General features: G+C 73.2%; 51 protein-coding genes and 1 pseudogene (2 of these 52 running past the window's edge). 18 read left to right on the top strand and 34 right to left on the bottom strand.

The window, feature by feature from the left end; genetic code table 11:
* The 6 genes and pseudogenes from PVK74_RS28570 to rimP form a co-directional block, all read right to left on the bottom strand.
* A protein-coding gene (locus PVK74_RS28570; RefSeq protein WP_274477622.1) for a CPBP family intramembrane glutamic endopeptidase crosses the window boundary here: on the bottom strand, positions 1-717 show its 5' portion. It extends 249 nt beyond the left edge of the window; the window shows 717 of its 966 coding nt (coding positions 1-717); the start codon lies at positions 715-717; its stop codon lies off the left edge, out of view.
* A gap of 370 nt (positions 718-1087) precedes the next feature.
* Entirely contained in the window at positions 1088-2131 is a 1044-nt protein-coding gene (locus PVK74_RS28565; protein WP_274477621.1) for a TRM11 family SAM-dependent methyltransferase, read from the bottom strand.
* A gap of 82 nt (positions 2132-2213) precedes the next feature.
* Complete coding sequence (gene infB / locus PVK74_RS28560; RefSeq protein WP_069089329.1) at positions 2214-5219, bottom strand: translation initiation factor IF-2; 3006 nt, start codon at positions 5217-5219, stop codon at positions 2214-2216.
* Positions 5220-5312: 93 nt separating this feature from the next.
* Positions 5313-5649: pseudogene (locus PVK74_RS28555) on the bottom strand (YlxR family protein).
* A gap of 15 nt (positions 5650-5664) precedes the next feature.
* Positions 5665-6708, bottom strand: a complete 1044-nt coding sequence (nusA, locus tag PVK74_RS28550) for a transcription termination factor NusA (protein ID WP_030503423.1) — start codon at positions 6706-6708, stop codon at positions 5665-5667.
* The gene (gene rimP / locus PVK74_RS28545) at positions 6705-7361 is read right to left on the bottom strand and encodes a ribosome maturation factor RimP (RefSeq protein ID WP_069089328.1); all 657 of its coding nucleotides are present in this window, start codon (positions 7359-7361) and stop codon (positions 6705-6707) included. The genes nusA and rimP overlap by 4 nt, the downstream gene beginning before the upstream one ends.
* A gap of 263 nt (positions 7362-7624) precedes the next feature.
* Here rimP and PVK74_RS28540 point away from each other — a divergent pair, with 263 nt between their 5' ends.
* The 7 genes from PVK74_RS28540 to PVK74_RS28510 all read left to right on the top strand — a co-directional run bounded on the left by PVK74_RS28540 (position 7625) and on the right by PVK74_RS28510 (position 14048).
* Positions 7625-8074, top strand: a complete 450-nt coding sequence (locus PVK74_RS28540) for a hypothetical protein (protein ID WP_209964033.1) — start codon at positions 7625-7627, stop codon at positions 8072-8074.
* Entirely contained in the window at positions 8071-8517 is a 447-nt protein-coding gene (locus PVK74_RS28535; protein ID WP_104113949.1) for a ferritin-like domain-containing protein, read from the top strand. The genes PVK74_RS28540 and PVK74_RS28535 overlap by 4 nt, the downstream gene beginning before the upstream one ends.
* A 69-nt stretch (positions 8518-8586) precedes the next feature.
* A complete protein-coding gene (locus PVK74_RS28530; protein ID WP_030503427.1) occupies positions 8587-9168 on the top strand; it encodes a PadR family transcriptional regulator in 582 nt (193 codons plus the stop codon).
* 19 nt (positions 9169-9187) lie between these two features.
* A complete protein-coding gene (locus tag PVK74_RS28525; protein WP_069089326.1) occupies positions 9188-9919 on the top strand; it encodes an ABC transporter ATP-binding protein in 732 nt (243 codons plus the stop codon).
* Positions 9916-12594 (top strand): FtsX-like permease family protein, encoded by a 2679-nt coding sequence (locus tag PVK74_RS28520; RefSeq protein ID WP_274477620.1) that lies wholly within the window; start codon positions 9916-9918, stop codon positions 12592-12594. Before PVK74_RS28525 ends, PVK74_RS28520 begins: the two co-directional genes overlap by 4 nt.
* 152 nt (positions 12595-12746) lie before the next feature.
* Complete coding sequence (locus tag PVK74_RS28515; RefSeq protein ID WP_043325828.1) at positions 12747-13214, top strand: nitroreductase family deazaflavin-dependent oxidoreductase; 468 nt, start codon at positions 12747-12749, stop codon at positions 13212-13214.
* Positions 13215-13319: 105 nt separating this feature from the next.
* Positions 13320-14048, top strand: a complete 729-nt coding sequence (locus PVK74_RS28510) for a nucleotidyltransferase domain-containing protein (RefSeq protein ID WP_274477618.1) — start codon at positions 13320-13322, stop codon at positions 14046-14048.
* 13 nt (positions 14049-14061) lie between these two features.
* Here the strand turns inward: PVK74_RS28510 and PVK74_RS28505 are convergent, their stop codons facing one another.
* Both PVK74_RS28505 and map read right to left on the bottom strand, forming a co-directional pair.
* Positions 14062-14778: a VIT1/CCC1 transporter family protein gene (locus PVK74_RS28505; protein ID WP_030503432.1), complete on the bottom strand. Its 717-nt coding sequence runs from the start codon at positions 14776-14778 to the stop codon at positions 14062-14064.
* Positions 14775-15632: a type I methionyl aminopeptidase gene (gene map / locus PVK74_RS28500; RefSeq protein WP_043325831.1), complete on the bottom strand. Its 858-nt coding sequence runs from the start codon at positions 15630-15632 to the stop codon at positions 14775-14777. Before map ends, PVK74_RS28505 begins: the two co-directional genes overlap by 4 nt.
* A 94-nt stretch (positions 15633-15726) precedes the next feature.
* Here map and PVK74_RS28495 point away from each other — a divergent pair, with 94 nt between their 5' ends.
* On the top strand, positions 15727-16041 hold the full coding sequence (locus tag PVK74_RS28495; protein WP_187693829.1) for an STAS domain-containing protein: 315 nt from the start codon (positions 15727-15729) through the stop codon (positions 16039-16041).
* A 22-nt stretch (positions 16042-16063) separates the two neighbouring features.
* Here PVK74_RS28495 and PVK74_RS28490 read toward each other — a convergent pair whose 3' ends face one another.
* The 6 genes from PVK74_RS28490 to PVK74_RS28465 form a co-directional block, all read right to left on the bottom strand.
* Positions 16064-17218 carry an FUSC family protein gene (locus tag PVK74_RS28490; RefSeq protein WP_274477617.1) on the bottom strand — a complete coding sequence of 385 codons (1155 nt, stop codon included), beginning with the start codon at positions 17216-17218 and terminating at the stop codon, positions 16064-16066.
* Between the two features lie 147 nt (positions 17219-17365).
* A complete protein-coding gene (locus PVK74_RS28485; protein ID WP_064447076.1) occupies positions 17366-21034 on the bottom strand; it encodes a SpoIIE family protein phosphatase in 3669 nt (1222 codons plus the stop codon).
* 204 nt (positions 21035-21238) lie between these two features.
* Positions 21239-21949, bottom strand: a complete 711-nt coding sequence (locus PVK74_RS28480; protein WP_209960403.1) for a gamma-glutamyl-gamma-aminobutyrate hydrolase family protein — start codon at positions 21947-21949, stop codon at positions 21239-21241.
* On the bottom strand, positions 21946-22713 hold the full coding sequence (locus tag PVK74_RS28475) for a 3-oxoacyl-ACP reductase (RefSeq protein ID WP_274477616.1): 768 nt from the start codon (positions 22711-22713) through the stop codon (positions 21946-21948). Before PVK74_RS28475 ends, PVK74_RS28480 begins: the two co-directional genes overlap by 4 nt.
* 5 nt (positions 22714-22718) lie before the next feature.
* Positions 22719-24074 (bottom strand): aldehyde dehydrogenase family protein, encoded by a 1356-nt coding sequence (locus PVK74_RS28470; protein WP_274477615.1) that lies wholly within the window; start codon positions 24072-24074, stop codon positions 22719-22721.
* A 146-nt stretch (positions 24075-24220) separates the two neighbouring features.
* Positions 24221-25585 carry a glutamine synthetase family protein gene (locus PVK74_RS28465; protein WP_274477614.1) on the bottom strand — a complete coding sequence of 455 codons (1365 nt, stop codon included), beginning with the start codon at positions 25583-25585 and terminating at the stop codon, positions 24221-24223.
* Between the two features lie 86 nt (positions 25586-25671).
* On the opposite strand from PVK74_RS28465, the gene PVK74_RS28460 reads away from it, so the two are divergent.
* A complete protein-coding gene (locus PVK74_RS28460) occupies positions 25672-26844 on the top strand; it encodes a PQQ-dependent sugar dehydrogenase (protein WP_064447073.1) in 1173 nt (390 codons plus the stop codon).
* A gap of 31 nt (positions 26845-26875) precedes the next feature.
* On the opposite strand, the gene PVK74_RS28455 is transcribed toward PVK74_RS28460, so the two are convergent.
* Complete coding sequence (locus PVK74_RS28455) at positions 26876-27124, bottom strand: hypothetical protein (protein ID WP_043325839.1); 249 nt, start codon at positions 27122-27124, stop codon at positions 26876-26878.
* On the bottom strand, positions 27124-27516 hold the full coding sequence (locus PVK74_RS28450) for a hypothetical protein (protein WP_274477613.1): 393 nt from the start codon (positions 27514-27516) through the stop codon (positions 27124-27126). The genes PVK74_RS28455 and PVK74_RS28450 overlap by 1 nt, the downstream gene beginning before the upstream one ends.
* Before the next feature lie 308 nt (positions 27517-27824).
* Here PVK74_RS28450 and PVK74_RS28445 point away from each other — a divergent pair, with 308 nt between their 5' ends.
* From PVK74_RS28445 to PVK74_RS28435, 3 genes are all read left to right on the top strand, one after another.
* Positions 27825-28625 (top strand): helix-turn-helix domain-containing protein, encoded by an 801-nt coding sequence (locus PVK74_RS28445; RefSeq protein ID WP_069089244.1) that lies wholly within the window; start codon positions 27825-27827, stop codon positions 28623-28625.
* Positions 28616-28810, top strand: coding sequence for a DUF397 domain-containing protein (locus PVK74_RS28440; RefSeq protein ID WP_013474420.1), 195 nt, complete (start codon positions 28616-28618; stop codon positions 28808-28810). Before PVK74_RS28445 ends, PVK74_RS28440 begins: the two co-directional genes overlap by 10 nt.
* A gap of 108 nt (positions 28811-28918) precedes the next feature.
* Positions 28919-29119: a DUF397 domain-containing protein gene (locus PVK74_RS28435; RefSeq protein ID WP_069089243.1), complete on the top strand. Its 201-nt coding sequence runs from the start codon at positions 28919-28921 to the stop codon at positions 29117-29119.
* A gap of 13 nt (positions 29120-29132) precedes the next feature.
* Here PVK74_RS28435 and PVK74_RS28430 read toward each other — a convergent pair whose 3' ends face one another.
* The 6 genes from PVK74_RS28430 to pcaF all read right to left on the bottom strand — a co-directional run bounded on the left by PVK74_RS28430 (position 29133) and on the right by pcaF (position 36260).
* Positions 29133-29510 carry a nuclear transport factor 2 family protein gene (locus PVK74_RS28430; RefSeq protein WP_069089242.1) on the bottom strand — a complete coding sequence of 126 codons (378 nt, stop codon included), beginning with the start codon at positions 29508-29510 and terminating at the stop codon, positions 29133-29135.
* Between the two features lie 30 nt (positions 29511-29540).
* The gene (locus PVK74_RS28425; protein ID WP_274477612.1) at positions 29541-31115 is read right to left on the bottom strand and encodes an amino acid permease; all 1575 of its coding nucleotides are present in this window, start codon (positions 31113-31115) and stop codon (positions 29541-29543) included.
* A gap of 262 nt (positions 31116-31377) precedes the next feature.
* Positions 31378-31878, bottom strand: coding sequence for a DUF456 domain-containing protein (locus PVK74_RS28420; protein ID WP_043325848.1), 501 nt, complete (start codon positions 31876-31878; stop codon positions 31378-31380).
* A 90-nt stretch (positions 31879-31968) separates the two neighbouring features.
* A complete protein-coding gene (locus tag PVK74_RS28415) occupies positions 31969-34116 on the bottom strand; it encodes a putative bifunctional diguanylate cyclase/phosphodiesterase (RefSeq protein ID WP_274477611.1) in 2148 nt (715 codons plus the stop codon).
* A 4-nt stretch (positions 34117-34120) separates the two neighbouring features.
* Complete coding sequence (locus PVK74_RS28410; protein ID WP_043330555.1) at positions 34121-34939, bottom strand: SAM-dependent methyltransferase; 819 nt, start codon at positions 34937-34939, stop codon at positions 34121-34123.
* Between the two features lie 115 nt (positions 34940-35054).
* On the bottom strand, positions 35055-36260 hold the full coding sequence (pcaF, locus tag PVK74_RS28405) for a 3-oxoadipyl-CoA thiolase (RefSeq protein ID WP_043325851.1): 1206 nt from the start codon (positions 36258-36260) through the stop codon (positions 35055-35057).
* 87 nt (positions 36261-36347) lie between these two features.
* Between pcaF and PVK74_RS28400 the strand changes: the two genes are divergently transcribed.
* From PVK74_RS28400 to PVK74_RS28385, 4 genes are all read left to right on the top strand, one after another.
* The gene (locus tag PVK74_RS28400; RefSeq protein WP_043325853.1) at positions 36348-37313 is read left to right on the top strand and encodes a glutathione S-transferase family protein; all 966 of its coding nucleotides are present in this window, start codon (positions 36348-36350) and stop codon (positions 37311-37313) included.
* Positions 37306-37974: a DUF998 domain-containing protein gene (locus PVK74_RS28395; RefSeq protein WP_274477610.1), complete on the top strand. Its 669-nt coding sequence runs from the start codon at positions 37306-37308 to the stop codon at positions 37972-37974. The genes PVK74_RS28400 and PVK74_RS28395 overlap by 8 nt, the downstream gene beginning before the upstream one ends.
* A gap of 136 nt (positions 37975-38110) precedes the next feature.
* Complete coding sequence (locus PVK74_RS28390) at positions 38111-39391, top strand: dicarboxylate/amino acid:cation symporter (protein ID WP_181373726.1); 1281 nt, start codon at positions 38111-38113, stop codon at positions 39389-39391.
* Between the two features lie 72 nt (positions 39392-39463).
* Positions 39464-40531 (top strand): NADH:flavin oxidoreductase/NADH oxidase, encoded by a 1068-nt coding sequence (locus PVK74_RS28385; protein ID WP_274477609.1) that lies wholly within the window; start codon positions 39464-39466, stop codon positions 40529-40531.
* 82 nt (positions 40532-40613) lie between these two features.
* On the opposite strand, the gene PVK74_RS28380 is transcribed toward PVK74_RS28385, so the two are convergent.
* From PVK74_RS28380 to PVK74_RS28355, 6 genes are all read right to left on the bottom strand, one after another.
* The gene (locus PVK74_RS28380; RefSeq protein ID WP_274477608.1) at positions 40614-44099 is read right to left on the bottom strand and encodes an ATP-binding cassette domain-containing protein; all 3486 of its coding nucleotides are present in this window, start codon (positions 44097-44099) and stop codon (positions 40614-40616) included.
* A gap of 90 nt (positions 44100-44189) precedes the next feature.
* Positions 44190-44783: a TetR/AcrR family transcriptional regulator gene (locus tag PVK74_RS28375; RefSeq protein ID WP_274477607.1), complete on the bottom strand. Its 594-nt coding sequence runs from the start codon at positions 44781-44783 to the stop codon at positions 44190-44192.
* A 10-nt stretch (positions 44784-44793) separates the two neighbouring features.
* On the bottom strand, positions 44794-46944 hold the full coding sequence (locus PVK74_RS28370) for a YhgE/Pip family protein (protein WP_274477606.1): 2151 nt from the start codon (positions 46942-46944) through the stop codon (positions 44794-44796).
* Positions 46941-47657, bottom strand: a complete 717-nt coding sequence (locus tag PVK74_RS28365; RefSeq protein ID WP_274477605.1) for an ATP-binding cassette domain-containing protein — start codon at positions 47655-47657, stop codon at positions 46941-46943. The genes PVK74_RS28370 and PVK74_RS28365 overlap by 4 nt, the downstream gene beginning before the upstream one ends.
* Before the next feature lie 93 nt (positions 47658-47750).
* Positions 47751-48590: a GNAT family N-acetyltransferase gene (locus PVK74_RS28360; protein ID WP_043325861.1), complete on the bottom strand. Its 840-nt coding sequence runs from the start codon at positions 48588-48590 to the stop codon at positions 47751-47753.
* A 76-nt stretch (positions 48591-48666) separates the two neighbouring features.
* Positions 48667-49893 (bottom strand): MFS transporter, encoded by a 1227-nt coding sequence (locus PVK74_RS28355; protein WP_064447064.1) that lies wholly within the window; start codon positions 49891-49893, stop codon positions 48667-48669.
* Between the two features lie 121 nt (positions 49894-50014).
* Here PVK74_RS28355 and PVK74_RS28350 point away from each other — a divergent pair, with 121 nt between their 5' ends.
* The gene (locus PVK74_RS28350) at positions 50015-50602 is read left to right on the top strand and encodes a PadR family transcriptional regulator (RefSeq protein ID WP_030504225.1); all 588 of its coding nucleotides are present in this window, start codon (positions 50015-50017) and stop codon (positions 50600-50602) included.
* Between the two features lie 48 nt (positions 50603-50650).
* On the opposite strand, the gene PVK74_RS28345 is transcribed toward PVK74_RS28350, so the two are convergent.
* The gene (locus PVK74_RS28345) at positions 50651-51469 is read right to left on the bottom strand and encodes a class I SAM-dependent methyltransferase (RefSeq protein ID WP_274477604.1); all 819 of its coding nucleotides are present in this window, start codon (positions 51467-51469) and stop codon (positions 50651-50653) included.
* 129 nt (positions 51470-51598) lie between these two features.
* On the opposite strand from PVK74_RS28345, the gene PVK74_RS28340 reads away from it, so the two are divergent.
* Positions 51599-52273, top strand: coding sequence for a winged helix-turn-helix transcriptional regulator (locus PVK74_RS28340; protein WP_187694305.1), 675 nt, complete (start codon positions 51599-51601; stop codon positions 52271-52273).
* Between the two features lie 57 nt (positions 52274-52330).
* On the opposite strand, the gene ispG is transcribed toward PVK74_RS28340, so the two are convergent.
* The 5 genes from ispG to PVK74_RS28315 form a co-directional block, all read right to left on the bottom strand.
* On the bottom strand, positions 52331-53506 hold the full coding sequence (gene ispG / locus PVK74_RS28335; RefSeq protein ID WP_030504228.1) for a flavodoxin-dependent (E)-4-hydroxy-3-methylbut-2-enyl-diphosphate synthase: 1176 nt from the start codon (positions 53504-53506) through the stop codon (positions 52331-52333).
* A gap of 9 nt (positions 53507-53515) precedes the next feature.
* Positions 53516-54763, bottom strand: a complete 1248-nt coding sequence (locus PVK74_RS28330) for a M50 family metallopeptidase (RefSeq protein WP_043325866.1) — start codon at positions 54761-54763, stop codon at positions 53516-53518.
* Complete coding sequence (gene dxr / locus PVK74_RS28325) at positions 54760-55974, bottom strand: 1-deoxy-D-xylulose-5-phosphate reductoisomerase (protein WP_274477602.1); 1215 nt, start codon at positions 55972-55974, stop codon at positions 54760-54762. Before dxr ends, PVK74_RS28330 begins: the two co-directional genes overlap by 4 nt.
* A 154-nt stretch (positions 55975-56128) precedes the next feature.
* A complete protein-coding gene (locus tag PVK74_RS28320; protein WP_274477601.1) occupies positions 56129-57358 on the bottom strand; it encodes a PP2C family protein-serine/threonine phosphatase in 1230 nt (409 codons plus the stop codon).
* A gap of 62 nt (positions 57359-57420) precedes the next feature.
* On the bottom strand, positions 57421-57671 hold the final stretch of the coding sequence (locus PVK74_RS28315) for a GNAT family N-acetyltransferase (protein WP_043325869.1). 295 nt of this gene lie beyond the right edge of the window; 251 of the gene's 546 nt are visible here — the last part of the coding sequence; its start codon lies beyond the right edge, outside the window — the gene reads right to left on this strand; the stop codon is at positions 57421-57423.

Below are 57671 nucleotides of genomic sequence, written 5' to 3'. Positions count from 1 at the left end.
GCCTTCGCTCAGCAGCAATCCTGTCAGCAGGGCCAGAACCATGTTGTTGCCGGCGTGAGCCAAGCTCGGCGGCCAGATACTGTCGCTCCGCGAGCGCAGCCAGGCGAGAATGATTTCCTGCAGCAGGAAACCCACTGTCCAGACCAACAGCCCGAGGAGAACATTGGTGAATTCGATATAACCGAGAAAGGCGAGCGGATAGTGCCAGACCGCCCAGATGAGCCCTGTCACGGTGGCCGACATAAGCGGCCTGCCCACGAAAATCCTGAGCCTCAGATAGCTCGTCCAGCCGAACTCCTCACCCCAGTAGAAGGGGGTGAGCAACGGGACGGCAACCATCAGCAGAAGAACGAGCGCCCACCCCGGAAGCCCAGGAACGGCGCCGTCCAGGGCAGAGGGATCCGGATTCCACAGGCCCATCGCCACCGCCAACCCGACGGTAGCCACCACGAGCCCCATCGGACCGAGCCAAGCCACGAGATAGGAGGACCACGCACCGCGCAAACGAGGAGCGAGCCCCGCATCGCGGAACCCCTCCCGCGTGATCCACCGACGTACGACGATCGCAGCCATGGCTGGGGCGAAGCCAAAAGGAAGCTGAACCAGCGGGTTGACCAGCGAAAGCCCCAAGCCCAGCCGGGCGAGGAGCAACCACGCCCAACTCATCCCAAACGAAATGACTAAGAATGCCAGCACCCCTTTCATTCTCGTCGTCACGAAGTGCCACCTTCCTTCTGGTTCCGTTGCAGAGCCAGAAGATCATGGGGTTCGTGTCGCGGTCACTGACACTCGTGGGCGTATTGCGAGTATGGCTAGGCATACCCGGACGACCGGCCATGTCTCGCGGGGTCGCGTTCGCCGTGGGCACGGACCTTCGCGTGACGGCCTTCTGCCGGCGTGACAGCTTCGGTCGGAGGCGGCGCCCGCGTCGGAGCCGGGGCAACGGCGCGATCATTCGCCCGGTAGCCGTGAGAGTGATCGAGGCCGCCGGGCGCGGATCTGGCCGATGTGCGGACGTGAGACAGCCGCAGCGGACCCCCTACCCGCCGAACTCCAAGCCGCCCTCGGCCTCATCCACGGCACGCACTCAAGGCGCGACCGCCACCAGCACGTCCCGCTCGATCGCCTGGTCGACCCGGTGGGCGAAGTCACCGAAGCCGGGGCCGCCGAGCACCCGCAGACCGGCGTCGGCCAGCACCGCCTCCGCCTGCGCCCGCGGCGCCACGTGGGTGTTCCAGGACAGCCCGAGCGCCCCGCCCGGACGCAGCAGCTCCCGCCACACCGGCACGGCGGCGGTGAGCAGCTCCAACGGGCTGCGGGACAACCCCTGGCCGGTACGGCTGCCGTGCGCCACCCCGTACGGCGCGTCGGTGACGATCACGTCCGCGCAGCGGGCGCGCAGCGCCTCGCGGGCCCGGGTGGTGTCGGTGTTCAGCACGGTGACGCGCTGGGTGGCCCCGGCCCGGTGCTCGTCCCGCGACGGCGCCAGCACCGCCTCGAAGCGGCGGGCCACCAGCTTGCGGTCCCGGCGCACCGACGTCGACTCGGCGGTGTGCTTGAGCCGCTTGCGGCGCAGCCAGGTGCGCAGGAACGCCGCGTACGCCTCCACGTCCTGACTGTCACGCTCGATGCCGATGCCGTCGTAGCCGTACATCAGCGCCTGGTTGAGCGTGGTGCCCCGGCCGCAGAGCGGATCCAGCACCACCACCGGCCCGTCCAGCATCCGCGGCGCGGCGGCGGAGGCGAGCACCGTGACGTTGAGCAGCAGCCGGGTGAACTGCTCGTTGGTCTTGCCGGCGTACTTGGGAATGGTGATCAGGTCGGAGTCGTACCGGGCCAGCGGACGCAGCGGCACCGGGCGGAGCAGGTCGTCGCCGACGCGCTCGAACAGCGCGTACGCGGCCGACAGGTTCGCCAGGTGGGCCAGGTCCCGCTCGCCCAGCCCGGGTTCGGCGGTGGTGAACGTCAGGTACTCCACCCCGCCGATCCGGGTGACCTCGGCGTCGCCCGGCACCACGTCGAGCACGCCGGAGCCGGCGAACACGGCCAGTTCGGCGCGGGCCAGCCGGGCCGCCGCGTCGGCGTAGACGCGGTTGGCGGAGGGGGCGAGGAGCAGCGCGTACCGGATCACGCCGCAGATTGTCGCAGCCTGCGGAAACGGCGACGGCCGGGGCCCGAAGGCCCCGGCCGCCGGCCGGTCGTACGTGTGGAACTCAGGCGCGCGGCTTCTCGCGCATCTCGAACGTCTCGATAACGTCGCCGACCTGGACGTTGTTGTAGCCGCCCAGCGTCAGACCACACTCGAAGCCCTCGCGGACCTCGGTCGCGTCGTCCTTGAACCGCTTCAAGGAGCTGATCGTGAGGTTGTCCGCCACGACCGCACCGTCCCGCAGCAGCCGCGCCTTGGCGTTGCGGCGGATGAGGCCGGACCGGACGATACAGCCGGAGATGTTGCCGATCTTGGACGAGCGGAAGACATCGCGGATCTCCGCGGTGCCCAGCTCGACCTCCTCGTACTCCGGCTTGAGCAGACCCTTGAGCGCGGCGTCGATCTCCTCGATGGCCTGGTAGATGACCGTGTAGTACCGGATCTCCACGCCCTCGCGGTCGGCCATCTCGCGGACCTTGTTCGAGGCCCGCACGTTGAAGCCGATGATCGTGACCGCCTCGGACGAGGCGCTCGCGAGCATGACGTCGCTCTCGGTGATCGCGCCCACGCCCCGGTGGATGATCCGAAGCTGGACCTCCTCCGGGATGTCGAGGTTGAACAGCGCGTCCTCGAGCGCCTCCACGGAACCGGAGACGTCGCCCTTGAGCACCAGGTTGAGCGAGGTCTTCTCGCCCTCCTTGAGCTGCTCCATGAGCGTCTCGAGGGTGGCCCGGCCACGGGAGTTGGCGAACGACGCCGCCCGCCTCCGCGCCTGCCGCTGCTCGGCGATCTGCCGCACGGTGCGGTCGTCCTCGGCGGCCAGGAAGGTGTCACCCGCACCCGGCACCGTGGTCAGACCCAGCACCATGACCGGACGCGCCGGACCGGCCTCGTCGACCGGCTTGCCGTTCTCGTCCAGCATGGCCCGCACGCGGCCGTGCGCCCCACCGGCGACGATCGAGTCACCGGCACGCAGGGTGCCCTTCTGCACCAGCACGGTCGCCACCGCGCCACGGCCCTTGTCCAGGTGCGCCTCGATCGCGACACCCTGCGCCGGCCCGTCGATCGGAGCGGTCAGCTCCAGCGACGCGTCGGCGGTCAGCAGCACGGCCTCGAGCAGTTCCTCGATGCCGATCCCGGGCTTGGCCGCCACGTTGACGAACATGGTGTCGCCGCCGTACTCCTCGGCGACCAGGCCGTACTCGGTCAGCTGCTGGCGGACCTTGTCCGGGTTCGCCTCGGGCTTGTCGACCTTGTTGACCGCGACCACGATCGGCACGTCCGCCGCCTTGGCGTGGTTGAGCGCCTCGATGGTCTGCGGCATCACGCCGTCGTCCGCCGCCACCACCAGGATCACGATGTCCGTGACCTGGGCGCCACGGGCACGCATGGCGGTGAACGCCTCGTGACCCGGGGTGTCGATGAACGTCACCGCGCGGTCCTCGCCCTCGTGCGGGACGTGGACCTGGTAGGCGCCGATGTGCTGGGTGATGCCACCCGCCTCGCCGGCCACCACGTTCGCCTTGCGGATCGCGTCGAGCAGCTTGGTCTTACCGTGGTCGACGTGACCCATGACGGTCACGACCGGCGCACGGCTGACCAGGCGGTCCGCCGCGACCTCGGCGTCGAGGTCGATGTTGAACTGCGCGAGCAGCTCGCGGTCCTCGTCCTCCGGGCTGACGATCTGCACGTCGAAGCCGAGGTGCTCACCCAGCAACTGCAGGGTCTCGTCGGAGCACGACTGGGTCGCCGTCACCATCTCGCCCAGGTTGAACATCTCCTGGACCAGCGAACCCGGGTTGGCGTTGATCTTGTCGGCGAAGTCCGACAGCGAGGCGCCACGGGACAACCGGACGACCTGACCCTGACCGCGGGGCGCGCCCGAGGACATGGTCGGGGCCGACAGGTTGTCGAACTCCTGTCTGCGCTGCTTCTTGGACTTGCGACCGCGGGTCGGGCGACCACCCGGACGCCCGAAGGCACCCGCAGCGCCACCGCCACGGCCACGACCGCCGCCACCGGGACGGCCACCGCCGCCGACCGGACCACCCGGACGGAAACCACCGCCGGGAGCACCGCCACCGCCGCCGGGACCGCCGCGGTAGCCACCGCCACCGCCGCCACCACCGGGACCGCCGCGGTAGCCACCGCCACCGCCGCCACCACCGGGTCCACCGCGGTAGCCACCGCCACCGCCGCCGGGACGACCGGCGCCACCACCGGGTCCGCCACGACCGCCACCGGGGCCGCCGGGACGGCCGGTGGTCGGACGCTGGCTCGGCATCGAGGCCGGGCTCGGCCGCGGCGGCATCGACGCCGGGCTGGGCCGCGGCGGCATGCCGGCCGGGCTGGGACGGGGACCGCCCGCACCGGCGGCCGGGGGCCGCTGCTGCTGGCCGCCCTGGATGCCGAACGGGTTGTTACCGGCGCCGCGCGCCGGCGGACGACCGCCCGGCCGGGCACCGGGGCCCTGACCCTGGCCCGGACCGCCGGGGCGACCGGCGGCCGGGGAACCCGGACGCGGCGGCATGGCGTTCGGGCCGGGACGCGGGCCGGGACGGGGACCGCCCTCGGCCGGAGGCTCCCGGCGTACGGTCTCGCGCTGCTGCTGGCGGGCGGCCTGCGCGGCCTTGACCGCGGCCTCCTGCTCAGCCTTCAGCGCGGCGGCACGCGCTTCGGCGGCCGCCACTTCGATGTCGTGCGCGCTCGCCGGCTTGGCGACCGGAGTCGCCGGCTGCGGCGGGCCGGGGACCGGGCCCTTGGGCTTCGGTCCAGGGGTCGGCGCAGCCGGACGCCGGGGCGGCATCGGCTTGGCCGAGACCCGGGGGGCACCCGGGGTCGGGGTGGGCGTCGGGGTCGGTGCCGGACCGCTGGGCGCGGCAGCCGGCGGGCCGGCGGGCGCCGACGAACCGGCTACGAAGGCGCTACGCAGCCGCCGGGCGACAGGCGCCTCGACGGTGCTGGACGCGGACTTCACGAACTCGCCCATTTCCTTGAGCTTGGCGAGAACGGTCTTGCTTTCGACCCCGAGCTCCTTGGCAAGCTCGTGTACGCGGGCCTTTCCTGCCACTGCACTCCTCACTCCGAGGTCGTGCGGGCAGCACCCGCAGCGACCTCACTCGTGCACTTGAAGCCTGGTCATTTCAGGGACTTCATCGTGTGCTCATGTCGGTCGTCCTACCTTGCTAGCGACCCTCGACCGGTCGGGCTTGACCGGTCGTCGGGGGTTGCGCGTCGACGTGCTCCGCAAGCGCACCGTGGTCAGGAACCCCGGTGAGGCGCAGTGCCCGCCCGAAGGCGCGACGCCGCACCGCCTGCGCGAAGCAGGCCGGATCAGGGTGCATGTTCGCTCCCCGACCCGGCAGTCTGCGGGCCGGATCGGGCCTGAGACTGATGTGACCAGCCTCGTCACCGATCGCGACAACCCGCAACAACTCGCTGGCCGGCGCCCGTTTCCGGCATCCCACACAGGTGCGCTCCGGAATCGCGCGTCGTGCCACTGAGTAAGTCTACCCCTAGCCGCCGGAGATCGCGCCGCCCGGCTCCGGGACGTGATCAGCTCCGCCCCGGCTCTGCGGGGCCGCGGTCTCCGCGTCGGACCGGATGTCGATGCGCCAACCGGTCAGGCGGGCCGCCAGGCGGGCGTTCTGCCCTTCCCGGCCGATCGCGAGCGAGAGCTGGAAGTCCGGGACCGTCACCCGGGCGGTACGGGAGGCCAGGTCGACCACCTCGACCCGCAGCGCCTTGGCCGGCGACAACGCGTTGCCGACGAACGTGGCCGGGTCGTCCGACCAGTCGATGATGTCGATCTTCTCGCCGTGCAGCTCGCTCATCACCGCGCGGACCCGCTGCCCCATCGGGCCGATGCAGGCGCCCTTGGCGTTTACTCCGGACGCGGTGGAGCGGACCGCGATCTTCGTACGGTGACCTGCCTCACGGGCGATCGCGCCGATCTCCACGGTGCCGTCGGCGATCTCCGGCACCTCCAGCGCGAACAGCTTCTTCACGAGCGCCGGATGCGACCGGGACAGCGTGATCTGCGGGCCGCGCATGCCCTTGGCGACGTGCACGACCACGCAGCGGATCCGCTCGCCGTGCTCGTACCGCTCGCCCGGGACCTGCTCGGACTGCGGCAGGACACCCTCCAGCTTGCCCAGGTCGACGCTGACGATGCCCTTCTCCCGGCGCGTCTCGTGCGCCTGCACCACGCCGGTGACCAGGTCACCGTCGCGGCCCACGTACTCGCCGAAGTGCACCTCGTCGGTGGCCTCCCGCAGCCGCTGGAGGATCACCTGCTTGGCGGTCATGGCGGCGATCCGCCCGAAGTCGTGCGGGGTGTCGTCCCATTCCCGGGTGACGGTGCCGTCGGCGTCGAGCTCCTGCGCGAAGACCGAGGCGGCCCCGCTCTTGCGGTCGATCTCCACCCGGGCGTGCGACTCGGCGCCGTCGGTGTGCCGGTAGGCGGTCAGCAGCGCGGTCTCGATCGCCGCGAGGATCGTGTCGAACGGGATCTCCCGCTCGCGCTCCAGGGCGCGCAGCGCCGCGAGGTCGATGTTCACCTCTCCTCGTCCTCCAGATCTTCGTCGTCGTCGGTGTCTGTGTCGTCGCCGAGGTCCTCGTCGGCCAGGTCGTCCAGGCGGCTGAACTCCACCTGGACCCGGCCGGGCCCGAGTTCGGCGTACGGGTGTGCCACGGGGCCGGCGTCGGTCTCCAGCTCCACGCGCTCGTCGTCGGCGGCCGTGATCCGGCCGGTGAGCTGGCGGTCCCCGGCGTCGCCGCGGACGGTGACCTTGACCAGCCGGCCCACGTTGCGCCGCCAGTGCCGGGGCAGGGTGAGCGGGCGGTCCACGCCGGGCGAGCTGACCTCCAGCTGGTACTCGCCGGCCACGATGTCGCCGCCGGACTCCTCCGCCGCGTCCAGGGCCGCCGACACCGCGCGGGAGACGTCCGCCACGGCGTCCAGGTTGATCCCGCCGTCGGCGTCCACGATCACCCGGACCACGTGCCGCCGCCCGGCGCGGGAGACGGAAAGGTCCTCCAGGTCGTAGCCGGCCGCGGCGACGACCGGTTCGATCACCTCGCGCAGCCGGTTGCGGCGCGCGTTCAGATCGCCACGGGGTGCGCCGCTGCGCTCCGCGCCGCGGGGGCCGTCGGACCGGCGGGGCCGCCCGGCGGGCCCCGTCGGCCGGGTGGCACGGCCACGCTGCGTCATTCCGCGCACCTCTCCTGCTGTTGCCACGACCCGCGGGCCGTGTTGTCCCGGGCCGGTGCGAGCGGTCGGCCCGCCATACCGGCACGCCACCGGGGCGTCCGCGCCCGGTGGTTGCGCAGAGCGTAACGCTAACGGCCGCGGACGGACCCGGCGGCGCACCGAGACCCTGACCCACGAGGCGGCGCGAATGGTGTTGACTCTGTCAGGTGGGGACCGGCAGAACACCATCCGACCAGGTCAGAGCGGGGCATTCCCGGCGCTGGCTGCTGCGCGCCGGAGGGCTCGTGGCGCTCGGCGGCGCGGCCGCGCCGCTGACCGGTTGTGATCTTTTCGACCGCGACCGGCAGCCACCGGCGCCTGATGCGCTGGAGCCGCTGGCCGCCGAGGCGCTGGCGCTGGAGGCCCGCTACCGGGCCGCCGCCACCGCCGCCCCGGCGCTCGCCGAACGGCTCACCCCGATCGCCGACGCGCACAAGGCACACGCCGAGGAGCTACGCCGGGTCATCGGCCGGCCGGCTCCCTCCGGCACGCCGGCGGCCGCCGGCTCGGCGAGCGCGCCCGCGCCCGACGCCGTGCTCACCGAGCTGCGTCAGGCCGAGCAGGAGGGCCGGACCAACGCGGCGAAGGCCTGCGCCGAGGCGCCGGCCGAGCGGGCCGCGCTGCTCGGCTCGATCGCCGCCGCGCGGGCGACCCACGTGGAGGCGCTCAAATGAACCCGACAAAGAGCCCGAGCCCGGCACAGGCCCTCGCCGACGCGCTCGCCGCCGAGTACGCGGCGATCTGGGCGTACGGGGTGATCGGCGTGCACCTCACCGGCGCGGCGCGGACGGCGGCCCGGGCCGCCGAGGCGGCGCACCGGTCCCGCCGCGACGCGCTGCTCCTGCAGCTCGCCGAGGGCTCCGGGCAGGTACCCGCGGACCGGGCCGGGTACGCGCTGCCCTATCCGGTCACCGACCGGGCGGGAGCGCTGCGGCTGGCGGTGGAGATCGAGGAGCGGACCGCCGGGCACTGGCGGGCCGCGCTCGCGCACACCAGCGGCGTGGAGCGGAACACGGCGCTCGCCGCGCTCACCGACTGCGCGCTGCGGGCCACCCGCTGGCGGCGTACGGCGGGCGTGACACCGGTCACCGTCCCGTTCCCGGGCCGCCCCGCCTGAGCGCGACGCCGGTCACCCGGCGAAGCTTCCCGGTTGCGCTGCGCATACCAGGTATGCATACTCGCGGTCATGTCCATCCGTCACGGCCTGCTCGCCCTGCTCGAACGCGGCCAGATGTACGGCTATCAGCTCCGTGCCGCGTTCGAGGAGTCCACCGGGTCGACCTGGCCGCTGAACATCGGGCAGGTCTACACCACGCTGGCCCGGCTGGAACGCGACGGACTGGTGCGCCCGCTGCCGGAGAACGAGAGCGGGCAGCGGCCGTACGAGATCACCGACGCCGGACGGGCGGACCTGGCGATGTGGTTCGCCACCCCGATCAGCCGCGCCGACCGTCCCCGCGACGAGTTGTCGATCAAGCTGGCGCTGGCGTTGACCACTCCGGGCGTCGACGTGCGGGCGGTGGTGCAGACCCAGCGCACCGCCACCATGCGCGCGCTTCAGGAGTTCACCCGGTTGAAGTACACGAGCGACAAGCCGGAGGATCTACCCTGGCGGCTGGTGCTGGACGCGATGATCTTCCAGACCGAGGCCGAGGTGCGGTGGCTCGACCACTGCGAGACCAGCCTGGTCCGGCACCGCCCGGCGCCGATCCGGGCGGTCGACCACCCCGAGGCGGTGGACCGGGCCGGCGACGAAGCCCGCCGGTGAACCGGCACGGGAGGCGCTGATGGACCCGATCGACGGGGTGCTGGAACTGCGGGACGTACGCCGTACGCACGGCACCGGTGAGGCCGCCGTGCACGCGCTGCGCGGCGTGAGCCTGACCGTGCGGGCCGGGGAACTGGTGGCGGTGATGGGCCCGTCCGGGTCCGGCAAGTCCACGCTGCTGGCGCTCGCCGGTGGCCTGGACCGGCCCACCGGCGGCGAGGTGGTGGTCGAGGGCGAGGCGCTGGTCGGGCTGTCCGCCCGGGAGCTGGCCCGGCTGCGCCGCCGCCGGATCGGGTACGTCTTCCAGGATCTGAACCTGCTCGGCAGCCTGACCGCGGTGGAGAACGTGGCGCTTCCCCTGGAACTGGACGGCGCCGGCGTACGGGCGGCCCGCCAGTCGGCCCTCGACGCGCTGCGCGAGGTCGACCTGGAGGACCTGGCCGACCGCTTCCCGGACCAGATGTCCGGCGGCCAGCAGCAGCGGGTGGCGATCGCCCGGGCCCTCGTCGGCGAACGCCGCCTGGTCCTCGCCGACGAGCCGACCGGCGCGCTGGACTCGCAGACCGGTGAGGCGGTGCTGCACCTGCTGCGCCGCCGGGTGGACGCCGGGGCGGCCGGGGTGCTGGTCACCCACGAGGCCCGGCACGCGGGCTGGGCGGACCGGGTGGTCTTCCTGCGCGACGGGGTGATGGTCGACTCGACCGCCCCGCTGATCGGCGTCGACCACCTGCTCAGCGGCAGCATCCGGTGACCGGCGGCCGCCTCGCCGCCGTACGCGGATCGTGGCGGACCGCGCTGCGGATCGCCCGCCGGGAGGCCCGGCGGTCCCGGCGGCGCACGCTGCTGGTGCTGGTGATGATCGCGCTGCCGGTGCTCGGCCTCAGCTTCGCCGCGGTCAGCTACGACATGGCCGATCTGAACCGCGCCGAACGGATCGAGCGCCAGCTCGGCGGCGCAGATGTGGCGCTGCGCTGGGACAGCCTGACGGCGGTGACACAGGACGCCTGGGGCGAGTCGGCCTGGCCGGTCCAGGGCGAATGGGTCGGCCGGACCCGTCCGGCGACCGCCGAGGAGGTGCGCGCGCTGCTGCCCGAGGGCAGCCGGGTGGCCCGAACGCGCTGGTGGATGACGTTCTCGACGCGGATCGGCCGGCACGTCGAGTCGCTCGACGCGCGCGCCCTGGACCTGACCGACCCGCTCACCCGGCCGCTGGCCCGGGTCCTCGACGGCCGGCCGCCGGTGCGCCCGGACGAGATCGCGGTCAGCCCGGCGGCGCTGCGCCGGCTCGACACCCGCATCGGCAACCCGGTACGCACCATCGACGGCGCCACGTACCGGGTGGTCGGGGTGGTGGAGTACCCGGACAACCTCCGGGAGGTGATCACGCTGGCCGGGGTGACCCCGGAGACCGCGGCCGGCAGCGACACCTGGCTGGTGGACCTGCCCGGCCCGCTCGACCCGGGTCTCGCCGACCGGCTGAACGCGCAGGGCATCCAGATCGTCGTCCGCGACCCGCTGCCCGGGCGGGAGGAGCTCACCCGCGGTATGCGCGTGCCGGACGCCGACGAGGCCGGCGTCGTCGGCGTGGTCGGCGGGCTGGGCCTGCTGGAGGTGGTGCTGCTGGTCGGCCCGGCCTTCGCGGTGAGCGTCCGCCGTCGGCGGCGCGACCTCGCGCTCGTCGCGGTGGCCGGTGGCGACGCCTCCCACCTGCGCCGGATCGTGCTCGCCGACGGGGTGGTGCTCGGCGCCGGCGGGGCCGCCCTCGGGCTGCTGCTCGGCATCGGCGCCGCGTTCGCCGGCCGGCCGCTCGTCGAGCAGTACCTGCTCGGGGAGCGCCTCGGGGCGTACCGGATCTTCCCGGCCGCGCTGGTGGCGATCGCCGCGACGGCGGTGCTGGCCGGGGTGCTGGCGGCGATGGCGCCGGCCTGGACGGCGGCCCGGCAGGACGTGGCGACCGGCCTGGCCGGCCGGCGCGACGGGTCCCGGCCCCGCCGCCGCTGGCTGCTGATCGGGGTGGCGCTCACCGTCGCCGGGACCGCGATCGCCGCGTTCGCCGCCGGCCGCACCTCGCAGACCGGCGTGCTGGCCGGTGTCGCCCTGGGCGAGCTGGGGCTGGTGTTCTGCACCCCGACGCTCGTGGGCGTGCTGGGCCGGGCCGGCCGGCTGCTGCCGCTCACCCCCCGGCTCGCGTTGCGCGACGCCAGCCGCAACCGGTCGTCGGCCGCGCCGGCCATCTCGGCGGTGATGGCCGCCGTCGCCGGAAGCGTCGCGCTCGGCGTCTACGTGGCGAGTGACGAGACCCGCTCCCGGGAACTCTGGCAGCCCGGCCTGCCGCCGGGCAACGTGCTGCTCACCCACTCCGGCGAGATCCCGACGGGCCCGCCGTCGGCCGAGGCCGTCGCCGCCCGGGCCCGCACGGTCCTGCCCGACGCCACAGTGGTGTCGGTTGCGACCCCCGGGTGCGCCGGCGACGTCCGGGACAAGAACGACTGCGCGGCGTACGCGCTCGTTCCGCCGGAGCGGCGCTGCCCGTACACCTCCTCCGACCCGGTTCCCGACTCGGCCCGGCGCGATCCGCGCTGCGTGAGCCCCTTCCAGGAGCCGGTCGACGTCTACCTGCCGGCGCTCGTGGACGACGGCGCCGCGCTGGCCGCGCTCACCGGCGCGCCCGCCGACGAGCTGGCCGCCGCGCGCCGGACGCTCGCCGCAGGTGGCGTGGTGGTCACCGACGCCCGGCGGGTGGTGGACGGGCAGGTCCGGGTGGAGGTCAACTACAACTCCGGCGGCCCGCCCACCGGGCGTCTCCTGCCCGCGTACGCGCTGCGCGGCGGTCTCAGCGTCGACCGGCTGGTGCTCTCCCCCGCCGCCGCGGACGCGCTCGGCCTGTCCGCCGTACCGCTTGGCTACCTGCTGGACACCGCCGGCTCGCCCACCGATCGGCAGATGGAGATGCTGACCGACGAGCTGTACGACATCGGGCCCATGTCGGCGCAGGTGGCGACCGCCGACCCGCCGTCGGACCAGCGCCCGATGCTGCTCCTGCTGGCGGTGGCCTCGGGGGTGATCACGCTGGGCGCCGCCGCTGTCGCCACCGGCCTCGCCGCGGCCGAGGGCCGCCGGGACCTGTCCACGCTCGCGGCGGTGGGCGCCGATCCCCGGGTACGCCGCCTGCTGTCGCTCTGCCAGGCCGGGGTCATCGCGGTGCTCGGCTCCGCGCTGGGCATCGTCGCCGGGCTCGGCTCCGCCGTGGTCGTCCTGGCCGCGCTCAACCAGCGGTACGCGGACTCCTGGCCGGTGCAGCCGCCGTACCCGGTGACGGTGCCCGGCGTGACACTCGCCGCGCTGGTCGTGGTGCCGCTGGTGGCGATGGGCGGCGCGGCGCTGTTCACCAGGTCCCGCCTGCCGATCGAACGCCGGCTCGACTGAGCCGGCCACCCATGCATGATCACACCATTTCGCCGGAGTGGCGGCATCGCGGCGGGGTGGATGCCACCACTTCGGGGAAATGGAGTCGACCTTGGGGCGGACTGACCGTCCGAGGGGGTGACGGGGCGCGGTGCGGGCGGCACACTTGTCGGATGTCAGCCCTGGGAACCCTCACCCGCCGTCTCGGTCACCAGCGTTGGTTCGGCGCCACCATGCGCCTGCTCGTCCCGGCCGACCGGCTGGTCGGCCGGATGACGAAGGGCCGAGTGGTCGCCTTCGGGCTCGTGCCCACGCTGGTGCTCACCTCCACCGGCCGCCGCTCCGGCAAGCCCCGCAGCAACCCCCTGGTGTACGTCCCCGACGGCGACGCCTACGTGGTGATCGGCTCGAACTGGGGGCAGCAGCACCAGCCGTCCTGGACGTTCAACCTGATGGCTAATCCGGCCGCCGAGGTGGACGTCAAGGGCCGCCGGATCCCGGTCACCGCCGAGCAGGTCACCGGCGAGGAACGGGAACGGCTGTTCCAGCGGCTGGTGCAGGAGTGGCCCGCGTACCGCACGTACGTCGAGCGCGCCGGTAACCGCGAGATCCGCGTCTTCCGCCTGGTCCCGAACGCCTGAGCGCCCCTGCCGCGGACGCGCACAATCCGACATCCGCGCCACCGGGGCCACCCGGCCCGATCTGGCTAGGGTTGCCGCAGGCGAGCGCTCGGACGGAGGTGGACCGTGGCTGTCGACGTGAACGCCGAGCGGCGTCTGGACGACCCGCGGTGGCAGGTGGCCGAGCGCGTCGGTGACGCCGTCCTGCGGCGGTTCCCGGCCGATGTGCTGGCGGTCGCCGTACACGGTCCGCTCGCGCACGGCGACGACGACGGCGGCGGGGACCGCGAGGTCGCGTTGCTGGTCGTCACCTACCGGCCCGGCGCCGGGCCGCCGCCGGCCACCCGGCGGGTCGACGGGGTGCTTGTCGACCTCACGGTGGCCGGGGCGGACGACTACCTGCGCCGGGCGACGACGATCACGTCCCGGTGGCCGCTGGCCGCGGACCGGTACGTGACGACCCGCGCCCTGCACGATCCAACCAGCTGGCTGCCGAAGCTGCGCGACGAGCACCTGGCGCGCCTGGCGCGGGCTCGGCCCGCGGAGTTCACGAGCGCGGCGCGGCAGGCGTGGTACCGGGGCAGCGCGGCGCACGCCCGGGCGTTGCGGCTGGCCGAGTGGTACGAGACGGACCAGGCGCTGCTCATGCTCGGCGAGGCGCGGCTGGCCGCGGCGACGGTGCAGGGGCTGTTCACCCGCACCTACTTCCGCGACGCCGGGGACGCGGTGCGGCGTACCGGGCTGGCCGGCGCGGACATGACCGAGGTGGGCGCGGCGCTGACCCGCCAGGCCGAGGAGCTGGCCGCCCGGGGCCGGCCGGTCGACGGCACGATCGACGACCTGTTGTCCGGCTGAGGACGGCCCAGCCTCAGCCGATGCCGCCGCCGACGCCGATCAGCGCGCCGATCAGGTAGGTGGCGCCGGCCGCCAGCGCGCCGAGCAGCAGCTGCCGCAGACCGGCACGCCACCAGGCACGGTTGGTGAACCGGGCCACGATCGCACCGGCGACGAAGAGGCCGACGCCGCCGACGGCGAGCGCCAGCCAGAGGCTGGTGAAACCGAGCAGGTACGGCAGCAGCGGCACCAGCGCGCCGATCGAGAAGCAGACGAACGACGAGATCGCGGCGGCCCACGGGCTCGGCTGGTCGTCGGGGTCGACGCCCAGCTCCTCCCGCACGTGCACCCGCAGCGCCTCCTCCGGGTTGGCGCGTACCGCCTCGGCGACCTGCGTCGCCAGCTCGCGGGGCAGTCCACGGGCGACCCAGGCGTCGGCCAGCTCCCGGGCCTCGGCCTCGGGGTGGCGTTCCAGCTCGCGCCGCTCCTTGGCCACCTCGGCGGCGACCTGCTCGTTCGCGGACCGGACGCTCGTGTACTCGCCGAGACCCATCGAGATGGCGCCCGCCACCAGGCCGGCCGCGCCGGTGAGCACCACGTTGCGCGGGGACACCCCGCCGCCGCCCACACCGGCGATCAGCGCGATGTTGGTGACCAGTCCGTCCATCGCGCCGAAGACGGCCGGCCGCAGCCAGCCGCCGGAGACGTCCGCGTGGTGCGCCTCGCGCAGCGCCGCCGGGGTGTCGGTCACGGCAGCGTCAGGATCTCGTAGCCGTCGTCGGTGACGACGATGGTGTGTTCGAACTGGGCCGTCCACCGGCGGTCCTTGGTGACCACGGTCCAGCCGTCGTCCCACATGTCGTACTGGTAGGTGCCGAGCGTGATCATCGGCTCGACTGTGAACGTCATGCCGGGCTCCATCACGTCGGTGGGGCGCGGACTGTCGTAGTGCGGCACGTAAAGGCCACTGTGGAACGCCTCGCCGATGCCGTGCCCGGTGAAGTCGCGGACCACGCCGTAGCCGAAACGCTTCGCGTACGACTCGATCACGCGGCCGATGACGTTGATCTGCCGGCCCGGCGCGATGGCCTTGATGCCGCGCATCATCGCCGTGTGGGTCCGCTCGACAAGCAGGCGGGCCTCCTCGCTCACCTCGCCCACGCAGAACGTGGCGTCGGTGTCGCCGTGCACGCCGTTCAGGTACGCGGTGACGTCGACGTTGATGATGTCGCCGTCCTGGAGCACCGTCGAGTCGGGGATGCCGTGGCAGATCACCTCGTTGAGGCTGGTGCAGCACGACTTCGGGAAACCCCGGTAGCCGAGCGTCGACGGGTAGGCGCCGTGGTCGCAGAGGAACTCGTGCACCACCCTGTCGATCTCGTCGGTGGTCACCCCCGGCTTGCAGTGCTCACCGGCGAGCTGGGTGGCCTGCGCGGCGAGGCGCCCGGCCACGCGCATCTTCTCGATGGTCTCCGGCGTCTGCACGTGCGAGCCGCGCCACTCCTGCGGGCGCTTCTTACCCACGTACTCCGGGCGCGGGATGTGGGCGGGAACCGCTCGCCACGGGGAGAGCGTGCCGGGGGTCAGCGGCGCACGGACGGTCATGGCCCAAGCCTATCGCCGGGGGTGGTGTGCCCCCCGCCACAGCCCGGCCGGGCAGGTTGTTGCCGTACCGCAAACGCTGTGCCATTGTTGCTCCGTGGATCAAGGGGGCGCGGCGCCCGTCTTCTCCGTGACGGCGCAGGTCGACGGCGACCAAGTGCGCGTCCAGGTGACCGGCGAGGTCGACATGGCGACCGCCGACACCATGTTCCAGACCGCGCTCCGCGAGCCTGCCAAGCAGCTCACGCTCGACCTGCGGGCGGTGACCTTCTTCGACTCGGCCGCCATCCACGCGGTGGTCCGGCTCGCCCAGCGGTTCCCGAACGCACTCACCGTGCTGCCGTCCCCGCAGGTCCGGCGCGTGCTGGACATCTCCGGCCTGGGCGACCAGGACTGGCTCGCCCCCACCTGACCGACTCGGGTGCCCTTCGGGCCTAGAAGGCGTCTCCCATCGCCGGCGGCAGGGGCAGGTCCGGTCTCGGCTGCCCCTGATCCGACGCGGGGTGCCGCTTTCCCGACTCCCCGGCGGTGTCCGGGGCGAGATCACGACGCAGCGACTCGGCGTCGCGCTTGCGCACCCCGCTCGCCCGGATCGTGTTCACCGCGATGATGGTGAGTTCGTTCGCCACGTTGATGCCGCTGACGCGCGGGCCGCTGCGCAACGCCTCCTGAACCAGGCGGAGGGCCGACATCGCGGCCCGCTGGGAACGGGAGGGCCGGCTGGCGGACGGGGACCAGCCCTTACCGACGGTGCGCGCGGCCTCGGCCAGGCACCGCGCGGCCTCGGCGAGCGACGGCGGAACGGGCTCGTCGTCACGGATCGCGCGTTCGAGGTTGAGCGCGACGTCGCGGCTGTGCAGCAGGGAGCGGATCATGAGGATGGCGCCGTGCCGCCATCCCTGCAACGCGCTCTGGTTGTGCCACCGCAGCGGCGAGATGCGGACGACCTCGTCGGCGCCCGACATTGCGGCCTCCACCTCCGAGGTGTCGAGCCGGCGCAGCCTGTCGAGACCCTGACGGGCCAGCTCGGCGTCCCGGGCCAGGGCCGCGTCGGCGAGGCGGTCCAGCTCGGCGGCCATCTGGTCGAGCAGTGGCCGGCCCGCCCGCCGGATCCGGTGGATCGGGTGCAGGGGCAGCACCACGACCGCGACCAGGATGCCGACCACTCCACCGACGACGCCGTCGAGGAAGCGGGGCAGCGCGATGTCGGTCCGGGCCGGGAAGAGCACGGCGATCACCAACGCGCTGCCGCCGACCTGGGTGACGAACGCGCCCTCGTCGCTGAGCAGGACGGCGACGAGGATCGCGGCGGCGACGATGACGCCGATCTGTACGTATCCCTGCCCGACCCAGGAGACCAGCAGGTCGCCCAGCGCGATGCCCACCGCCACGCCGGCGATGAGCAGCAGCGTACGGCGGAAGCGCTGACTCACCGAACTGGCGATGGTGCCGACCGCGACGGCGGGCGCGAACAGCGGTTGCGGGTTGTGGATCAGATCCTTCGCGACCCACCACGCGACTGCGGCGGCCACCCCGCACTGCACCGCCACGAGCAGGCTCAACCGCACCCGCCGCAGTCGCTCTCCCACGGTCGCCCGGCCGGTGCGGCGAATCGCCGTCCACGCCGCGCCAACCGGGTCGTTCCCGCTGTCCCGCGAAAGACGGAACGGCTCACGCCCCATGAGGCGATACTAGGGACTTCGCCGCATTTGATCCGCTTTACTCGGCAACAGCCCTCAGTCCCGGTCGGCCAGCCGGCGGCGCAGCGTCAGCTCGGTGCCCTCCTCGGTACGGGTCACGTTCATCTCCCCCAGCGCCTGGATCAGCGCCAGCCCGCGCCCCCGGAAGCTCGACCCGCTCGACTCCCGCCAGCGCCCGGTGTCCCGGACGGTCGCGGTGACCGTACGGTCGGCGATCGTCACCTCGACCTCGATCGTCGGGTCCACCGGGTCGACCGGGTGCTCGATCGCGTTCGCCGCCGCCTCGGAGACCGCCACGGTCAGGTCGAACAGATCGGTCTCGCCGACCTGGTGGGCGACGAGGAAGTCCTCCAGCCGCTTGCGCAGCACGCTGAGCCGGGTCGGGTCGGCGGGCAGACGCAGCGCGAAGCGGTTCAACTCGGCCGCCTCCAGCGCGAGGACGGCCACGTCGTCGTGCCGGGACCGCCCGGCCACCCGCGCCATGACGGCGTCGACCAGGTCCGCCACGTGCTCGGCGCGGGCCGTCGCGTCCGACCGCAACTGGCCCAGCCCGGCGTCGATGCCCGCGGACCGGTCCTCGATCAGGCCGTCGGTGTAGAGCAGTAGCCGGTTGCCCGGCGCGAGTTCGCCTTCGGCGGCCGGGTAGACGGTGCCGGGGATCGCCCCGATCGGCGGTCCGAGGGCCCGATCGTGCAGGAACGCCACGTCGTCTCCTCGGATCAGCAGGGGTGAGGGATGGCCGGCGCTGGCGTACCGGATCCGGCCGGTGCGCGGGGAGAAGCCGAGGCAGACGACGGTGGCGAAGGAGCCGCTGCCGGCGGAGTGGACCAGCCGGTTGAGGCGGGTCAGCGCCTCGCCCGGGTCGTAGCCCTCCAGGACGTACGCCCGCAGCGCGTTGCGGAGCTGGCCCATCGCCGCGGCGGCCCGCACGCCCTTGCCCACCACGTCACCGATGACCAGCACCAGGTCGTCGTCGGCGGTGGCCATCACGTCGTACCAGTCGCCGCCGACCTCCACGTCGGCGCTGCCGGGCAGGTAGCGGCTGGCGACCACCGCGCCGGGCAGCTGCGGCAGCGTACGCGGCAGCAGGCTGTGCTGGAGCGTGGTGGCGATGTGGTGCTCGGCCTCGTAGAGCTGGGCGTTCTCCAGCCGGACGCCGACCAGCCGGGCCAGTTCGGTCAGCGCCGCCTGCTCGGTGCCGCCGCCCTCGCGCCGCCACACCCGCAGCTCACCGAGCTGCTCGCCGGACGTGCCGGTGAGCGGCAGCACCACTGTCGGGTCGGCGGGCAGGTCGCCGCCGGCGTCCTCCTCGTGACGGGCCCCGGTGGTGGTGACGCGGACCCGTCCGGCCTCGGCCAGGCGCAGCGCGTGCCGGGCGGCCACCCGCACCACCTCGGCTGTCGACCGGGCGGTGTTGATCTCCACGGCGGCGTCGGCGAGCGCCCGGAGCCGCCGGATGATCTGCCCACGCAACTGGCCCAGCTCGACGTTGGCCCGGACCCGGGCCACCAGTTCCTGGCTGGAGAAGGGCTTGGTCAGGTAGTCGTCGGCGCCCGCGGACAGGCCGGCGACCTCCTCGGCGGCGCCGGCCCGGGCGGAGAGCAGCACGATCGGCACGTACCGGGTGGCCGGTTTGGCGCGCAGCGCGGCGACCAGCCCGAAGCCGTCCAGCCGGGGCATCATCACGTCCGTCAGCACCAGGTCGAACGGGGTCTCGACGGCCAGCCGCAGCGCCTCCGCGCCGTCCGGCACGGCGACCACCTCGTACGCCGGGGAGAGCAGCCGGACGACGTGCTCGCGCAGGTCGGCGTTGTCGTCGGCGAACAGGATCCGGCCCGCGCCGCCCGGGGTGCCGTTCGGCTCGGGCAACCCGACGGGCCGGGCCACCTCGTCGGTCCAGAGCGCCGTCTCGGCGACGTAGAGGCGGGCCTGCTCCGGCTCGGTCAGCGGCACCGGCGAGAGGGCGGACACCCGGTCGGCGGGCAGGTGCGCGTACCCGAACGGCATGGTCACGGTGAACGTGGTGCCCCGGTCGACGACGCTGTGCGCGGTGACGGTGCCGCCGTGCATCTCGACCAGCTCGCGGACCAGGGCCAGGCCGATGCCGGTGCCCTCGTGGGTACGCGAGCGGGCGCCGGCGACCCGGTGGAACCGCTCGAAGACCTGCGGCAGCTCCTCCGGCGCGATGCCGACGCCGGTGTCGGTCACCTCCAGGACGGCGGCCCGGTCGGTCGCGCGTACCCGGACCCGGATCTCGCCGTCGAAGGTGAACTTGACCGCGTTCGACACCAGGTTGAGGACGATCTTCTCCCACATGTCCCGGTCGACGTAGACCGGCGCGGGCAGCGGCGGGCAGTCCACCACCAGGCGCAGCCCGGCCCGCTCGGTGGCCGACCGGAACGTGCTGGCCAGCCGGGAGGTGAAGTCGGACAGGTCGGTGGGCTGGTAGCGGGCGGCCAGCCGGCCGGACTCCAGCCGGGAGAAGTCGAGCACCGTGTTGACCAGCTTGAGCAGGCGCAACCCGTTGCGGTGCATGACGGTGAGCCGGTCGAGGTAGCGATCCGGCAGTTCCCGGTCGGCGAGCATCTCCTCCAGCGGCCCGAGGACCAGCGTGAGCGGGGTGCGGAACTCGTGGCTGACGTTGGCGAAGAAGTTGGTCTTGGCGCGGTCGAGCGCGGCCAGCTCGGCGGCGCGGGCGCGTTCCTGCTCGTACGCCCGCTGCTTGCCCACCGCCCGGCTGACCTGCGCGGCGACCAGGCCGACGAAGTCGCGGTAGTCGTCACTGAACGGCAGCCGGCGGGACACGCCGAGCAGCAGCACCCCGGCCGCCTCGTTCGTCGCGGTCAGCGGCAGCAGGAGCGCCTGGCCGGCGGCGTCCGGCGGCACCGCGCCGGGCAGCTCGGCGGTGGCGATCCAGCGCGGCTCGGTGAGCGGCTCGCCGTCGGACACTCCGGGCGGCGGACCGGCGACAACGGCGGGGTCCACGCCCGAACAACCGCCCGCCACGAGATCGCCGCGCTCGTCGGGGAACCACAGCGCGCTGAACGGCACGTCGGCTCGGTGGGCGTCGAGCACCCGGGTGACCGCCCGGCCCAGTTCCCGCATGTCCGGCACTTCGCCCAGCTCGTTGCCCAGCTCGGCCAGGGCCCGCAGCCGACGCTCGCCGAGCACCCGCCCGGTGGTCTCGTTGACGAAGCAGAAGATCCCGCTGACGGTGCCGTCGACGTCGCGGATCGGGTCGTACGAGACGTCGAAGTAGACGTCCTCCAGGAAGCCGTGCCGGTTCAGCACGAAGGGATGGTTCTCACCCCGGTAGGGCACGCCCGTGCGGCGCACCCCGTCCAGCAGCGGGCCGAGCACGTCCCAGGTCTCGGCCCAGTGCCGGTGCGCGGCCTGCCCGATCACGGCGGGGTGCTTGTCGCCGATGGTCGGCCGGTAGGCGTCGTTGTAGAAGGCCAGGTGCTGCTCGCCCCAGAACACCACCATCTGGGCGCGGGACGACAGCATGGTGCTCATCGCGTGGGAGAGCGCGGCGGGCCAGCGGTCCGGGCTGCCGAGCGGGGTGGCGGCCCAGTCGAAGGCGCGCAGCCGCTCGCCCATCTCGCCGCCGGCCGCGAACGCCGCGGCGAGCAGCGGCGACAGTGACGCCTCGCCGGCCGCCGGGGACGAACGACTGTCGTCCCCGCCCCCCTGGGCCGAGCCCATGCAGCCTCCCGCTCCGGCCATGATCACGACGGTCGGCGCTGTCACGCCGACCGTCCCCGCCTACTACCCCGACGGACGAGCAACGTAACGCACCCGCACCGTTCGACGCTGGTTACCTCCGCCTCATCCTGGCGTAACAGACGGGCCGGGGCGACTCGGGCGGTCCGGCCGGGATGACCAGGCCGGAGATTCGGCTGTCCCCACCTACGAAATGTGAGTGTGTGATCTGGCCGACACCACGGACCGGACCAGCGCGGCCACCGGTCGCGGGTCCGGCTCGTTCTCCGGATGCCACTGCACCCCGAGCACGAAGCGCCGCGCCGGATCCTCCACCGCCTCGATCACCCCGTCGTCGGCCCAGCCGGTCACCGCCAGGCCGCCGGGGTCGGCCACCGCCTGATGGTGGTACGAGTTGACCCGGTCCACCCCGGCCATCACCTCGGCGGTCCGGCTGCCGGCGGCGAAGCGCACCGGGTGCGACCCGTACACGCCCGGCGCGGGACGGTGCCCGTCGTGCCCGACCACGTCCGGCAGGTGCTGGTGCAGCAGGCCGCCGTACGCCACCGCGAGCAGCTGCATCCCCCGGCACACGCCCAGCACCGGCAGGTCGGCGGCGAGCGCGGCGCTCAGCAGCGTCGTCTCCCCGGCGTCGCGCTCCGGCCGGCTCTCGGTGCGCGGGTCGGGCGGCTGCCCGTACCGCTCCGGGCCGACGTCCGCGCCGCCGGCCAGCAGCAGCCCGTCCAGCAGCCCCAGCACGTCCGCGTCGGCGTCGTCCGGGGGCAGCACCACGGCCCGGCCGCCCGCCGCGGTGACCGCCCGGACGTACGCGTGCGGCACGAGCGTCGCCGGCACGTCCCGCCACACCGCCCAGCCGGCCGGCTCGACGTACGCGGTGATGCCGATGACCGGCCTCATAGCGGTGTGACGTAGGCGCCGGTGATGCCGCCGTCGACGACGAACTGCGCGGCGGTCATGAATGAGGCGTCGTCGCTGGCGAGGAACGCCACCGCGGCGGCGATCTCGGTGGGATCGCCGAACCGGCCCATCGGCACGTGCACCAGCCGCCGGGCCGCCCGCTCCGGGTCCTTGGCGAACAGCTCCAGCAGCAGCGGCGTCGCCACCGGACCGGGGCACAGCGCGTTGACCCGGATGCCCTCGCGGGCGAACTGCACGCCCAGCTCCCGGGTCATCGCCAGCACCCCGCCCTTGCTCGCCGTGTACGCGATCTGCGACGTCGCCGCGCCCATCAGCGCCACGAACGACGCGGTGTTGATGATCGAGCCCTTGCCCTGCCGCCGCATGTGCGGGATGACGTACTTGCAGCACAGGTAGACGCTCGTGGTGTTCACCCGCAGCACCCGTTCCCAGGCGTCCAGGCTGGTCTCCAGGATGGAGTCGTCGTCCGGCGGCGAGATGCCCGCGTTGTGGAACGACACGTCCACCCGGCCGTGCCGCTGCACCACCCCGTCGAACAGGTCGCGGACCGCCGTCTCGTCGGCCACGTCGGCGGCGACGAACTCGCCGTCCACCTCCTGCGCGGCCCGGGTACCGGCGTCGGCGTCGATGTCCACGCACACCACCCGGGCGCCCTCGGCGGCGAAGCGCCGCACGGTGGCCAGCCCGATGCCGCTGCCCGCGCCGGTCACGACCGCCACCCGGTCGGAAAGCCGTCCCTGCACTGTGATCACTCCTCGGTGCCGATGAACACGTTCTTGACGTCGGTGAAGGCGTGCAGCGCGTCCGGACCCAGCTCCCGGCCCAGGCCGGAACGCTTCATCCCGCCGAACGGGGTCCAGTAGCGCACCGAGGAGTGCGAGTTGACGCTGAGGTTGCCGGCCTCGACCGCGCGGGCCACCCGCACCGCCCGCCCGACGTCCCGGGTCCAGATCGAGCCGGAGAGGCCGTACTCGGTGTCGTTGGCGAGCCGGATCGCGTCCGCCTCGTCGTCGAACGGCAGCACCGAGACGACCGGGCCGAAGACCTCCTCCCGCCAGTGCCGGTCGGCCGGGGAGCCGGCGAGCAGCACCGTCGGGGCGTACCAGAAGCCGGGGCCGTCGGGGCAGGAGCCGGTGAACGCGACGTCCGCGCCGTCGACGTACCCGGCGACGCGGTCCCGGTGCGCGGCGGAGATCAGCGGGCCCATCTCGGCCGTGTCCCGGGCCGGGTCCTCCACCCGCACCGCCCGCACGGCCGGTTCGAGCAGTTCCAGGAACCTGTCGTACACCCGGCGCTGGACCAGGATGCGGGAGCGGGCGCAGCAGTCCTGGCCGGCGTTGTCGAAGACCGCGTACGGCGCGGTGGCCGCCGCCTTCTCCAGGTCGGCGTCGGCGAAGACGATGTTGGCCGACTTGCCGCCCAGCTCCAGTGTCACCCGCTTCACCTGGGCGGCGCAGCCGGCCATGATCCGGGTGCCGACCTCGGTCGAGCCGGTGAAGCAGATCTTGCGGACCGCCGGGTGGGTCACGAACCGCTCGCCGACCACGCTGCCCCGGCCGGGCAGCACTGTGAACACGCCGTCGGGCAGGCCGGCGTCGCGGGCCAGTTCGGCCAGGCGCAGCGCGGTCAGCGGGGTCAGCTCGGCCGGTTTCAGCACGACCGTGTTGCCGGCGGCGAGCGCCGGGGCGAACCCCCAGCCGGCGATCGGCATCGGGAAGTTCCACGGCACGATCACGCCGACCACGCCCAGCGGTTCGTGGAACGTGACGTCGAGCCCGCCGGGTACCGGGATCTGGTGCCCGGTCAGCCGTTCCGGCGCGCCCGCGTAGTAGTCGAGCACGTCGCGGACGTTGCCCGCCTCCCAGCGCGCGTTGCCGATGGTGTGCCCGGCGTTGCGCACCTCCAGCAGAGCCAGCTCCTCCAGGTGCGCGTCGACCTGGGCCGCGAACCGCCGCAGCAGCCGCCCCCGATCCCCCGGCGCCACGTGACGCCACGTCTCGAACGCCGCGGAAGCCCGCGCGACAGCTGCATCCACGTCCTCGACGGAGCACCCCGGAACGACCCCGATCCCCGCCCCGTCAACAGGCGAGATCACCTCACCCACGCGGTCCCCCTCCCCTCAGCTCGGCGATCTTGTAGTTGCTGCCCCGGCGAAAGCCGCACAACGCCCGCGTCGAGGGCTGTAAGTGCAAGATCGGCGTCGACAGCGGGGGCGCGAGGGCGGGCGCGGGGGCGAGGGAGGGCGGCGGGTCAGAGGCGTTCGAAGCCACGGGTCAGCTCCCAGTCCGTCACCGCGGCGTCGAAGGCGGTCAGCTCGACCTTCGCCTGGTTGGCGTAGTGGTCGGCCACCTCGTCGCCGAACGCCTCCCGGGCCACCTCGGAGCGCTGCCACAGGTCCAGTGCGTCACGCAGCGTGGTTGGCACCCGCTCGGCGTCCGGGTCGTCGTACGCGTTGCCGGTGCACTCGTCCGCCAGCTCCAGCTCGTTCTCGATGCCGTGCACCGCCCCGGCCACCAGTGCGGCGATCGCCAGGTACGGGTTGACGTCGGCCCCCGGCACCCGGTTCTCCACCCGCATCCCCTGCCCGTGCCCGACCAGCCGCAGCGCGCAGGTGCGGTTGTCGGTGCCCCAGCGCAGCGCGGTCGGCGCGAACGAGCCCGGCTGGTAACGCTTGTACGAGTTGATGTTCGGCGCGAAGAACAGGCTGAACTCGCGCATCGTGGCGAGCAGCCCGGCCAGCACCCGCTGACCGGTGACGCTCAGGTGCGCCGGCCCGTCCCCCAGCATCGCCGACGAGCCGGAGGCGTCACGCAGCGAGAAGTGGATGTGGCAGGAGTTGCCCTCCCGCTCGTTCGGCTTCGCCATGAACGTGATCGCCATGCCCTCCTGGGCGGCGATCTCCTTCGCGCCGTTCTTGTAGATGACGTGGTGGTCGGCGCAGCGCACCGCCTCGTCGTACCGGAAGGCGATCTCGTGCTGGCCGAGGTTGCACTCGCCCTTCGCGCTCTCCGGGGTGAGCCCGGCGCCGGCCATCTCGGTGCGGATACGGCGCAGCAGCGGCTCCACCCGGGCGGTGCCGAGCAGCGAGTAGTCCACGTTGTACTGGTTGGCCGGCGTGAGATCGCGGTAGCCGCGCCGCCACGCCTCCTCGTACGAGTCGCGGTAGAGCACGAACTCCAGTTCGGTGCCGGCGTACGCGGTCAGCCCGTGCGCGGCCAGCCGGTCCAGCTGCTTGCGCAGGATCTGCCGGGGCGAGGCGACCACCGGGCCGGAGCCGTCCAGCCACTGCAGGTCGGCCAGCAGCAGCGCGGAGCCGGGCTGCCAGGGCATCCGGCGCAACGTGTCCAGGTCGGGGCGCATGGCGAAGTCGCCGTAGCCGCGTTCCCAGCTCGACATCGCGTACCCGTCGACGGTGTTCATGTCGACGTCCACGGCGAGCAGGTAGTTGCAGCCCTCGCTGCCGTGCGTGACCACATGGTCGAGGAAGTAGGGCGCGTGGAACCGCTTGCCCTGCAAGCGCCCCTGCATGTCGGTGAGGGCGAGCACCACCGTGTCGATCTCACCCTCGGTGACGGCGACCCGCAACTGTTCCAGCGAGAGTGGCGTTGGTTTCATCAGGGGCCTCCATCACCAAGGTCTACTGGCAAACCGGATCACCGTCAATGCCCCGGCGAGGCCGGGTGCGAAACCGTGGAGAGCACATGCGCCGTCGTACCGTCGCGGTCGTCGCCGCCGTCCTCGCGATCGTGCTGGCCGCCACCGACGCGCACGCCGACCGCAGACCCGCCGAGGGGCGACCCGCCGCCGGGCCGGACCGGCCGGCGACCGCCGACGCGCGACCGGTCATGCTCGACCTGCGCGGCTTCGACGGACGCTCCGGCTGGTCCGGCTACGACCTGAGCCGCCCGCACGTCGTCGCCACCGGCCTGGAGGCGCCGTGGGGCCTGGGCTTCCTGCCCGACGGCAGCGCCCTGGTCGCGCAGCGGGACCGGGGCACGATCCTGCGCGTACGCCCCGGACGCCCGGCCCGCGAGGTGGCGCGGATCGCCGACGTGGTCGCCGGTGGGGAGACGGGCCTGCTCGGGCTGGCGGTCTCCCCCACGTACCGCCGGGACCGGTGGGTCTACGCCGCCTACACCACCGCCACGGATCTGCGGATCGTCCGGTTCCGCCTCGGCTCGTCCCGCGCGCCCCGGGTGCTGGTCAGCGGCATCGCCCGCAGCTCGGTGCACGCCGGCGGGCGGATCGCGTTCGGCCCCGACGGCATGCTCTACGCCGGGATCGGCGACGCCGGGGTGGCCGCCCGCGCGCAGGACCTGACCAGCCGCAACGGCAAGATCCTGCGGCTCCGCCCGGACGGCCGGACGCCCGCGGACAACCCGTTCCCGGGCTCGCTCGTCTACAGCTACGGCCACCGCAACGTGCAGGGCCTCGCCTGGGACCGGCACGGCCGGCTGTTCGCCACCGAGTTCGGGCAGAGCACCTGGGACGAGGTGAACCGGATCGTGCCCGGCGGCAACTACGGCTGGCCGGTCGTCGAGGGCGTCGCCGGTGACCCCCGGTTCCGCGACCCGGTCGTCGTCTGGCCGCCCGCCCAGGCGTCCCCGAGCGGCGCCGCTTTCGCCAGGGGCACGCTCTACGTCGCCGCGCTGCGCGGCGCCCGGCTGTGGGCGGTGCCCGTCGACGCCGCCGGCCGCGTCGGCGTACCGGTGGCGGAGCTGGCCGGCACGTACGGCCGCCTGCGTACCGTCGAGGTCGCGCCGGACGGCGCGCTCTGGGTCGCGACCAGCAACCGCGACGGCCGCGGCACCCCGGCGGCCGGCGACGACCGCATCCTGCGCTTCCCGCTCACCCACCGCCGCCCCACGATCTGACCCCTGGGGTACGCGGACAGCCCGCGCCGCGTCAGCCACGAACCCGCGCCCAGGCCAGGAATCGGCTGTGCAGGTCCGGCGCGTGGTCGGGATTCAGTTGGGCGAGTTGTTCCCGCGCCTCGGTCATCAGCCCGCCGAGATAGAGCAGCAACGCGGTGCGGTCCTCCCGGTACTCGACGAGCAGCGACAGCCGGGCCGGCTGGCAGGGCCACTCCGCCCCGCAGTTGCGGCACCGCCAGAGCGGGCGCACAGGCAGGTGCGGAACCACGCGCCGGCCCATCACCGCAGCCTTCGGGCGATCGCACGCGCCTCGTCGTCGGTGAGCGGAAGGAACCAGAAGAACCGCCGGACGATCTCGGGCGGTTCCGGCCCCTCGACGCGGCCACGCAGATCCCGGATCGCGCCGCGTACGAGGAACGCCATCATCCGGATGAGCGCAGCCGGATCGAGCTGATCGCGCGGAATGCGACGCAGGGTGGGACACGGCCACGGCTCCCGGCAGCGCTCGCATGTCCAGTCCGGCTGATACCCGACGTGCCCGATGGCGCTGAGGACACCGACCAGAGCCGTCACCAGCGGCCCCCGTTCGCCCGCCACTCCTGCGCCGGTGTCAGACGACCTGGGCTGCCCGGGCGAACCGTGGGAAACACCCGGGTCGGCTCGCGCATCCACGCCGGCAGGTTGCTGCCGGGGTCTCGCTTCGGCAGGGTGGGCAGCTCCCGGGTACGGCACCGGAACCATCGGACACGCACATCGGCCTCCTCGTTGATGGAGGGGGCCGCCCGGCATCGTCGGGACCGGGCGGCCCCGGGCTGGAATCCGCCCGTGCTCGCCTGCGACGAGCGAATCCGCATGCGTGACAGTCTGGTGAGGACATCGCTACGGTCGGAAGGCATCGAGCCTGGTCACGGCGCACGAGTGAAGTACGGGCTCAACCGGCAGACACCGAATGAAATTCACGCACGGACTGTGGAGGAACTGTGGAGGAACCGACAGCAGAGTTGATCCGTGCGCAGCTCCGCCGACTACGGAACGTTGCCGGTCTCAGTCAGGAGGAGTTCGGCCGGTTGGTCCACTACTCGCCGTCGATGGTGTCCGCCGTCGAAACCGGCAGCCGTCCGTACGACCGGCTCTTCTTGGCTCGTGCCGACGAGGTGCTGAACTCCGGCGGCCTGCTGGTGTCCCTGCTCAAGATGGCCGAACGCGAGGGCTTGCCGTCCTGGCTCCGACCATGGCTCGATGCCGAACGCAACGCTCGACAGCTCCGGTGCTTCCACCCGACTCTCATTCCAGCCCTGCTTCAGACGGAGAACTACGCCCGAGCGGTGATTCGCTGTGACGACCTACTCAGCGATGCCGACGTGGAGAGCCGCGTGGCAGCCCGCATGGATCGCCAGGAAGTCCTGCGGCAGCCATCTCCGCCCCAGCTCATCGCTGTACTCGACGAGGGAATGCTGCACCGCCGCGAAGAGAGCTTCCGCGGCCTGATGGCTCAGCAGATCGAGCACCTGGTCGTCTGTGCCGAGCGCCCGCACATCAGTATCCACGTGCTTCCACTACAGGTCGGGTTGCACATCGGCTTGTCCGGTCCGTTCACTCTGGCGAGAGGCGCGGAGGGCGGTTGGGTCGCCAGCATGGAATGCCAGCTCACCACGAGCGTGATCGACGGCGACGCCGACGTGGCTACGCTTCAGTCGAGATGGGAGATGATCCGGAGTGAAGCTTTGCCCCGCCGGCAGTCTCTCGAGCTTCTGAAAGAGGTGGAGACGTCATGGATCTGAGCGGCGCGACCTGGCGAAAGGCGACCCGGAGCGGCAACACCGACTGCGTCGAGGTGGCTGACAACCTGACGGAAGTGGTGCTGGTACGCGACTCCAAGGACCGGGACGGCGGCACGCTCCACGTCACCCCGACGTCGTGGCGGTCGTTCGTCGGCCTGGCCAAGCAGATCGGATCCGCAGCCTGACCCAACAGGCCGTCGCCGCGAGATCGTGGCAAGGTTTCCTCGCGGTGAGGGACAATCACCAGGATTTCCCGCCGACCGACGTCCAGTATTGAGAGAGGGGACGACGACATGGATTTGGCCAGTGCAAGATGGCGCACGGCGACGCGCAGCGGCACGAGCGGTGGCGACTGCGTGGAGGTGGCCGACAACCTGCCGGGAGTCGTACTCGTGCGCGACAGCAAGGACCGCGACGGCGGCACCCTCCACGTCACCCCGTCCTCATGGCGGTCATTCATCGCCCTGGCCAAGCAGACCGGACCCGCAGCCTGACCAACAGGCCACTTCACATCGGCTGGACCCAGGCGGCTCGCCACTGCGGGGACGGGTCCTGGCCGAGGGCGGTCCAGTACTCCCGGCCCTCGACGATCCGCCCGTCGCGCACGGTCCAGAACGACGCGACCCGGTGCACGCCCATCCCCTCGTGCGGCACCTCCACCTCGGACACCACAGTGTCGCCCACTGCCACCACCCGCAGTACCCGGATCGACCAGCCCTCCGGGTACTCGGCGTTGATCTTCACGTAGTTGTCCCGGCCCACGATCCGCTCGGCGCTGGCCGGCCACTCCACCACCACGTCGTCGGCCAGCAGGTCGCCGACGCCGGCCCAGTCGCGGGCCTGCATGCGATCCCACAGCGCGCGTACCACCGCTTCCGCATTCATGGGCCGGATCATGGCAGGCCCCACCGACAGCTACGACGGCTCGGCGGGCTCCGGCTCCGGATCGGCCTGTTCGACGGTACGGCGCGGGCCGGTGAACCACTTGCGGGCCGAGGCGTACCACCAGATGGCGACGCCGAGCAGCACGCCACCGATCGCGATCGGCGCGTAGTTCACCGCCGTCCAGCTGAAGTCGGGGTTGCCGGGCACCCCCGCCGGGACGATCGGCAGCACGAAGTAGATCGAGATCACGGCGATCTCGACCACCGCGATCCAGCCGAGCAGCTTGTAGCGGCGGCCGAGCGTCCACGGGCCCGGGGTGAACCGGTCGCCCATCCGCAGCCGCAGGAAGATCGGGATGATGAAGGACAGGTACAGCCCGATCACCGCCACCGAGACCACCGCGTAGAACGCGACAGGGATGCCGCCGCGCTGGTAGAGCGCGGGCAGCGTGAGCACCAGCCCGGCCAGCGTCGCGCCGATGATGGCGTTCACAGGCGTGCCGTTGCGGTCGACAGTCGACCACAGCCGCCAGCCGGGCACGGCCCGGTCGCGGCTGAACGCGTACGCCATCCGCGACATCGACGTCACGCAGCTCATGCCGCAGAAGAACTGCCCGATGGTGGAGATGATGATGACGGCCTTGAAGAAGAACGGCGTCAGCGCGCTCTCGAAGATCGCCCCGGAGAAGCCGCCCGCCTCGTTTATGGCGTCCACGTCGGTGGCGGCGAACAGGAACGCCAGCAGCAGGATCCAGCCGCCCACCGCCGAGTAGAAGATCGACCGCCACAGTCCCTGCGCGGCGGCCTTGGACGCGCCCCGGGTCTCCTCGGAGACGTGCGCGCAGGCGTCGAAGCCGGTGATCGTGTACTGCGTGAGCAGGAAGCCCAGCGGCAGCACGTAGAACCAGAACGCCAGCCCGCCGGTGTCGCCGTCACCGAAGCCGGAGTTGTTGAACCGCTCGGTGAACACGAACTGGAAGCTCTGATGGTTGTCCGGGACCAGGACCAGGATCAGCACCACGGCGGCCGCGCCGGCCACGTGCCACCAGACCGAGACGTTCTGGAGTACGTCGATGATCCGGTGCCCGTAGATGTTGATCAGACCGTGCAGCGCGAGGATCACCACGAACAGCCCGAACGTCTGGTGCCCGGTGCCGGCCCAGCCGTCGAACAGCGCCGACAGCGTCAGGTTGAGGAACGTGGCGCAGCCGTAGTCGACAGAGGCGGTCACCGCGACCAGCCCGATCAGGTTGAGCCAGCCGGTGAACCAGCCGTGCACCGGCCGGCCCATGGTCGCCGCCCACCAGTAGATCCCGCCCGCCGTCGGGTACGCGGAAACCAGCTCGGCCAGGCAGAAGCCGATGATCAGGATGAACAGCGAGATCAGCGGCCAGCCCCAGGAGATCGCCACCGGGCCGCCGTTGTTCCACGCCTGGCCGAACGTGGTGAAGCAGCCGGCCAGGATCGAGATGATGGAGAACGAGATCGCGAAGTTGGAGAAGCCGCTCCACTTGCGGCGCAACTCCTGTTTGTAGCCGAGTTCGGCGAGTCGTCGGGCGTCGTCGTCCATCGGCTGCTCGGCGGTCGGCGCGGGCGTCGTGGCCACTGCACACCTCCTCGAGGCGATGCTCGTGCGAGTGCTCGCAGTGTGCTCCCGGCCGATCAAGGTGGTCAATACGTACCCCGGTAATTGCGTTGTCGCCGGATCCCACCGGGGGCATCATTGTGGGCGTGACCAGGCCCGACCTGACGGGCCGGCGCCGGGCGCTCGGCAACGCCCGGTCCGCGGCGGCGCGCGGCGTCCACCTCTCTCTCACTGAAGTACGGCGATCGGCCGTACCCTCCGGACGCCCCGCGCCGCCGCACCTCTAGACGAACAGCAACCCGGCGACCCAGAGCGCGGCGATCATCAGGCCGGCCATGAACTCCAGCAGCATGGACAGCCCGGCCGCCTTCAGCGCCTGCACGGTGGCCGGCCAGGCGAGCCGGGTGTCGCCCAGCCGCAGCCGCTCCGCGCCGAAGATCCCGCCGACGAAGCCGATCGGCAGCCCGACCACCGGGATCACGAAGAAGCCGACCACCCCGAGCAGCCCGCCGACCAGCAGCGACGACGTGGGCACGCCGGTCCGCTTCAGGTTCCGCCCGGGCCACAGGTACTTGAGCACGGTGCCGCCGGCGGCGATCACTGTGGCGGCGGCGAGCACCGCCCAGCGGCCCGGCCCGGCGCCGCCGAACAGCGCCCACACCAGTACGCCGCCCCAGCACAGCGGCAGCGCCGGCAGCCCGGGCACTACCACTCCGGCCAGCCCGGCGATGATCGCCAGCGCGGCGACCACCGACACCACGGCCTGCGAATCGGTGAGGCTCACCGTTCTCCCTTCCTCGCCTGCCGCCGCGTGAGCGGGAGGTGTTAAGCGGGGCCCCCTGCTCTACCGGAGGCGTTAACAGGGGGCCCTTCCTTACCCGCCCAGGCGGGCGCGGATGCCGTCGGCGGGCATCGGGGCGCCGAACAGGCGGCCCTGCCCGGTGTCGCACCGCAGCGCCCGCAGCCGCTCGGCCTGCACCTCGGTCTCCACCGCCTCGGCCGTCACCGACAGCTCCAGCGCGTGCGCCAGCCGGACCAGCGCGTCCACGATCCGCTCGTCCCGGTGGTCGGCGACCGCGTCCCCGTCACCCTTTATCCCCTCGACGAACGGGCCCGCCAGCTTCACGCAGTGGATCGGCAGCCGCCGCAGGTACGCCAGGTTCGAGTACCCGGTGCCGAAGTCGTCGATGGCCAGCCGCAGCCCCAGGTCGGCGAGCTGGTGCAGGGTCCGCAGCGGCTCACCCGCGCTGCCCATGACCGCGCTCTCGGTCAGCTCCAGCTGCAACAGCTCGGCCGGCAGGCCGGTGTGCTGCAACGCCTCCGCGACCGTCTCCACGATGGCCGGGTCGTCCGCCTGCCGGGCGGCCAGGTTGACGCTGACCACCAGCGACGTCTCCGGGTACGCGCGCCGCCACGACTCGGCGTCGCGGCACGCCTGACGCAGCACCCACGCGCCGAGCCGGACGATCAGGCCGGTCTCCTCGGCCAGCCCGATGAACCGGTCCGGCCCGATCAGGCCCAGCTCGGGGTGCTGCCAGCGCACCAGCGCCTCGACCGCCACCATCGTGCCGTCCAGCAGCGACACGATCGGCTGGTAGTGCAGCACGAACTCGTCCCGGTCCAGCGCGGCGGGCAGGTTCGCGGCCAGCGCCGAGCGGGCGATGTCGGCGGCGCTGCGCTCCGGGTCGTACACCGCCCAGCGTCCCCGGCCCTCCGCCTTGGCCCAGTACAGCGTGGTGTCGGCGGCCTTCATCAGGTCACCGACGCTGGTTTCCGCCGCCGGGCACTCCACGATGCCGATGCTCGCCGACACGGCGAGCTGCTGGTCGGCGACGTGCACCGGCGCGGAGACGGCGGCCAGCGCCAGTTCGGCGACCTCCACCGCGTCGTCGATGCCGCCGTCGGAGTCGACCAGGATGACGAACTCGTCGCCGCCCATGCGGGCCACCAGGTGACCGCGCCCGGCCACGCAGTCGCTGAGCCGGCGGGCGATCACCTTGAGCAGCCGGTCGCCCAGGTCGTGGCCGAGGCTGTCGTTTATCGCCTTGAAGCCGTCCAGGTCGATGAAGCAGAGCCCGACGCGCTGGTCGTCGCCCGCCCCGTCGAAGACGGTGCCGAGCGTCTCGAAGAACAGCGTCCGGTTGGGCAGGCCGGTCAGCGGGTCGTGCAGCGCCTGGAACCGCAGCCGCTGCTGCAGCTCGTACCGCTCGGTGATGTCCTCGACCATGGCGACGGTGAACCGGGGCCGGCCGTCGTCGTGCCGGATCAGCGAGACCGCGAGGTCGGTCCAGACGACGCTGCCGTCCTTGCGGTAGTAGCGCTTCTCGACCCGCGCGCTGTCCCGCTTGCCCTCGATCAGCTCCTGGTACAGCTCCCACATGCCGGCCGCGTCGTCGGCGTAGGCCAGCGCCGACACGTTCATCCGCCGCATCTCCGCGACGGTGTAGCCGAGCATGTCCGCGAAGGACTGGTTGACCTCGATGATCTGCCCGTCCACACCGGCGATGCCGATGCCGATGACGGCGCCGGTGAAGACCGCCCGGAAGCGGGCCTCGCTGTCCCGCAGCGCCTGCTCGACGGTGTCCCGCGCCTGCCAGGCGGAACGGGAGATCCGCTCCTGCTGGCTGAACACCCGGTCGCGCAACGCGCGGGCGAACCCGGCGGCGAACGCGCCCTGCAGCAGCGCGACCCGCTCGCGCAGTTCGGGTGACTCCGCCCGGCCGGGCAGCACCCACTGCAGGAACCGGTCACCGAGCGCCTGCACCGACCAGTCGAGCACGCCGGGCTCGGTGAGATGCGCCTGCACCAGGGCCCGTCCCACCTCCTCCGCCGGGCGGGCGGAGAAGGTGGGGGCGAGCAGGGCCTCGCCGAGCCGCTCGGTGAGCGGCACCAGCAGGCGCTCGGTCTCGGCCGCGGTCAGCGGCACGAATCCGATGCGGCGCACCGCACGAGCCCACTCGGCGGCGTACGCGACGGCGCCGGGCCGGCTGACGTCTCCCCCGTCGATGTCCGGGGCGCGCATGGGATCAGCCGAGGGCGCGGTCGTGCCGGGCGACGCCGCCGAAGGCGCCGAACCGCTCCGGGTGCTCGTCCACGTCCGACGGTGACTCGGGCCGCCACAGCGGCATGTGCACCACGCCCGGTTCGAGGATCGTCCAGTCGCCGAAGAAGCCGGTGATCTCGGCCCGCGAGCGCAGCGTGATCTCGGTGGCGGTACGCGCGGACAGCCGCTGCGCGTCCAGCATCTCCTGCGGCTGGTCCTCGAACGTGGAGTGGGAGATGACCAGGTAGCTGCCCGGGGCGGCGGCCGCCCGCAGGGTGGCCAGGATGTCGGCCGGGCGGTCGGCGTCCGGGACGAAGTGCACGACGCCGGCGAGCAGGATGCCCAGCGGCCGGTCGAAGTCGATCAGCCCGCTGGACCGGGCGTGGTCCAGGATCAGCTTCGGCTCACGCAGGTCGGCCAGGACCGCGGTGGCGCGCTCGTTGCCGGCGAGCAGCTCGTGGCTGTGCGCCACGGCGACCGGGTCGATGTCGACGTACACGATGCGGGCGTCCGGGTTCGCGGCCTGGGCGACCTCGTGCACGTTGCCGACGGTGGGGATGCCGGAGCCGATGTCGAGGAACTGGTCGATGCCGGCGTCGAGCAGCACCCGTACCGCCCGGCGCAGGAACTCCCGGCCCGAGCGCATGGTGGCGGCCAGGTTCGGTGTCATGGCCGCGATCTGCTCGGCCAGCTGCCGGTCGATCTCGAAGTTGTGGGCCCCACCGAGGAAGTAGTCGTAGACCCGGGCGGCGCTCGGCCGACTCAGGTCGATTTCGGTGGGCACGCCGTCCGGCGTCTGCATCGCTCGGTCCCCCAGGTCGTCGCCGCCGTCGCTGGCGGGTCGTGTGGTGCAGACCACTCTAGGCCGGTACGGCCAGGTATGGGAGATCCACAACGGGCGATGCTGCCGGCCCACGTCAGTCGGCCGACTCCAGCAGCAGCGAGATGCCCTGGCCGACGCCGACGCACATGGTGGCGAGCGCCCGGCGGCCGCCCCGGCGGCGCAGTTCGAGCGCGGCGGTCAGCGCCAGCCGGGCGCCGCTGGCGCCGAGCGGGTGGCCCAGCGCGATCGCCCCGCCGCCCGGGTTGACATGCTCGGCGTCCTCCGGCAGGCCCAGCTCGCGCAGCACCGCCACGGCCTGCGCGGCGAACGCCTCGTTCAGCTCGATCACGTCCACGTCGGCGAGCGACAGGCCCGTCCGGTCGAGCAGCTTGCGGGTGGCCGGCACCGGGCCGACGCCCATGATCCGCGGCGGTACGCCGGCCGCCGCCGCGCCGCGTACCCGGGCCAGCGGGGTGAGGCCGTAGCGTTCGACGGCGGCCGCGGAGGCGACGAGCAGCGCGACCGCGCCGTCGTTGACGCCGGAGGAGTTGCCGGCCGTCACCGTGCCGCCCTCACGGAACGGGGTGGGCAGCGAGGCGAGCTTCGCCAGCGTCGTCTCGCGCGGGTGCTCGTCGGCCTCGACCAGCTTCGTCTCGCGCTTGCCGGCGGGCACCGTCACCGGGACGATCTCCTCGGCCAGCCGGCCGTCGGCCTGCGCCTTGGCGGCCCGCTGCTGCGACCGGTACGCGAAGGCGTCCTGCGCGGCCCGGTCCACGCCGAACTCGGCTGCCACGTTCTCCGCCGTCTCCGGCATCGAGTCGACGCCCCAGCCCTTGCGCATCAGCGGGTTGACCAGCCGCCAGCCGATGGTGGTGTCGTACACCTCGGCGGTGCGGGCGTACGGCGTGGCCGCCTTCGGCATGACGAACGGCGCGCGGCTCATGCTCTCCACGCCGCCGGCCACCACCAGGTCGGCCTCACCGGCGACGATCGCGCGGGCGGCGGAGGCGAGCGCGTCCAGGCCGGAACCGCAGAGCCGGTTGACGGTGCTGCCCGGCACCTCCTCCGGCAACCCGGCGAGCAGCGCGGCCATCCGGGCCACGTTGCGGTTGTCCTCGCCGGCCTGGTTGGCGCAGCCCAGGATCACGTCGTCGGTACGCGCCCAGTCGACCGACGGGTGGCGGGCCACCAGCTCGCGGACGACGTGCGCGGCCAGGTCGTCGGGGCGGACCCCGGCCAGGGCGCCGGCGTACCGGCCGATCGGGGTGCGGACTCCGGCAACGAGATAGGCCACTGTCATCGCGCGTACGTCCTTCGGGGGTGGGAAGGGGTCGGTGGGGGTACCCGGCGCCAGGATATCCGTGACCGGAGCGGATAGGTTTGCCGCATGTCCGGGGCCCAGTTCAGCGCAGAGACAAGCGGCGGCGGCGCGTTCGTCCGCCAGCCCAACCGGTTCACCGGCCGGGTCACCCCGCACTCCACCTCCCCGGAGGGCGGCGGGCCGGACGATCAGGGGCGCTGGCCGCTGGAGGCGGGCCGCTACCGGCTGATCTGGTGCCGGGCCTGCCCGTGGGCGCACCGGGCCCGGATCGTGCGCGGCCTGCTCGGGCTGGACGAGGTGATCTCGCTGGGCACCGTCGACCCGATCCGGGACGAGCGGGGCTGGCGGTTCGCGCTCGACCCGGACGGCTTCGACCCGGTGCTCGGCATCGGCTTCCTGTCCGAGGCGTACCTGTCCACCGACGCGGACTACACCGGCCGGGTGACCGTGCCGGCGCTCGTGGACACGCTCACCGGACGGGTGGTCACGAACGACTATCCGCAGCTCACGCTCGACTTCTCGACCGAGTGGCGGCGGTTCCACGCGCCGGACGCGCCGGACCTGTACCCGGTCGAGCTGCGCCCGGAGATGGACGCGCTGATGGCGGAGATCCACCGGGACGTCAACAACGGCGTCTACCGATGCGGGTTCGCCACCTCCCAGGAGGCGTACGACGAGGCGTTCACCGCGCTGTTCGCCCGCCTCGACGCGCTGAGCGAGCGGCTGGCCGGTCGGCGCTACCTGATGGGCGACGCGATCACCGAGGCGGACGTGCGGCTGTTCACCACGCTGGTGCGCTTCGACGTGGCGTACCACGGGCACTTCAAGTGCAACCTGCGCAAGCTGACCGAGATGCCGGTGCTCTGGGCGTACGCGCGGGACCTGTTCCAGACGCCGGGCTTCGGCGAGACGGTGGACTTCGACCACATCAAGCGGCACTACTACGCCACCCACGACATGATCAACCCGACCCGGATCGTGCCGCTCGGCCCCGACCTGTCCGGCTGGACCACCCCGCACGGACGTGGCTGAGGACACCGGCCGCCGGATCTCCGCCGCGTTCGCCGCCGTCTGCCTGGCCGCCGGCGCGGCTGCGGTGACTGTTGCGGTGGTCGCCGGTCCCGGTCCGGGCCCCACCGGGTACGTGAGTGAGGCGGGCATCGCGGACAGCGGGTACGCCGGGGCGTACCGGATCGGGATCTTCTCGGTGGCCGCGTCGCTGCTGCTGCTCGCCGGGGCGCTGCCGCCGGGGTTGCGGGCGGCGGCCGGGCTGCTCGGCATCGGCGCGGTCGCGACTGTGCTGTCCGGTGCTGTCACGTGCAGCGAGGGCTGCCCGTTGCCGCCGTTCGAGGCCCCCACGGTGGCGGACCTGGTGCACGGCGGGGCCAGCATCGCGGCGACCGCCGCTGTGGTGCTCGCCATGCTCGTGGTGCTGTTCTCCCGGGCGGCGGACCAGGGGCTGCGGCGGATCGCCGCGGTCGGCGCGGCGGTGGCGCTGCCGGTGGCCGTCGTGGTCGCGCTGGCGCTGCTGCTGGTCGGCCGCAGCACGCTGCTCGGGCTGTCGGAGCGGGTGCTGCTGGTCGTGGTCGCCGCCTGGGGACTGGTCACCTCCGGATACCTGGCTGTAAGGAGTCTCACCGGCGACGGTCCTTCCGTTCCCACCCGCGACGGGAGTAACGTGTCGCGACGATGACCAATGTCTGGTGCCTCACCGAGCGCCTGTACGTCGATCTGCGACGGCAGGCCAGCGGCGTCTGTCCGGCGTAGCTCCACGCCCTGACGCCCGCCTTCCCTCTCCAGACCTTGGACCCGTCCTCATGGCTTCCGCCCTGCGCAGAATTCCCTTCTCCGTCCAGATCCTGCTGGGCCTCGTGCTCGGTGTGGCGCTCGGTTTCCTCGCCCGCGCCGCCGACCTCGCCTGGCTGACCAGCACGCTCGACACCGTCGGCGGCCTCTTCGTCCAGCTGCTCAAGCTGGCCGTGCCGCCGCTTGTCTTCACCGCCATCGTGGTCAGCGTGGTCAGCCTGCGCGGCGTCGCCAACGCCGCCCGGCTCGCCGTCAAGACGCTGCTCTGGTTCGCCGTCACCGCGCTCATCGCGGTGAGCATCGGCATCGGCCTCGGCCTGCTCACCGACCCCGGCCGCGGCGTCAACCTGGACCCGGCCGGCGCCACCGCGCCGAAGACCACCGGCTCCTGGATCGACTTCCTCACCGGCATCGTCCCGACCAACCCGGTCGGCGCGTTCGTCGAGGGCAACGTCCTGCAGATCGTCTTCCTCGCCCTGGTGGTGGGTGCCGCCGCGCTGCTCGTCGGCGACGCCGCCGAGCCGTTCGTGTCGCTCAACCGCTCGCTGCTGTCGATCGTGCAGAAGGCGCTCTGGTGGGTCATCCGGCTCGCCCCGATCGGCACGCTCGGCCTGATCGGCAACGCCGTCGCCTCGTACGGCTGGGACCTGCTGGCCCCGCTCGCGAAGTTCACCACGGCCGTCTACGTCGGCTGCGCGCTGGTGCTGTTCGTGGTCTACCCGGTGCTGCTCGCGGTGGCCGGCAAGCTCAACCCGCTGCGCTTCTTCGCCGGCGCCTGGCCCGCCATCGAGCTGGCGTTCGTGTCCCGCTCCTCGGTGGGCACCATGCCGGTGACCCAGCGCTCGGTGGAGCGCCTCGGCGTCCCCCGCGAGTACGCCTCCTTCGCCGTGCCGTTCGGCGCCACCACGAAGATGGACGGCTGCGCCGCCATCTACCCGGCGCTCGCCGCGATCTTCGTGGCGCAGGTGTTCGGCGTGAACCTGGGCGTCACCGACTACCTGCTGATCGCGTTCGTCTCGGTGGTCGGCTCGGCCGCCACCGCCGGCCTGACCGGCGCGATCGTCATGCTCACGCTGACCCTGAGCACGCTGGGCCTGCCGCTGGCCGGGGCCGGCCTGCTGCTGGCCATCGACCCGATCCTGGACATGATCCGCACCGCCACGAACGTGGCCGGTCAAGCGGTGGTGCCGACCATCGTGGCCGCCCGGGAGGGCACGCTCGACCGGGCCGCGTACGACTCGGCCGGCAAGCGCGACCTGATCGAGCCGGTCGAGACCGAGCGGCTCGACCCCGTACCCGCCTGATCCACACTTCTTCGGGTGCGTCTTCCGAAAGCGGGAGGCGCACCCGAAGCCATGACCGGAGGATCTTCGACAATGAGCGCCCTGTTCACCCCGCTCGCCCTGCGCGGCGTCACGCTGCCCAACCGGATCGCGCTGGCGCCCATGTGCCAGTACAGCGCCGGGCCCGACGGCCTGCCCACCGACTGGCACCGCGTCCACCTCGGCTCCCGCGCGGTCGGCGGGGCCGGGCTCGTGATCACCGAGGCGACAGCTGTGGTGCCCGAGGGCCGGATCAGCCCGCAGGACACCGGCCTCTGGTCCGGCGCGCACGTCGACGCCTGGCGGCCGATCACCGCATTCGTGGCAGGTCAGGGCGCCGTCCCGGCCGTGCAGCTCGCGCACGCCGGGTTCAAGGCGTCCACGTACCGGCCGTGGGCGCCCGCGCGCGGCGGCGTGCCGGACGCCGAGGGCGGCTGGACCCCGGTGGGCCCGGGCGACCAGCCGTTCGTGCCGGAGTACCGCACGCCCACCGCGCTGGACGAGGCGGGCATCGCCGCCGTGGTGGACGCCTTCGCCACCGCCGCCGGGCGGGCGCTCGACGCCGGGTTCGCCGCCGTGGAGATCCACGCCGCGCACGGTTACCTGCTGCACGAGTTCCTGTCCCCGCTGACCAACCGGCGCACCGACGGCTGGGGCGGCGACCGGGCCGCCCGGATGCGGCTCACGCTGGAGGTGGCCCGCGCGGTACGCGCCACCGTCGGCGAGTCGGTGCCGGTGCTGACCCGGATCTCCGCCACCGACTGGACCGACGACGGCTGGACCGTCGAGGACAGCGTGGTGCTCGCCGGTGAGCTGGCCGCCGCCGGAGTGGACCTGGTCGACACGTCCTCCGGCGGCGCGGCGGTCCGGGCGTCCATCCCGGTCGGACCCGGCTACCAGGTGCCGCTGGCCGCCCGGATCCGCCGCGACGCCGGGGTGCCGACCGGCGCGGTGGGCCTGATCGTCGAGCCCGAGCAGGCCGAGCAGATCGTGGCCGGCGGCGAGGCGGACCTGGTGCTGCTGGGCCGGGAACTGCTGCGCGACCCGTACTGGCCGCGCCGCGCCGCCGCCAAGCTGAACGCCACCCCCGCCTGGCCCAACCAGTACGCCCGCGCCTTCTGACCGTGCGCGTCGATCATGAAGTTGGCGGCGTTCCGCGTCCGTTTTGTCGCCGCCAACTTCATGATCAACCGGGAGAACGCGGTCAGCCGGCCAGGTGGTTCCAGCGGGGTTCCAGGTCGGCCCAGGTGCCCTGGTCGGCCACCGTGCCGTCGATCAGCACCACCACGTGGTCGGCCCGCACCAGCGCGGCCCGCTTCGCGGTCGAGCCGACCACAGTCACCCCGTGCTCGCGCAGCGCCGCCCACAACGCAAGCTCCGTGCTCACGTCCAGCGCCGACGACACGTCGTCGGCCACCAGCAGCTCGGTACGCGGCGCGAGCGCCCGGGCCAGCGCCAGCCGCTGGAGCTGACCACCGGAGAGCCGGGTGCCCTTGTGCCCGATCAGCAACCCGAGCCCGCCTCCCGCGGCGGCCAGGTCGTGTTCGAGCTGGGCGGTCGAGACCGCACCGGCGGCGTCCACCTGGTGCCCGAGCGCGATGTTGTCGGCCACCGTGCCGGAGAGCACCCGGGGCAGCTGGCCCACGTACCCGACCTGGTTGGGGCGCAGGAACATCTCCGGCTCGGTCACCGGGTCGCCGTTCCAGCGCAGCTCGCCGACGTGGTGCACGATCCCGGCCAGCGCGCGCAGCAGCGACGACTTGCCGGACCCGACCGGGCCGACGACCAGCACCAGCTGCCCGCGCTCGACCACCAGGTCGACGTCGCGCACGGCCAGCGTGCCGTCGGAGTGCAGCGCGCCGAAGCCGGCCAGTTCCAGGCGGCGCAGCGGGTGCCGGGGCGGCGGCTCGGGCGCGGGCGCGGTGCCCGCGACCAGATCCAGGCCGGGCACCGGCGCCGCGTACACGGCCTCGCCGGTCATCGCCACCGTCCGCTTCGTCCACACCCGCGCCGACGGGTACTGCGACACCAGTGACGCGGTGGTCCACGCGAACCAGCGAGCCGCGCCGAGCGTGGAGACGGCCACCAGCGTGGCGCCGGCGGACAGCCCGCCGGCCAGGTAGAGCGCCCACGCGCCGATCGGCAGCAGGCCGCTGGCCACCGACGGCGTGGACCGGGCCCACACCTGCATGGCGATCTCACGCCGCTGCCGCTCGCTGCGTACCTCGTCGAGCCGGGCGAGGTGCCGCAGCACCGGGCGGGTGGCGCCGGCCAGCTTGACCGTACGGGCGGCGGACAGCGCGGAGACCAGCGCGGTGGCGAACGCGGCGCGCGCCTTCACCGTGCCGGCCGCGGTGCGTTCCAGCCGCGGCCCGAACAGCGTCGCCGCCAGCCCGGAGACCACCATCGTGCCGACGAAGAACAACGCCGGTACGAAGCTGCCGGTCACCAGCGTCATGGTGACCACGATGACCAGCGAGATGAACTGGTCCATCAGGTTGTCGGCCAGGTGCACCACCCGGTCGGTGTCACCGCCCTGGGCCACCACCTCGGCCGGGGTGTGCCCGCTGACCCGGCGCGCGCCGGTCTGCCCGTGCACCAGCCGGGCGCTGATCCGCAGCATCTGCCGGATCCACCACTGCGGGAACCACAGGTTCGTCAGGTACGGCAGCGGCAGCACCACGAGCAGCGCTGCCACGATGCCCAGCGCCGGCAGCCACGGGTCGCCGCCGCCGACCAGGTCGGCCCAGAGCCAGGGCAGCACCGCGCCGTCCATCCCGAGCACCGTCATCACGATGAACAGGCCGACCGAGATCAGGCCGTACCGCGGGTCGTTGAGGCCCAGCCGGAGGATCTCCCGCATGGTCCGCGCGGGGGGCGCGGGCGGCGCGGGTGGCGGGTCGGCGCGCGGCACGGCGGCCGGCCGCGTCGCGGGCGCGGTGGGCGTCGCGGGCGCGTCGTCCCAGGCGGGCGCGTCGAGCAGGTCGACGCCGCCGCGCCGGGCGCCCACCCCGGCGTACGCCCCGGCGTGGCTGGTGGCGAGCAGTTCGGCGAAGCGGGCCGACTCGCGCAGCGGACCGGCCTCCAGCACCGCTCCGTCGGCCATCACGACCACCTCGTCGCAGCGGCGCACCGAGGAGAGCCGGTGCGCGATGACGATGCCGATCCGGTCGGTGAGCAGCCGTTCGGTGGCCTCGCGTACCCGGTTCTCGGTGACCGGGTCGAGCCGCGCGGTGGCCTCGTCGAGGATCACCACGTGCGGGTCGCGGACCAGGATGCGGGCGAACGCGACGAGCTGCTCCTGCCCGGCGGAGAGCACGTAGCCGCCGTCGCCGAGCCGGGTGTGCACGCCGTCGGGCAGCTCGGCGATCCAGCCGGACAGGCCCAGCTCGGCCAGCGCCCGCTCGGCGGCGTCCAGCAGCTCCGGGTCGAACAGCGCCACGTTCTCGGCGAGCGTGCCGGCCAGGATCTCGGTGCGCTGCGGCACCACGGCGATCCACCGGCGCAGTTCCTCGACGTCCAGGTCGACCAGGTCCGTGTCACCGAGGAACACCGTACCGCGGGGCACGTCCACCGCCCGGGTGAGCACCTTTGCCAGCGTCGACTTGCCCGAGCCGGTACGCCCGACCAGCGCGTACGAGCGGCCCCGGACGAAGTCGAGGCGCACGTCGCGCAGCGCCGGCCCGCGCTCGTCCCCGCCGGCCGGGTAGCGGTAGGTGAGCCCGCGCACGGTCAGGTCGCCGTCGACGGGGGTGGCCCCGCCCTCCGGCTCCTGCGGCGACCCGGCGAGCAGTTGCACCCGGCCCCACGCGCCGAACGCCTGCTGCAGGTGCGGCACCCAGCGGGCGATGTGCTCGACAGTCGCGCCGAACGCGATGGCCAGCAGCCAGATCCCGGTCAGCCGGGCGGCGTCGACGCGGCCGGTGGCGAGCGCCCACGCGCCGCCCAGCACCACACCGGCGATGCCGATCCGGACCGCGCCGGCGGCGGCCGCGGTGACCCGGGCGGAGAGCCGGAACACCCGGACGCACCGGGCGATCACCTCGGCCGCGCGGCGGGCGTAGAGGCGCAGCACGTACGGCCGGGCGAGGCTGGTGCGCACGTCGTCCTGCCCGTGCACCGCCTCCTCCATCACCGCCGCGAGGTCGGACCACGCCTCCTCCTCGGCCATCCGGGCCGGGGCGATCCGGGCGGTCGGGCGGCGCAGCGTCACCGCGAGCAGGGAGGTGAGCACGATCATGCCGACACCGGCGGGCCACCAGACGATCAGCGCGCTCACCGTCGCGAGGACGCAGACCGCGAGGCCCTGCGCCAGCCGTACGCCGGTGTTCCGCATCTCGGCGGCGACCTGGTAGACGTCGTTGTCGATCCGGTCGAGCAACTCGCCGACCGGCGTGGTCTCCAGGGTGGGCAGGTCCTGGCCGAGCGCGACCCGGCAGAGCCGCCGCCGCACGTCGGCCGACCAGTCGGCGGTGAGCCGCGCCATGATCAGGCCGATCAGCAGGTCGGTGACGACAGCGGCGACGAGCGCCACCGCGAGCGCGACGAACCAGCCGGACGAACGGTGCACCAGCACCGGCCCGGCCAGCGCGGACGCGGCCGCCTGGCCAGCGGCCCCGAGCACGATCAGCAGCAGGACCGCCGCCATCCGCCGGGGCGCCGTGGCCCAGAGATCTCGGAGCAGGCGCATGGAAGGTCCTCCGGACTCGGATCGGTGGGGGCGGTGACCTCACCCTCACCCTTCCGGCGGCCCGGAATCAACCGAATTACCGACCGCTGGTCAGGTCCGGGCGACCCGCCGGACGATGCCGAGCAGCGACTCCTGCACCTCGTCGATCGGCCGGTCCGGCGAGAAGACGAGCCAGTCCACCGCCACCACCAGCCCGACGCCGAACAGCGCCGAGCTGGCGGTACGCACGTCCAGGTCGGCCGGGAGGTCGCCGCTGTCCACGCCGGCCTGCACCGTGTCGGCGATCACCGCGATGGCCTCGCCGCGCAGCAGCCGCAACGTCTGCTGCCACTCCCGGTTGGTCCGCCACATCTCCGAGAGCAGCAGCTGGGCGAAGGCGCGGTAGCGGCGGATGTACTCCAGTTGCGCGCGGACCAGCGCGCCCAGCGCCTCCAGCGGCGGCAGCCCGTCGACGGCGGCCCGGAACTCGGCGGTGAGCAGGCCGATGCCGTGCCGCAGCAGCTCCTCGAACAGGACGGTCTTGGACTCGAAGTTGTAGTAGACGGTCCCCTTCGCCACGCCGGCCCGGGCCGCGATGTCGTCCACCGTGGTGGCCGAGAAGCCCTGCTCGGCGATGAGGTCCACCGCCGCCACGAAGAGGCGCTGGCGGGTGTCCTCGCGCCGGCGTGTCCGTCCGTCCGTCACCGGCTCATCCTCACATGGTCAGTTCGGGGTGCAGCTTGGCCGGGGTCAGCCGGCGGGAGCGGCGGGCCGCGCCGACGGTGAGCGCCATGGCGCCCAGCCCGAACGCGAGCAGCACCAGCGCGCCGGTGACCACCGGGGCGGTGGTGCCGCCGTTGATGGTGTGCCGCAGGCCGTCCACCACGTACGTCATCGGCAGCCAGGGGTGGATCGCCTGGAAGAAGCCGGGCGACGTCTGCACCGGGTAGGTGCCGCCGGAGGAGGTGAGCTGGAGCATCAGCAGCGCCAGCGCGGCCAGCCGCCCGGCCGGGCCGAGCGCCACGCCGAGCAGTTGCATGATCGCGGTGAACGCCAGCGAGGTGAACGCGAGCAGCCCGAACGTGGCCGCCCCGTGCCGCGGGTCGAGCCCGAGCGCCAGCGTCACCACCGTGTAGAGCACGGTGACCTGGGCCAGGCCGATACCCGCGGCCGGGAGCCACCCGGCGAGCACGACCCGCCAGCCGGGCGCGCCGGACATCACGTGCCGCCGGTTGACCGGCCGCAACAGCATGTACGTGATCATCGCGCCGACCCAGAGCGCCAGCGACAGGAAGTACGGGGCGAAGCCCACGCCGTACGAGCCGGCCGGGTTCTGCGAGTCGCGGATCAGGCCGACCGGGTCGCCGAGGACGCCGGCGCGGGTGGTCGCGTCGTCGTACCCGGGTAGTTTCCGCTCCCCGGCGGCGAGCCCGTCGGCGAGGTCGCCGGCGCCGCCCTCCAGCCGGGTCAGTCCGTCGACCAGCCGGTTGCTGCCGCTGCCGAGCTGGGCCAGGCCGCCGTCGAGCTGGCGGGCGCCGGTGGCGAGCCGGTAGAGGCCGCCGCGCAGCTCGGTCGCGCCGGTCGACGCGTCGCCGAGGCCGTCGCGGAGCTTGGCGCTGCCCTGGGCCAGCGTGGCGAGCCCGCCGGCCAGCTCGTTGACCTTGGCGCGGGCGGAGGCGACGTCGTCGGCCAGGTGCGGCGCGGCGGTGGCGACCTCCCGGGCGGTCTTCGCCACGTCGGTCATCTGCTTGCGCAGCGTGGCCATGTCGGTCTCGTCGAGCGCGGCCACCACGGAGCGGGCCTGCGTGACGGCCCGGTCGGCGGCCTTGCGGGCGGCGGCGAAGTCCGGGTCGTCCGCCAGTTCGGGGTGTTCCTTCGCGACCGCGTCGAGCCGGTCACGGATCTCCTCGGCGGTCGCCACCACCTCGGCGGCCTTGCCGGGGAGCGCGTCCAGCCCGGCGGCGAGCTGCTGCGCGCCGTCGGCGACGAGCGTGGCCGCCTTCTCGATCTTGTCGGCGTTGCGGCGCAGCACCGGCTCGTACTTGTCGGCGGCGGCGTTCACCGTCGCCGCCGCGGCCTTGGTCTCGGTGGCGGCGCGCCCGGCGCCGTCGGCGAGCTGGGCGGCGCCGGTACGCAACTGGTCGAGGCCCTTGGCGAGCTTGTCCGCGCCCTGGACGGACTGGTTCAGTCCGCCGGTGAGCTGCCCGGCGCCGTCCGAGGCGTCACCGAGCCCGTCGGCGAGCTGATCGGCCCCCCGCTGGGAGCTGCCGAGCCCGTCGGCGATCTTCCCGGCGCCGTCGGCGGCGCGGCCGGTCTCGGCCTTGGCGTCGGTGAAGCCGATCAGCATCCGGTCGAAGTACGTGGCGGCGGTGCTCTGCGCGGCGGCGGCCCGGATCTCGCTGAACGCCGACCGGGCGAGCAGACCGGAGAGGTAGTTGGTGGCGTCGTCGTTGACGACCTTCAGCTCACCCTGCCGGGCCGGACGGTCCGGTTCCGGGGCGGCGGCGAGCGAGGCGGAGAAGTCCTCCGGAATGGAGAAGACCAGGTGGTAGCGCCCGTCGCGCAGCCCCTTCGCGGCGTCGGCCTGGTCGGTCACGGTCCAGCCGAACACCTTGCGGTCGAGCAGCTTCTCGGTGAGGTCGCGCCCGGCGTGCACCTCGCTGCCGTCGCCGGCGGTGGCCGGGCGGTCGGCGTTGACCAGGGCGACCGGGATCCGGTCCATCTTCCCGTAGGGATCCCAGAACGCGTACAGGTAGAGCGCGCCGTAGAGCAGCGGGACGATGGTGAGCACGGCCAGGGCGGCGCGCGGCAGCCGGCCCCGGGTCATCCGGCGCAGCTCGAACAGGGCAAGTCGCAGGACGCTCATGCGGGCACCTCGGCGGGACGGTCGGGAGCGGGCTCGGCGGGAAGGGCGGGGGCGGGCACTGCCGGGTCGCCGATGCGGTGCACGGTGGCGGCGACGCCGGGTTCGACCGCGCGGGCGCTGGCGACCACGGCGTACCCCTGGTCGGCGAGGCGTTCCAGCGCGCCCCACATCCACTCCCGCTCGGGGCGGTCGGCGCCGGCGTCCACGTCGTCGGCGACGATCAGGCTGGGGCCGCCGAGGCTGGCCAGCACCAGGCCGAGCACCTGCCGTTCGACGGGGGTGAGGTCTCTGCCGTACCGGTCGGGGTCGAGTGGCGCGTCGGTGAGGCCGGCGCCGGCGACGGCGGCGGCGTAGGCGTCGCGGCGGTAGGCCCGGCGGGCCCGCACCGCGGCCACCGGCACCAGGCGCCGACGGCGGCGCGGTACCGGGCCGAGCAGCAGCAGCCGTTCGGTGATGTGCTCGGCGACGGTGAGCGTCGGGTCGGGCTCGTGCACGCCGGCCACCTGGCCGAGCGCGGCCGGGCCCCGGCGGCGCAGCTCGCCGTGGTTGTGCGGGAAGCGCCCGGCCAGCGTGAGCAGCAGCGAGGTGCGTCCGCTGCCGGGCGGGCCGGTGACCGCGACCAGCTCACCGCTCGCGGCGGTGAGGTCGACGTCCCGGTAGACCCAGCCGCGGCGCGTCCGCAGCCCCAGGCCGCTGGTCTCGACGATGTTCATCAAACCCCGAATTCCGAACTGACTAGTCAGTATAAAAACATGCCCAGCCTAGCGCCGGGTGTCCGGTTCGGGACCTCCGGCGGGACGTGATCCTCAGAACAGCACTGTGGCGAGCGTGCCGACCGGGCGGAAGCCGCAGCGCTCGTAGACCCGGCGGGCGGGCAGGTTGAAGTCGTTCACGTAGAGGCTCACGGTGGGCGCGACCCGGTCCAGCGCGTCGCGCACCACAGCGGCCATCGCGGCGGTGGCGATGCCCCGGCCCCGCCACTCGGGCGCCACCCAGACGCCCTGCACCTGCGCGGTCCGGCGGGTCACCACCGCCAGCTCCGCCTTGAAGACCACCCGCCCGTCGACGAAACGGGCGTAGGCGCGGCCGGCGCGCACCAGCTCGGTCACCCGGCGCCGGTAGCCGCGCCCGCCGTCCTCGGCCAGCGGCGACACCCCGACCTCCTCGGTGTACATCGCCACCGCGGCCGGGAACAGCCGGTCGACCTCACTGCCGCGCACCCGCCGCACGTCCGGGTCGGGCGCCACGGCGGGCAGCGCGTCAGTCGCCAGCAAGGGCTGGTTCGGGCGTACGTCCCGGGCCGGCCCCCAGTACGCGGAGAGGCGGTCCCAGAGCCCGAGTACGGCGTCGGCGCGGCCCACGATCGAGGAACAGAGCCGCTCCTGCCCGCTCAACTGCTCGGCGAACGCGGTCACCGCCGGCTCGGACGCGAGCACCGGCGTCAGGTTGCCACCCAGCCAGCAGATCGACTCCAGGTTGCGGCGGGAGCCGTAGCCGAGGATCCGCGCCTCGGCCCGCCACCAGGCCAGCCCGCGCGCCGCCACCCGCTCGGCGACCTGCGCGCCGGCGTACGGGTCGAGGTCGAGCAGCCGCTCGACCGCGCGGCGCTCCGACTCCCCGAGTTGGCGTACCGGCATCGTGAGCACGGTTACCAGCCTGCCAGATCCGCGCCGGGGCGCGCGGGCCGACCGGGCACCCCGGACCGCTCCGGTGAGCGGCGGCTCAGCCGACCGTCACGGGTGCCGGTTCGGGCACGGGCGGCCGGGTCCGGGCGGCCCACCGCACCACCGGCGGCACGAGCGCGCCGAGCAGCAGGAACACCCCGCCGAGCACCAGCCAGCCGGGCACGCCCCAGCCGATCGCGAGCGTGGTCACCACCACCGGGGCGACCATCGAGCCGAGCTGCATGCCCATCCCGTACGCCCCCTGATACTGGCCGTGCGCGTGCGCCGGGGCCAGCCCGAACGAGATGCCCCAGCCGGCCGCCGCGTGCCACAACTCCCCCACCACGTGCACCAGCGCGCCGGCCAGCAGCAGCGGCACCGCCACCGCGACCGGTACGCCGCCACCGGCGGCGAACAGCGCGCAGGCGCCGGCGAGCAGGACGCCGGCCCGGCGGGCGGCCCGGCCCGCGCCGGTCAGGTCCTCGGTGCCCCGCGAGGCGCGGACCTGGAACAGGATCACCACCACCGTGTTGACGAGCAGGCAGACGGAGATCAGCCAGTTGGGCGCGGTGGTGTGCCCGGCGATCCAGAGCGGCAGGGCGATGTTGATCAGCGAGAAGTGCATGGACATCAGCCCGTCCAGCACGGTGAAGGCGAGGAACGGGCGGTCCCGCAGCGCGATCAGCCGCGGTCCGTGCGCCGGGGCGGGCACCGGCGGGACCGGCGGGAGCCGCAGCAGCACCGCCGCCGCCAGCACGTAGGTCGCGGCGTCGAGCAGGATCAGCGTGACGTACGCGCCGCGGGTGTCGGCGGCGAGCGCGAACCCGGCCAGCACGGTGCCCACCGAGATGCCGACGTTGGTGACCGCGCGCAGGTAGGCGCGGGTGCGGACCCGCTGGTCGGGTGGGACGGCGCCGGCGATCAGCGCGCCCCGGGCGCCCCGGGTGCCCGCGTCGGCGAGCGCCATCAGCACGCCGACGGCCAGGAAGCCGGGGAACGAGCGCACCGCTACCAGCGCGGCGGTGCATCCGGCCGAGGCGAGCAGCGCGGCCATCTGGAGCCCGCGCGGGCCGAGGCGGTCGGCCAGGTAGCCCATCGGCGTGCTCGCCACCAGGCTAACCAGCGCGGTGAGGGTGAGCGCCACGCCGACCTCGGCCACCGTGAGCCCGACCGAGCGGGTGAGGAAGAGCGCGCTGGCGGTGAGCCAGGTGCCCCGCCCGACGGTGTTGACGAGCGTGGAGAGGGCGAGGGTCCGGGACGGGCCCGGTTCGGGAAGCAGGCGCACGCCGGCAGCCTAACAGTACGAACGTACGGTTTGCAGCCGAGTTCCATCCGCGTCTTGTCGGCGATGCATTGCCGATATATCGTTGATGCATCAGTGATACGACGACAGAAGGAGAGCCCTGATGGGTTTCCACCGACGGATGCACGCCATGCACGACGAGATGCGCCGCCGGGGCGGCTTCGGCTTCCCGCCCGTACCCCCCGGTCCGCCGCCCTTCCCGCCCGGACCGCACGGCCACGGGCGGGGCCGCGGCGGGCGCGGACGAGGCCGGCGGCCCAACGTGCGCGGCGCCGTGCTGGCCCTGCTCACCGAACGGCCGATGCACGGCTACGAGATGATCCAGGAGATCGACTCCCGCACCGGCGGGGCCTGGCGGCCCAGCCCCGGGTCGATCTACCCGACGCTGCAACTGCTGGAGGACGAGGGCGTCATCGCGACCGCCGCCGACTCCGAGGGCGGGCGCAAGCGGTTCGCGCTCACCGAACAGGGCCAGGCCGAGGCGACCGCCGCTGCGCAGACCCCGCCCTGGGCGGAGTTCGCCGAGCAGACGGTAAACAGCTGGCACGACATCCGCGACGCCGGCGCGCAGGCCATGCAGGCACTGCGGCAGGTGATGACCACCGGCACCGACGACCAGCGCGCCCGTGCCGCGCAGGTGCTCGACGAGACGCGGCGCAAGCTCTACGCCATCCTCGCCGAGTCCGAGTGAGCGCTGCCGCCGCGACGGCACGCCGGCCGGACCACGACCGGCGTGCCGTCAGGCCCGGCGCGCGGTGACGAGCAGGTACTCCCAGCGCATCACGCCGCCGTCCAGGTGCCGGGCGGCCAGGTCGGTCAGCGCGCGGTCGAGCCCGGCCGTACGCTCCGGATCGCCCGCGTTCGCCCGGTAGACCGCCACGGTGGGCCCGTAGTGGGTCGCGAAGAAGTCCCGGAACTGTTCCGGCGTGGCGAACCGGTCCACCACCACGGCGTCGCGCCCCAGCGTCAGCGCGTCGACCCGGTCGCCGAACAACTCCCGGACGTGGTTCTCGTCGCCCCAGAGCGGGGGCGGCTGCGCGCCCGGCGGCGGTGGCGGCGCGAACGGCCGCATGGCCGCGAACAACTGGCCCACGAAGCCCTCCGGGGTCCAGTTGACCAGGCCGATCGTCCCGCCCGGCCGGCACACCCGCAGCAACTCGTCGGCGGCGACCCGGTGCCGTGGCGCGAACATCACGCCCACACAGGACAGCACCGCGTCGAACGCGCCGTCGGCGTACGGCAGCGCCTCCGCGTCCGCCTCCTCCCAGGTCAGCGTCACGCCCTCCCGCTCGGCTGCCGCCCGCCCGATCGCCAGCAACTCCGGGGTCAGGTCCCCGGCCACCACCTGCGCGCCGGTCCGGGCCGCCGGAAGAGCCGCGTTGCCGGTCCCGGCCGCCACGTCCAGCACCCGCATGCCCGGTCCCACTCCGGCGGCCCGGACCAGCGTCGCCCCCAACTGCGGGATCACCTGCGCGGCCACTGCGGAGTAGTCGCCCAGCGCCCACATCGCGCGGTGCCGGGCCTTCACCGCCGCGTCCTGTTCCCGTTCCTCGATCATCTGCCGCTCCTCAGCTGTCGTCCCTGCACAGGACGCTAGGCAGCGGACGACACGGCCCCCAGTACGAGATCTGTACCGCTCCCGACAGGCGCCTGGCCGGGCCGCCGGGCCGGGCGTAGCGTGCCCGCCATGGGGGCCTCCTACCACCAGTTCTGCCCCGTGGCGAAGGCCATGGAACTGCTCGACGAGCGGTGGACGCTGCTCGTGGTCCGGGAGCTGGTCAGCGGCTCGGAACGCTTCAACGAGCTGCGCCGGGGCCTGCCCCGGATGTCGCCCACGCTGCTGTCGCGCCGGCTGCACCAGCTCGTCCGCGCCGGGGTGGTGGAGCGGCGGGTCGACGGCGCCGACGTGCGCTACGTCCCGACCACCGCCGGGCGGGAGCTGCGGCCCGTGCTGGAGGCGCTCGGCGCCTGGGGCGTGCGCTGGATCGGCGAGCTGGGCGACGCCGACCTGGACCCGAAGCTGCTGCTGTGGGACATGCACCGGCACGTCGACCACGACGCGGTCCCGCCGGGGCGTACCGTCGTGCGGTTCCGCTTCCGGGACGTGCCGGCGGCGCAGCGCGACTGGTGGCTGGTGATCGCCGCGGGCGAAGCCGACGTCTGCGACATCGACCCCGGGCACGACGTGACGGTGACCGTCACCGCGGACCTGCGTGCCCTGGTGCAGGTCTGGATGGGCGACCTGGGGTGGGCGGCGGCGCTGCGCGGCGGCGCGGTGGAGGTGAGCGGGCCGGAGGCGCTGCGGCGTGCCGCGCCCGGCTGGTTCACGCTCTCCCCGTTCGCCGCCGTGCCCCGCCCCTGAGACGGCGCGTGCGGCCGGCCCCGACGGGGACGGCCGCACGGCGACGCGAAAAGCAGATCAGTGCACGGTGACGGTGGCGCCGCCCGGCACCAGGTCGCGCAGCTCCTCGGGGATCTCGGCGCCCATCTCGTCGGCGATCCGCAGCGCCTCCTCGATCAGCGTCTCCACGATCTGCGCCTCGGGCACCGTCTTGACGACCTTGCCCTTGACGAAGATCTGGCCCTTGCCGTTGCCGGAGGCCACACCCAGGTCTGCCTCGCGGGCCTCACCCGGACCGTTCACCACGCAGCCCATGACCGCGACGCGCAGCGGCACCGGCAGGCCCTCCAGACCGGCGGTGACCTCCTCGGCCAGCTTGTAGACGTCGACCTGCGCCCGCCCGCAGGACGGGCAGGAGACGATCTCCAGGCCGCGCTCGCGCAGGCCCAGCGACTCCAGGATCGCGGCGCCGACCTTGATCTCCTCGACCGGCGGGGCGGACAGCGAGACCCGGATGGTGTCGCCGATCCCCTCGGCCAGCAGCGCGCCGAACGCCACCGCCGACTTGATCGTGCCCTGGAACGCCGGACCGGCCTCGGTGACGCCGAGGTGCAGCGGGTAGTCGCACTTCTCGGCCAGCAGCCGGTACGCCCGGATCATCACCACCGGGTCGTTGTGCTTGACCGAGATCTTGATGTCCCGGAAGCCGTGCTCCTCGAACAGCGAGCACTCCCACAGCGCCGACTCGACCAGCGCCTCGGCGGTGGCCTTGCCGTACTTGGCCAGCAGGCGCTTGTCGAGCGAGCCCGCGTTGACGCCGATCCGGATCGGCACACCCGCGTCGCCGGCGGCCCGCGCGATCTCCTTGACCTTGTCGTCGAACTGCCGGATGTTGCCGGGGTTCACCCGCACCGCGGCGCAGCCGGCGTCGATCGCCGCGAAGACGTACTTCGGCTGGAAGTGGATGTCGGCGATCACCGGGATCTGCGACTTCTTGGCGATCGCGGGCAGCGCCTCCACGTCGTCCTGCGACGGCACGGCGACCCGGACGATCTGGCAGCCGGACGCGGTCAGCTCGGCGATCTGCTGGAGCGTGGCGTTGACGTCGGCGGTGAGGGTGGTGGTCATGGACTGCACCGAGACCGGCGCGCCGCCGCCGACCGGCACCGAACCGACCATGATCTGGCGGCTGGCCCGGCGCGGGGCCAGCGGCGGCGGCGGTACGGGGGGCATACCGAGACTGACAGCGGTCACTTCAGGCACTCACCTTGAGAAGAGCGTGATGGGGTTGATGACATCGGCGGTGACTGTCAGCAGCGTGAACGCGCCACCGATCAGGATCACCGCGTACGTGAACGGCATGAGTTTGAGGTAGTCGACCCGGCCGGGATCCCGGCGGCCGATGCGCGCGTACAGCCAGGAGCGCGCCCGTTCGAACCAGGCGATGGCGATGTGCCCGCCGTCCAGCGGGAGCAACGGCAGCAGGTTGAACACGCCGATGAAGAAGTTCAGCGACACGAAGAGCATGAAGAACACCAGCCAGGCGTTGTTCTCCACGGCCTCGCCGCCGAGCCGGGTGGCGCCGACCACGCTGATCGGGGTGTCCATGTCGCGCTCGCTGCCGGTGATCGCGCTCCACAGCGCGGGCACCTTCTGCGGGATGCGCTGCATGGCGTGCGCGGTCTGCACCGCCATGGTGCCGGTGAAGTCGGCGGTGGCGCCGAACGCGGCGATCGGGCCGTACTCGACCCGCGGCGGGGTGCTCGGCCGCAGGGCGACGCCGAGCGCGGAGACCGACGAGGTGGCGCCCTTCGGGTCGTCCAGCGGCGGGCGCTGCACCGCGGCCAGGTCGACCCGGGCCTCCTGCGGCCGGCCGTCGCGCTCGAAGGTGACGGTGGCCGCGCCGGGCGGGGTGGCCCGGACCACGTCGAGCATGTCGCCCCAGGTGGAGACCGGCCGGCCGTTCACCGCGGTGATCCGGTCGCCGTCCTTGAGCTGGGCCTTCTCGGCCGGGCTGGCCGGGTCGTCGGCCTGGCAGGCGCGGGCCGCGTTCTCCACCACGACGCAGGGGGCCAGCGCGATCACGGCCGGCTCCGCCTTGAAGCCGTCCTCGGTGGAGGGGAACTTCGGGTTCGGCAGGCCGGCGGTGATCGCGATGATCCAGAGCGCGATCAGGGCCAGTGCGAAATGGGTGATCGAGCCGGCGGACATCACGATCGTCCGCTTCCAGACCGGGTAGCGCCACATCGCGCGCTTCTCGTCCCCGGGCTCGACGTCGTCGTCCTGCGGCGTCATGCCGACGATCTTGCAGAACCCGCCGAGCGGAATGCCCTTGATGCCGTACTCGGTCTCGCCCCGCTTGAACGACCACAGCGTCGGGCCGAAGCCGACGAAGTAGCGGGTGACCTTCATCCCGAACGCCTTGGCGGTCAGCATGTGCCCCGCCTCGTGCAGGCTCACCGAGATGAGAATCGCCAGGGCGAACAGCACCACCCCGAGCAGATAGCTCATCGAGCTCCTTCCACCGACCCGACGATGATCTCCTGGGCGTGCGCCCGTGCCCACGACTCGGCGGCGAGCACGTCCTCGACGGTACCTGGTTCGTCGAAATCGGGTGCGTCCTCCAGCACCCGCTGGAGGGTGTCGACGATGCCGAGGAACGGCAGCCGGCCCGCGACGAACGCGGCCACGCACTCCTCGTTCGCCGCGTTGTAGATCGCCGGGCGGCAGTGTCCCGCCTCACCCGCCGCCTTGGCCAGCGCGACCGCCGGGAACGCCGCGTCGTCCAGCGGGAAGAACTCCCAGGTGTGGGCAGTGGTCCAGTCGACCGCAGCGGCCGCCTCGGGCACCCGGTCCGGCCAGCCGATGCCCAGCGCGATGGGCAGCCGCATGTCCGGCGGGCTGGCCTGGGCGAGCGTGGACCCGTCGGTGAACTCGACCATCGAGTGGATCACCGACTGCGGGTGGACCATCACCTCGATGTCGGCGTACGGCACGTCGAACAGCTCGTGCGCCTCGATCACCTCCAGCGCCTTGTTGACCATCGTGGCGGAGTTGATCGTGACGACCGGGCCCATGTTCCAGGTCGGGTGCGCCAGCGCCTGCTCCGGCGTGACGGCGGTCAGCTCGGCGCGCCCCCGCCCCCGGAACGGGCCGCCGCTGGCGGTGACCACCAGCCGCCGCACCTCACCCCGGGCGCCGCCGCGCAGGCACTGCGCCAGCGCGGAGTGCTCGGAATCGACCGGGACGATCTGCCCCGGTCGCGAGACGGCGGCCTTGACCAGCGGGCCGCCGGCGACGAGGGACTCCTTGTTGGCCAGGGCGAGGGTACGCCCGGCGTGCAGCGCGGCCAGCGTCGGCGGCAGGCCCAGCGAGCCGACCACCCCGTTGAGCACCACGTCGCACGGCCACTGCGCCAGCTCGGTCATCGCGTCCGGCCCGGCCACGATCTTGGGCAGTTTGAAGTCACCGGTGGCCCAGCCGCGCTTGCTCGCCTCGGCGTAGAACGCGAGCTGAAGGTCCTGCGCGGCGGATGCGCGGGCCACGCCGACCGCCTCCACGCCCAGCTCCAGCGCCTGCGCGGCGAGCAACTCCACGTTGCCGCCACCCGCGCCGAGGGCCACCACCCGGAAGCGGTCCGGGTTGCGCTTGACGATGTCGATGGCCTGGGTGCCGATCGAGCCGGTCGAACCGAGCAGCACGAGATCTCGGGGAGTGGTCACCGGACCATTGTTCCCCAGCGCCTCACCCCGGTTCGTCCCGGAGTGCCCGGCGGCATGATCGACCCCACTTCCCCGAGGTGGTGGCATCCCAGGCGCCGCGATGCCACCACTTCGGCGAACTGGTGTCGATCACGCCTCGATCGCCTCCTCGACGCTACGGGGACGCGATCGTCCCGTCTGGCGCGGTGAGGTGCTCCAGGTGCGCCAACGGCAGGTGCGAGGGCTGCCACTCCAGGAACAGCGCGGTGGCGTCGTCGTCGAGCTGGTCCTGCTGGTAGGCGAGGACGGCCCGCACCAGTCGGCGCATCGTCTCCGGGCTGGGCAGCCGCTCGTTGAGGGCACGCTCGACGAAGTCGACGAGCCGGTCCAGCCCGAACCGTTCCCCGTCGTCGCCCCGGGCGTCGGTGATGCCGTCGGTGTACGCGAGGATGCGGTCGCCCGGGTGCAGCGCCTCCTCGTGCGCCCGCGGGCGCCGCGTCGACAGGTTGCCCAGCCCGAGCGGCAGCGCGGTCGGTCCGGGCAGTGCCCGGACGGCCTTGCCGTCCCGCAGCAGCATGGCGCCGGGGTGGCCGGCGTTGATGATCCGCAGCACGCCGGTCCGCCGGTCGAGTTCGGCGAGCAGCGCAGTCGCGAACAGGCCGGGGTGTTCGGAGCGGACCCACCTGTCGATGCTGATCGCCGTGTCGACCAGGTCGAGACCGGTACGCCGGGCGTTGCGGTACGCGCTGACCACGAGCGAGGCCATCGCGCTCGCCTTGATCCCGTGCCCGCAGGTGTCGAAGAGCCCGACGCTGAGCACGTCACCGTTGAGCGCGTAGTCGAAGATGTCCCCGCCGACGTCGTAACACGGTTCGAGGATGGCGGTGATCACCAGCTCGTCCGTTGCGAAGGTCAGCGGCGGCAGCAGCCCCCACACGGTCTCGGCGGCGACCTGCATCGGCAGGCGGCGGCGAATCCGTTCCACGACGTCGCCGTAGAGCCGGCGGTTCACCAGGACCTGAGCGACGGCGACCGCCACCTCCCAGGCCGGCCGGTCCAGCGCGGGGTCGCCGGCGCGCGACGACACGATCTCCAGTGCCCCCAGCCGTTCGCAGCCGAGCAGCAGGGGCACCCAGAGCCGGTCCGGGCGGTCGGGAGCGCGCTGCACCTGGAGGCAGGTGAACGCCCGGCCGGCCAGCGTCGTCTCGATCGTGAGTTCGTCCCGAGGCGCGCCCGCGCCGACCAGGGGTACGAGCGAGGACTGCGTGTAGTCGGCCAGGTAGATCACGATGTCGGTGGCCCCGATGGCGGGCGCGACCCGGTTCACCAGGAGCGACAGGTCGTCCGGGCCGCCCCGGGCGGCGTGGAGGTGCAGCCAACGCGCTGCGTCGCCACCGTCGACCATCAGTGCCTCCCCCGTATCCCCACCACCGTAGGAGGCCGAGGGCGAACTGCCAACGGCACGGCTCAGGCCGGACGTTCCAGGACGAACGTTTCAACCTCGGCACCGCCGTACCAGTCGGTGCGCACGCCCACGTGCGTCATGCCGAGGCGCCGGGCCACCGCCATCGAAGGGTCGTTCCCGGCCATCACCACCGCGTACACCCTCGGGGTGCCGGTGGCGAACTCGCGCTCCAGCACCGCGCGGGCCGCCTCGGTGGCGTAGCCGTTGCCCTGGGCGTCGGGGTGCAGGTGCCAGCCGACCTCGATGTCGTCGG

Origin of the sequence: Micromonospora chalcea, from assembly GCF_028768405.1 — a bacterium.
In the GTDB taxonomy this organism is placed as follows: domain Bacteria; phylum Actinomycetota; class Actinomycetes; order Mycobacteriales; family Micromonosporaceae; genus Micromonospora; species Micromonospora chalcea.
The sequence above is the reverse complement of the archived record's forward strand: the minus strand, read 5'-3'. Positions and strand labels throughout refer to the sequence as shown.

Excerpts from the sequence above, each read along its gene's own strand:
- rimP (WP_069089328.1), bottom strand. The coding sequence starts at position 7,361 with ATGACGCAGCGTGGCCGTGCCACCCGGCCGACGGGGCCCGCCGGGCGG.
- PVK74_RS28535 (WP_104113949.1), top strand. The coding sequence starts at position 8,071 with ATGAACCCGACAAAGAGCCCGAGCCCGGCACAGGCCCTCGCCGACGCG.
- PVK74_RS28530 (WP_030503427.1), top strand. The coding sequence starts at position 8,587 with ATGTCCATCCGTCACGGCCTGCTCGCCCTGCTCGAACGCGGCCAGATG.
- PVK74_RS28525 (WP_069089326.1), top strand. The coding sequence starts at position 9,188 with ATGGACCCGATCGACGGGGTGCTGGAACTGCGGGACGTACGCCGTACG.
- PVK74_RS28515 (WP_043325828.1), top strand. The coding sequence starts at position 12,747 with ATGTCAGCCCTGGGAACCCTCACCCGCCGTCTCGGTCACCAGCGTTGG.
- map (WP_043325831.1), bottom strand. The coding sequence starts at position 15,632 with ATGACCGTCCGTGCGCCGCTGACCCCCGGCACGCTCTCCCCGTGGCGA.
- PVK74_RS28485 (WP_064447076.1), bottom strand. The coding sequence starts at position 21,034 with ATGGGCTCGGCCCAGGGGGGCGGGGACGACAGTCGTTCGTCCCCGGCG.
- PVK74_RS28480 (WP_209960403.1), bottom strand. The coding sequence starts at position 21,949 with ATGAGGCCGGTCATCGGCATCACCGCGTACGTCGAGCCGGCCGGCTGG.
- PVK74_RS28465 (WP_274477614.1), bottom strand. The coding sequence starts at position 25,585 with ATGAAACCAACGCCACTCTCGCTGGAACAGTTGCGGGTCGCCGTCACC.
- PVK74_RS28460 (WP_064447073.1), top strand. The coding sequence starts at position 25,672 with ATGCGCCGTCGTACCGTCGCGGTCGTCGCCGCCGTCCTCGCGATCGTG.
- PVK74_RS28455 (WP_043325839.1), bottom strand. The coding sequence starts at position 27,124 with ATGGGCCGGCGCGTGGTTCCGCACCTGCCTGTGCGCCCGCTCTGGCGG.
- PVK74_RS28440 (WP_013474420.1), top strand. The coding sequence starts at position 28,616 with ATGGATCTGAGCGGCGCGACCTGGCGAAAGGCGACCCGGAGCGGCAAC.
- PVK74_RS28435 (WP_069089243.1), top strand. The coding sequence starts at position 28,919 with ATGGATTTGGCCAGTGCAAGATGGCGCACGGCGACGCGCAGCGGCACG.
- PVK74_RS28430 (WP_069089242.1), bottom strand. The coding sequence starts at position 29,510 with ATGAATGCGGAAGCGGTGGTACGCGCGCTGTGGGATCGCATGCAGGCC.
- PVK74_RS28415 (WP_274477611.1), bottom strand. The coding sequence starts at position 34,116 with ATGCGCGCCCCGGACATCGACGGGGGAGACGTCAGCCGGCCCGGCGCC.
- PVK74_RS28410 (WP_043330555.1), bottom strand. The coding sequence starts at position 34,939 with ATGCAGACGCCGGACGGCGTGCCCACCGAAATCGACCTGAGTCGGCCG.
- pcaF (WP_043325851.1), bottom strand. The coding sequence starts at position 36,260 with ATGACAGTGGCCTATCTCGTTGCCGGAGTCCGCACCCCGATCGGCCGG.
- PVK74_RS28400 (WP_043325853.1), top strand. The coding sequence starts at position 36,348 with ATGTCCGGGGCCCAGTTCAGCGCAGAGACAAGCGGCGGCGGCGCGTTC.
- PVK74_RS28385 (WP_274477609.1), top strand. The coding sequence starts at position 39,464 with ATGAGCGCCCTGTTCACCCCGCTCGCCCTGCGCGGCGTCACGCTGCCC.
- PVK74_RS28380 (WP_274477608.1), bottom strand. The coding sequence starts at position 44,099 with ATGCGCCTGCTCCGAGATCTCTGGGCCACGGCGCCCCGGCGGATGGCG.
- PVK74_RS28370 (WP_274477606.1), bottom strand. The coding sequence starts at position 46,944 with ATGAGCGTCCTGCGACTTGCCCTGTTCGAGCTGCGCCGGATGACCCGG.
- PVK74_RS28365 (WP_274477605.1), bottom strand. The coding sequence starts at position 47,657 with ATGAACATCGTCGAGACCAGCGGCCTGGGGCTGCGGACGCGCCGCGGC.
- PVK74_RS28350 (WP_030504225.1), top strand. The coding sequence starts at position 50,015 with ATGGGTTTCCACCGACGGATGCACGCCATGCACGACGAGATGCGCCGC.
- PVK74_RS28345 (WP_274477604.1), bottom strand. The coding sequence starts at position 51,469 with ATGATCGAGGAACGGGAACAGGACGCGGCGGTGAAGGCCCGGCACCGC.
- PVK74_RS28340 (WP_187694305.1), top strand. The coding sequence starts at position 51,599 with ATGGGGGCCTCCTACCACCAGTTCTGCCCCGTGGCGAAGGCCATGGAA.
- PVK74_RS28330 (WP_043325866.1), bottom strand. The coding sequence starts at position 54,763 with ATGAGCTATCTGCTCGGGGTGGTGCTGTTCGCCCTGGCGATTCTCATC.
- PVK74_RS28320 (WP_274477601.1), bottom strand. The coding sequence starts at position 57,358 with ATGGTCGACGGTGGCGACGCAGCGCGTTGGCTGCACCTCCACGCCGCC.